Annotated in this window: 52 protein-coding genes, 1 other RNA gene and 1 pseudogene (1 of these 54 only partly in view); 25 read left to right on the forward strand and 29 right to left on the reverse strand. The window is 65.2% G+C overall.

Going from position 1 to position 56355, the window contains the following annotated elements; genetic code table 11:
- Positions 1 to 419 precede the first annotated feature (419 nt).
- The 7 genes from RAN53_RS06870 to RAN53_RS06900 all read left to right on the forward strand — a co-directional run bounded on the left by RAN53_RS06870 (position 420) and on the right by RAN53_RS06900 (position 7779).
- On the forward strand, positions 420 to 1388 hold the full coding sequence (locus tag RAN53_RS06870; protein ID WP_305796083.1) for an MBL fold metallo-hydrolase: 969 nt from the start codon (positions 420 to 422) through the stop codon (positions 1386 to 1388).
- A 54-nt stretch (positions 1389 to 1442) separates the two neighbouring features.
- The gene (locus RAN53_RS06875) at positions 1443 to 3167 is read left to right on the forward strand and encodes an FAD-dependent oxidoreductase (protein ID WP_305796084.1); all 1725 of its coding nucleotides are present in this window, start codon (positions 1443 to 1445) and stop codon (positions 3165 to 3167) included.
- Complete coding sequence (locus RAN53_RS06880) at positions 3154 to 3360, forward strand: DUF2783 domain-containing protein (RefSeq protein ID WP_305796085.1); 207 nt, start codon at positions 3154 to 3156, stop codon at positions 3358 to 3360. The genes RAN53_RS06875 and RAN53_RS06880 overlap by 14 nt, the downstream gene beginning before the upstream one ends.
- A gap of 44 nt (positions 3361 to 3404) precedes the next feature.
- Positions 3405 to 4712, forward strand: a complete 1308-nt coding sequence (gene hmgA / locus RAN53_RS06885) for a homogentisate 1,2-dioxygenase (RefSeq protein WP_305796086.1) — start codon at positions 3405 to 3407, stop codon at positions 4710 to 4712.
- 63 nt (positions 4713 to 4775) lie between these two features.
- Positions 4776 to 5795, forward strand: a complete 1020-nt coding sequence (locus tag RAN53_RS06890) for a fumarylacetoacetate hydrolase family protein (protein WP_305796087.1) — start codon at positions 4776 to 4778, stop codon at positions 5793 to 5795.
- Between the two features lie 18 nt (positions 5796 to 5813).
- Complete coding sequence (gene maiA, locus RAN53_RS06895) at positions 5814 to 6458, forward strand: maleylacetoacetate isomerase (RefSeq protein ID WP_305796316.1); 645 nt, start codon at positions 5814 to 5816, stop codon at positions 6456 to 6458.
- 97 nt (positions 6459 to 6555) lie between these two features.
- A complete protein-coding gene (locus RAN53_RS06900) occupies positions 6556 to 7779 on the forward strand; it encodes a multidrug effflux MFS transporter (protein ID WP_305796088.1) in 1224 nt (407 codons plus the stop codon).
- A gap of 104 nt (positions 7780 to 7883) precedes the next feature.
- Here the strand turns inward: RAN53_RS06900 and RAN53_RS06905 are convergent, their stop codons facing one another.
- A complete protein-coding gene (locus tag RAN53_RS06905) occupies positions 7884 to 8090 on the reverse strand; it encodes a hypothetical protein (protein WP_305796089.1) in 207 nt (68 codons plus the stop codon).
- A gap of 2 nt (positions 8091 to 8092) precedes the next feature.
- Positions 8093 to 9784 (reverse strand): FAD-dependent monooxygenase, encoded by a 1692-nt coding sequence (locus tag RAN53_RS06910; protein WP_305796090.1) that lies wholly within the window; start codon positions 9782 to 9784, stop codon positions 8093 to 8095.
- Positions 9785 to 9916: 132 nt separating this feature from the next.
- Here RAN53_RS06910 and RAN53_RS06915 point away from each other — a divergent pair, with 132 nt between their 5' ends.
- On the forward strand, positions 9917 to 10699 hold the full coding sequence (locus tag RAN53_RS06915; protein WP_305796091.1) for a helix-turn-helix transcriptional regulator: 783 nt from the start codon (positions 9917 to 9919) through the stop codon (positions 10697 to 10699).
- A gap of 91 nt (positions 10700 to 10790) precedes the next feature.
- Here RAN53_RS06915 and RAN53_RS06920 read toward each other — a convergent pair whose 3' ends face one another.
- Complete coding sequence (locus RAN53_RS06920; RefSeq protein WP_305796092.1) at positions 10791 to 11849, reverse strand: TRAP transporter substrate-binding protein; 1059 nt, start codon at positions 11847 to 11849, stop codon at positions 10791 to 10793.
- Between the two features lie 68 nt (positions 11850 to 11917).
- Positions 11918 to 14308 carry a cytochrome P450/oxidoreductase gene (locus RAN53_RS06925; protein WP_305796093.1) on the reverse strand — a complete coding sequence of 797 codons (2391 nt, stop codon included), beginning with the start codon at positions 14306 to 14308 and terminating at the stop codon, positions 11918 to 11920.
- 161 nt (positions 14309 to 14469) lie between these two features.
- Between RAN53_RS06925 and RAN53_RS06930 the strand changes: the two genes are divergently transcribed.
- A complete protein-coding gene (locus tag RAN53_RS06930) occupies positions 14470 to 15147 on the forward strand; it encodes an IclR family transcriptional regulator (RefSeq protein WP_305796094.1) in 678 nt (225 codons plus the stop codon).
- 56 nt (positions 15148 to 15203) lie between these two features.
- On the opposite strand, the gene RAN53_RS06935 is transcribed toward RAN53_RS06930, so the two are convergent.
- The gene (locus RAN53_RS06935; RefSeq protein WP_305796095.1) at positions 15204 to 15647 is read right to left on the reverse strand and encodes a hypothetical protein; all 444 of its coding nucleotides are present in this window, start codon (positions 15645 to 15647) and stop codon (positions 15204 to 15206) included.
- A gap of 152 nt (positions 15648 to 15799) precedes the next feature.
- Between RAN53_RS06935 and RAN53_RS06940 the strand changes: the two genes are divergently transcribed.
- On the forward strand, positions 15800 to 16852 hold the full coding sequence (locus RAN53_RS06940) for an aspartate carbamoyltransferase (protein ID WP_414842968.1): 1053 nt from the start codon (positions 15800 to 15802) through the stop codon (positions 16850 to 16852).
- A 74-nt stretch (positions 16853 to 16926) separates the two neighbouring features.
- Entirely contained in the window at positions 16927 to 17559 is a 633-nt protein-coding gene (locus RAN53_RS06945; RefSeq protein ID WP_305796097.1) for a hypothetical protein, read from the forward strand.
- A gap of 3 nt (positions 17560 to 17562) precedes the next feature.
- On the opposite strand, the gene ruvX is transcribed toward RAN53_RS06945, so the two are convergent.
- The 8 genes from ruvX to RAN53_RS06985 form a co-directional block, all read right to left on the reverse strand.
- Positions 17563 to 18021, reverse strand: a complete 459-nt coding sequence (ruvX, locus tag RAN53_RS06950; protein ID WP_305796098.1) for a Holliday junction resolvase RuvX — start codon at positions 18019 to 18021, stop codon at positions 17563 to 17565.
- Between the two features lie 31 nt (positions 18022 to 18052).
- On the reverse strand, positions 18053 to 18625 hold the full coding sequence (locus tag RAN53_RS06955) for a YqgE/AlgH family protein (protein WP_305796099.1): 573 nt from the start codon (positions 18623 to 18625) through the stop codon (positions 18053 to 18055).
- A 17-nt stretch (positions 18626 to 18642) separates the two neighbouring features.
- Complete coding sequence (locus tag RAN53_RS06960) at positions 18643 to 19560, reverse strand: energy transducer TonB (RefSeq protein ID WP_305796100.1); 918 nt, start codon at positions 19558 to 19560, stop codon at positions 18643 to 18645.
- A gap of 13 nt (positions 19561 to 19573) precedes the next feature.
- On the reverse strand, positions 19574 to 20542 hold the full coding sequence (gene gshB / locus RAN53_RS06965; protein ID WP_305796101.1) for a glutathione synthase: 969 nt from the start codon (positions 20540 to 20542) through the stop codon (positions 19574 to 19576).
- Between the two features lie 283 nt (positions 20543 to 20825).
- Positions 20826 to 21557, reverse strand: coding sequence for a S1 RNA-binding domain-containing protein (locus tag RAN53_RS06970; RefSeq protein WP_305796102.1), 732 nt, complete (start codon positions 21555 to 21557; stop codon positions 20826 to 20828).
- A gap of 77 nt (positions 21558 to 21634) precedes the next feature.
- A complete protein-coding gene (locus RAN53_RS06975; RefSeq protein WP_305796103.1) occupies positions 21635 to 22378 on the reverse strand; it encodes a 16S rRNA (uracil(1498)-N(3))-methyltransferase in 744 nt (247 codons plus the stop codon).
- Positions 22379 to 22402: 24 nt separating this feature from the next.
- Entirely contained in the window at positions 22403 to 22915 is a 513-nt protein-coding gene (secB, locus tag RAN53_RS06980; protein WP_305796104.1) for a protein-export chaperone SecB, read from the reverse strand.
- Positions 22916 to 22945: 30 nt separating this feature from the next.
- A complete protein-coding gene (locus tag RAN53_RS06985; RefSeq protein WP_305796105.1) occupies positions 22946 to 23368 on the reverse strand; it encodes a rhodanese-like domain-containing protein in 423 nt (140 codons plus the stop codon).
- Positions 23369 to 23641: 273 nt separating this feature from the next.
- Here RAN53_RS06985 and gpmI point away from each other — a divergent pair, with 273 nt between their 5' ends.
- The 3 genes from gpmI to RAN53_RS07000 all read left to right on the forward strand — a co-directional run bounded on the left by gpmI (position 23642) and on the right by RAN53_RS07000 (position 27748).
- Positions 23642 to 25207 (forward strand): 2,3-bisphosphoglycerate-independent phosphoglycerate mutase, encoded by a 1566-nt coding sequence (gene gpmI / locus RAN53_RS06990; RefSeq protein ID WP_305796106.1) that lies wholly within the window; start codon positions 23642 to 23644, stop codon positions 25205 to 25207.
- Between the two features lie 8 nt (positions 25208 to 25215).
- Positions 25216 to 26358, forward strand: a complete 1143-nt coding sequence (locus RAN53_RS06995) for a murein hydrolase activator EnvC family protein (protein WP_305796107.1) — start codon at positions 25216 to 25218, stop codon at positions 26356 to 26358.
- Between the two features lie 70 nt (positions 26359 to 26428).
- Positions 26429 to 27748: a S41 family peptidase gene (locus RAN53_RS07000; protein WP_305796108.1), complete on the forward strand. Its 1320-nt coding sequence runs from the start codon at positions 26429 to 26431 to the stop codon at positions 27746 to 27748.
- Between the two features lie 19 nt (positions 27749 to 27767).
- On the opposite strand, the gene RAN53_RS07005 is transcribed toward RAN53_RS07000, so the two are convergent.
- From RAN53_RS07005 to RAN53_RS07020, 4 genes are all read right to left on the reverse strand, one after another.
- Positions 27768 to 29030 (reverse strand): UbiH/UbiF/VisC/COQ6 family ubiquinone biosynthesis hydroxylase, encoded by a 1263-nt coding sequence (locus RAN53_RS07005; protein ID WP_305796109.1) that lies wholly within the window; start codon positions 29028 to 29030, stop codon positions 27768 to 27770.
- A 74-nt stretch (positions 29031 to 29104) separates the two neighbouring features.
- Positions 29105 to 30340, reverse strand: a complete 1236-nt coding sequence (gene ubiH, locus RAN53_RS07010; RefSeq protein WP_305796110.1) for a 2-octaprenyl-6-methoxyphenyl hydroxylase — start codon at positions 30338 to 30340, stop codon at positions 29105 to 29107.
- Positions 30341 to 30408: 68 nt separating this feature from the next.
- A complete protein-coding gene (pepP, locus tag RAN53_RS07015) occupies positions 30409 to 31746 on the reverse strand; it encodes a Xaa-Pro aminopeptidase (protein WP_305796111.1) in 1338 nt (445 codons plus the stop codon).
- A gap of 27 nt (positions 31747 to 31773) precedes the next feature.
- Positions 31774 to 32352 carry a YecA family protein gene (locus RAN53_RS07020; protein ID WP_305796112.1) on the reverse strand — a complete coding sequence of 193 codons (579 nt, stop codon included), beginning with the start codon at positions 32350 to 32352 and terminating at the stop codon, positions 31774 to 31776.
- Positions 32353 to 32525: 173 nt separating this feature from the next.
- Here RAN53_RS07020 and RAN53_RS07025 point away from each other — a divergent pair, with 173 nt between their 5' ends.
- From RAN53_RS07025 to RAN53_RS07035, 3 genes are all read left to right on the forward strand, one after another.
- Positions 32526 to 32837 carry a cell division protein ZapA gene (locus tag RAN53_RS07025; protein WP_305796113.1) on the forward strand — a complete coding sequence of 104 codons (312 nt, stop codon included), beginning with the start codon at positions 32526 to 32528 and terminating at the stop codon, positions 32835 to 32837.
- Between the two features lie 40 nt (positions 32838 to 32877).
- Positions 32878 to 33062: non-coding RNA, 6S RNA (ssrS, locus tag RAN53_RS07030), on the forward strand.
- Between the two features lie 7 nt (positions 33063 to 33069).
- Positions 33070 to 33714 (forward strand): 5-formyltetrahydrofolate cyclo-ligase, encoded by a 645-nt coding sequence (locus RAN53_RS07035; protein ID WP_305796114.1) that lies wholly within the window; start codon positions 33070 to 33072, stop codon positions 33712 to 33714.
- A 323-nt stretch (positions 33715 to 34037) separates the two neighbouring features.
- Here the strand turns inward: RAN53_RS07035 and ilvA are convergent, their stop codons facing one another.
- The gene (gene ilvA / locus RAN53_RS07040) at positions 34038 to 35552 is read right to left on the reverse strand and encodes a threonine ammonia-lyase, biosynthetic (protein ID WP_305796115.1); all 1515 of its coding nucleotides are present in this window, start codon (positions 35550 to 35552) and stop codon (positions 34038 to 34040) included.
- Between the two features lie 194 nt (positions 35553 to 35746).
- Here ilvA and rpiA point away from each other — a divergent pair, with 194 nt between their 5' ends.
- A complete protein-coding gene (gene rpiA / locus RAN53_RS07045; RefSeq protein ID WP_305796116.1) occupies positions 35747 to 36448 on the forward strand; it encodes a ribose-5-phosphate isomerase RpiA in 702 nt (233 codons plus the stop codon).
- 4 nt (positions 36449 to 36452) lie between these two features.
- Here rpiA and waaA read toward each other — a convergent pair whose 3' ends face one another.
- Genes waaA through RAN53_RS07060 form a run of 3 tightly spaced genes read right to left on the reverse strand, consistent with a single transcriptional unit; the run spans position 36453 to position 40254 of the window.
- Positions 36453 to 37730, reverse strand: coding sequence for a lipid IV(A) 3-deoxy-D-manno-octulosonic acid transferase (gene waaA / locus RAN53_RS07050; protein WP_305796117.1), 1278 nt, complete (start codon positions 37728 to 37730; stop codon positions 36453 to 36455).
- Positions 37730 to 39160, reverse strand: a complete 1431-nt coding sequence (gene hldE / locus RAN53_RS07055) for a bifunctional D-glycero-beta-D-manno-heptose-7-phosphate kinase/D-glycero-beta-D-manno-heptose 1-phosphate adenylyltransferase HldE (protein ID WP_305796118.1) — start codon at positions 39158 to 39160, stop codon at positions 37730 to 37732. The genes waaA and hldE overlap by 1 nt, the downstream gene beginning before the upstream one ends.
- A gap of 5 nt (positions 39161 to 39165) precedes the next feature.
- On the reverse strand, positions 39166 to 40254 hold the full coding sequence (locus tag RAN53_RS07060; RefSeq protein ID WP_305796119.1) for a glycosyltransferase family 9 protein: 1089 nt from the start codon (positions 40252 to 40254) through the stop codon (positions 39166 to 39168).
- On the opposite strand from RAN53_RS07060, the gene RAN53_RS07065 reads away from it, so the two are divergent.
- A complete protein-coding gene (locus tag RAN53_RS07065) occupies positions 40253 to 40972 on the forward strand; it encodes a 3-deoxy-D-manno-octulosonic acid kinase (RefSeq protein WP_305796120.1) in 720 nt (239 codons plus the stop codon). The two genes, RAN53_RS07060 and RAN53_RS07065, sit on opposite strands and share 2 nt — an antisense overlap.
- On the opposite strand, the gene RAN53_RS07070 is transcribed toward RAN53_RS07065, so the two are convergent.
- Genes RAN53_RS07070 through RAN53_RS07080 form a run of 3 tightly spaced genes read right to left on the reverse strand, consistent with a single transcriptional unit; the run spans position 40960 to position 43438 of the window.
- Positions 40960 to 41547, reverse strand: a complete 588-nt coding sequence (locus RAN53_RS07070; RefSeq protein WP_305796121.1) for a YrbL family protein — start codon at positions 41545 to 41547, stop codon at positions 40960 to 40962. The genes RAN53_RS07065 and RAN53_RS07070 overlap by 13 nt on opposite strands.
- Positions 41535 to 42692 (reverse strand): glycosyltransferase family 4 protein, encoded by a 1158-nt coding sequence (locus tag RAN53_RS07075; protein WP_305796122.1) that lies wholly within the window; start codon positions 42690 to 42692, stop codon positions 41535 to 41537. Before RAN53_RS07075 ends, RAN53_RS07070 begins: the two co-directional genes overlap by 13 nt.
- Complete coding sequence (locus tag RAN53_RS07080) at positions 42689 to 43438, reverse strand: glycosyltransferase family 2 protein (protein ID WP_305796123.1); 750 nt, start codon at positions 43436 to 43438, stop codon at positions 42689 to 42691. The genes RAN53_RS07075 and RAN53_RS07080 overlap by 4 nt, the downstream gene beginning before the upstream one ends.
- 78 nt (positions 43439 to 43516) lie before the next feature.
- On the opposite strand from RAN53_RS07080, the gene RAN53_RS07085 reads away from it, so the two are divergent.
- A complete protein-coding gene (locus RAN53_RS07085) occupies positions 43517 to 44560 on the forward strand; it encodes a glycosyltransferase family 4 protein (protein ID WP_305796124.1) in 1044 nt (347 codons plus the stop codon).
- Positions 44561 to 44572: 12 nt separating this feature from the next.
- The gene (locus tag RAN53_RS07090) at positions 44573 to 45538 is read left to right on the forward strand and encodes a glycosyl transferase family 90 (protein ID WP_305796125.1); all 966 of its coding nucleotides are present in this window, start codon (positions 44573 to 44575) and stop codon (positions 45536 to 45538) included.
- Positions 45539 to 45782: 244 nt separating this feature from the next.
- Here the strand turns inward: RAN53_RS07090 and RAN53_RS07095 are convergent, their stop codons facing one another.
- The 3 genes from RAN53_RS07095 to RAN53_RS07105 form a co-directional block, all read right to left on the reverse strand.
- Positions 45783 to 47105, reverse strand: a complete 1323-nt coding sequence (locus RAN53_RS07095) for an O-antigen ligase family protein (protein ID WP_305796126.1) — start codon at positions 47103 to 47105, stop codon at positions 45783 to 45785.
- Between the two features lie 218 nt (positions 47106 to 47323).
- Complete coding sequence (locus RAN53_RS07100) at positions 47324 to 48043, reverse strand: transposase family protein (RefSeq protein WP_305796127.1); 720 nt, start codon at positions 48041 to 48043, stop codon at positions 47324 to 47326.
- A gap of 105 nt (positions 48044 to 48148) precedes the next feature.
- Positions 48149 to 49006, reverse strand: coding sequence for a hypothetical protein (locus tag RAN53_RS07105; RefSeq protein ID WP_305796128.1), 858 nt, complete (start codon positions 49004 to 49006; stop codon positions 48149 to 48151).
- Between the two features lie 295 nt (positions 49007 to 49301).
- Here RAN53_RS07105 and RAN53_RS16355 point away from each other — a divergent pair.
- Together RAN53_RS16355 and RAN53_RS07120 are read left to right on the forward strand one after the other, a co-directional pair.
- A pseudogene (locus RAN53_RS16355) lies at positions 49302 to 50387 on the forward strand (ISL3 family transposase).
- A 172-nt stretch (positions 50388 to 50559) separates the two neighbouring features.
- Positions 50560 to 52242: a sulfatase-like hydrolase/transferase gene (locus tag RAN53_RS07120; RefSeq protein ID WP_305796130.1), complete on the forward strand. Its 1683-nt coding sequence runs from the start codon at positions 50560 to 50562 to the stop codon at positions 52240 to 52242.
- Positions 52243 to 52247: 5 nt separating this feature from the next.
- Here the strand turns inward: RAN53_RS07120 and waaF are convergent, their stop codons facing one another.
- Positions 52248 to 53303 carry a lipopolysaccharide heptosyltransferase II gene (gene waaF, locus RAN53_RS07125; protein WP_305796131.1) on the reverse strand — a complete coding sequence of 352 codons (1056 nt, stop codon included), beginning with the start codon at positions 53301 to 53303 and terminating at the stop codon, positions 52248 to 52250.
- Positions 53296 to 54252, reverse strand: coding sequence for an ADP-glyceromanno-heptose 6-epimerase (gene rfaD / locus RAN53_RS07130; RefSeq protein ID WP_305796132.1), 957 nt, complete (start codon positions 54250 to 54252; stop codon positions 53296 to 53298). The genes waaF and rfaD overlap by 8 nt, the downstream gene beginning before the upstream one ends.
- A gap of 99 nt (positions 54253 to 54351) precedes the next feature.
- Here rfaD and glyQ point away from each other — a divergent pair, with 99 nt between their 5' ends.
- Both glyQ and glyS read left to right on the forward strand, forming a co-directional pair.
- On the forward strand, positions 54352 to 55326 hold the full coding sequence (gene glyQ, locus RAN53_RS07135; protein WP_305796133.1) for a glycine--tRNA ligase subunit alpha: 975 nt from the start codon (positions 54352 to 54354) through the stop codon (positions 55324 to 55326).
- A 2-nt stretch (positions 55327 to 55328) separates the two neighbouring features.
- Positions 55329 to 56355, forward strand: partial view of a glycine--tRNA ligase subunit beta gene (gene glyS, locus RAN53_RS07140; RefSeq protein WP_305796134.1) — the start only. 1040 nt of this gene lie beyond the right edge of the window; 1027 of the gene's 2067 nt are visible here — the first part of the coding sequence; the start codon lies at positions 55329 to 55331; its stop codon lies off the right edge, out of view.

Below are 56355 nucleotides of genomic sequence, written 5' to 3' on the forward strand. Positions count from 1 at the left end.
CCGAGAATCGGCGCATTGAAGAAGTAACGGCCACCCACGTCTACCGTGGTCAACAGCATCATGCCGAACAGGGTGGCGCCCGCCACACCCTCCAGCAGTAGCTGCAGAACATGGCCGACGCGCGACCATGGTGATACTGAGTTGGTCATGAGTCTGCTTCGCTCCTGGTCGTCACGGAACATTGTTAGGGGCATCACCATGCCGCCATACAGTATCCATCGCAACTAATTAGCGAAAAGAAACCACTAAACTTAAGTTGTAGAAGCACAAGAAAACACTGATTACAGTCAACTTTTATCGCCTATGGCCGACAAGGCAGCCGCAATCCCCGGCGCTCGGGCTGGACATATAGTTTCAACAGAAACTATGCTGCCGGTTCACAACAAGCCTGTAGGCGACCTGACGACACCGGAGGACACATGAGCAAGAAATTCGCATCCCACGCCGATACCGAAGAGAAGCAGATCAGCTTCGACAAGCTGGCCGAGGGCCTCTACGCCTACACCGCCGAGGGCGACCCCAATACCGGCATCGTCATCGGTGATGACAGCGTGATGGTGATCGACACCCAGGCCACGCCGATCATGGCCCAGGACGTGATCCGCCGGATCCGCGAGATCACCGACAAGCCGATCAAGCACGTGGTGCTGACCCACTATCATGCCGTGCGCGTGCTGGGCGCCTCCGCCTACGAGGCCGAGAACATTTACGCCAGCCAGCACACCTACGACCTGATCGTCGAGCGCGGCCAGCAGGACTATGAGTCCGAGGTCGGCCGCTTCCCGCGCCTGTTCAAGGGTGTCGACTCGGTGCCCGGCCTGACCTGGCCGAACATCGTCTTCCAGGAAGAGCTGACGGTCTACATGGGCAAGCGCGAGGTGCGCATCATCCACCTGGGCCGCGGCCACACCAAGGGGGACACCATCGTCTGGCTGCCCGAGGAGAAGGTGATGTTCTCCGGCGACCTGGTCGAGTTCGGTGCCACGCCCTACACCGGCGACGCCTATCACGAATACTGGCCTGCCACCCTGGACCGCCTGCAGGCCATGCAGCCCGAGAAGCTGGTGCCGGGACGCGGCGAGGCGCTGCAGAGCCCCGAGCAATGTCAGGAGGCCATCCAGGGTACCCGCGACTTTCTCGCCGACATGTACGAAAGCGTCAAGGCGGGCAAGGCGGCCGGCAAGTCGCTCTCCGAGTGCTACTCCGAGACCTACGCCAAGCTCAAGCCCAAGTACGGTCACTGGGTGATCTTCGATCACTGCCTGCCCTTCGATATCACGCGCTGCTATGACGAGGCCGGCGGCGAGTACCCGGATCCGCGTATCTGGACCGCCGAGCGTGACACCGCCATGTGGCACTCGCTGCAGGAAGCCGTCGAGAACCAGTAACGGAACAGGGCAGCCGCCGATGCCTCGACATCGGCGGCCTTTCGGGAGCACGCCATGCCAACCACTTACAAGAATCCTGTCTATCCCTATCGACGCCCGTCGGAGCTCGACCAGCCGTCGCCCCGTCACTGCCCGGTGGTGATCGTCGGCGCCGGCCCCTCCGGCCTGACCGCCGCCATCGACCTCGCCCAGCAGGGCATCGACAGCGTCCTGCTGGACGACAACAACACCGTCAGCGTCGGCTCACGGGCCATCTGCTTCGCCAAGCGCACCCTGGAGATCATGGACCGCCTGGGCTGTGCCCAGCCCATGCTCGACAAGGGCGTGACCTGGCAGCATGGCCGCGTCTTCTTCCAGGAGCGCGAGGTCTACGACTTCAACCTGCTGCCGGAGGAGGGGCACCGCATTCCGGCCTTCATCAACCTGCAGCAGTACTACCTCGAGGAGTACCTGGTCGATCGGGCCGAGGAGCTGAAGGAGCACATCGACTTGCGCTGGCTGCACAAGGTCACGGAAGTCGATGCGCAACCCGAGCTTACGGCGATCACGGTCTCCACCCAGGACGGTGACTACCGCCTGACCTGCGACTATCTGCTGGTGGCCGATGGCGCCAACAGCAAGATCCGTGACCAGCTCGGCCTGGAGAGCAAGGGGCAGATCTTCCAGGATCGCTTCCTGATCGCCGATGTGATCATGAAGGCCGACTTCCCCACCGAGCGCTGGTTCTGGTTCGACCCGCCCTTCCATCCCAACCAGTCGGTGCTGCTGCACAAGCAGCCGGACAACGTCTGGCGCATCGACTTCCAACTGGGCTGGGACGCCGACCCGGATGAGGAGAAGAAGGAAGAGAACATCCGCCCCCGCGTCCAGCAGATGCTCGGAGCGGACGTGGAGTTCGAGCTGGAGTGGGCCAGCGTCTATACCTTCCGCTGCCGCAAGATGGATGATTTCATCCACAACAGGGTGTTCTTCATGGGCGACGCCGCCCACCAGGTCTCGCCCTTCGGTGCACGCGGCGCCAACGGCGGGGCCCAGGGCATCGACAACCTGGCCTGGAAGCTGGCCCGCGTACTGAAAGGTGAGGCGCCCGACGCCTTGCTCGAGACCTACAACACCGAGCGCCAGCACGGGGCCGCGGAGAACATCCTCAACTCCACGCGCGCCACCGACTTCATCACGCCCAAGAGCCGCGTCAGTCGGTTGTTTCGCGACAGCGTGCTGGAGCTGGCAGAGCACCACCCCTTCGCCCGTAGCCTGGTCAACAGCGGCCGCCTGTCGATGCCCTGCCGCTATGAAGACTCGCCGCTCAACGCCGACGACGACGCCAGCTTCCCGGAGGCGCTGCGCCCCGGAAGCCCGGCCAAGGACGCGCCGATTCGGCTGTGTGGCGAGAGCGCCTGGCTGCTCAACCAGCTCGGTAACCGTTTCGTGCTGCTGCTGGACGCCCGCCTGCCCACCGGCCAGGCCGAGGTGCTGGCACCGGAACTCGAGACCCTGCTCGGGAACCAGCCGGACCTGGATCTGCTGGTTCTGGGGCCGGCTTCTCGTGCACTGAGCGGCCTGCCGCGAACCACCCTGATCGAGGATGCCGACGGCCTGGTCGTCGAGCGCTATGGACTGACCCCGGGGGCCGGCTACCTGATTCGGCCCGACCAGCACGTGACGGCCCGCTGGACCGACAGCCGCCGCGAAGCAGTCGAAGACGCGATCGATCGCGCTCTGGGGCGGCACCTAGACCCGCTTTCCCACAACCAGGGAGGTCGCCATGCCACGGCTTGAGCTGAACCCGAACTTCACCGACCCCGACGCCTTCTACGCCGCCCTGACCGATGCCCATCGGGAGCGCAGCGAGGCAGAAAGCGAGCGGATCAACGCACGTCTCATCCTGCTGCTGGCCAACCATATCGGTGAGCAGCAGGTCCTGGAAGAAGCCCTGACCCTCGCCGCCCGCGAAGTCGAAGAAGCGCGGTAACGGGTCATGCCACAACAATCAAAGGCACCGAAGAGGACACCAGCATGGCTGAAGAACTGAACTATCAGAACGGTTTTCGCAACCACTTCTCCACCGAGGCCCTGCCCGGGGCGCTGCCTGTCGGCCAGAACTCGCCGCAGAAGTGCGCCTATGGTCTCTACGCCGAGCAGCTCACCGGCTCCGCCTTCACGGCGCCCCGCCACCAGAACCTGAGGAGCTGGCTCTACCGCATTCGCCCCTCGGTGGTGCAGAGCGCCTATCAGCCGCTGGAGAACCGTCAGGTCCATACCTCGCCGCTGGACAAGCCTGCCGCCGACCCCAACCAGATGCGCTGGGATCCGGCCCCGCTGCCCAATGAACCCACCGACTTCATCGATGGCCTGCTGACCATCGCCGTCAACGGCGATGCCGGCGCCCAGACCGGTGTCGGGGTGCATGTCTACACGCTAAATCAGGACATGACCGACCGATTCTTCTACACCGCGGATGGCGAGCTGCTCTTCGTACCGCAGCAGGGTGCGCTGCGTCTGCGCACCGAGTTCGGCGAGATCGATGTCGACAACGGCGAGATCGCCGTGATCCCGCGCGGCATCAAGTTCCAGGTACGCAAGGGAGAAGGCGTCGACGCCGCCCGCGGCTATATCTGCGAGAACTACGGCAGCCCGATGGAGCTACCCGGCCTGGGGCCCATCGGCGCCAACGGCCTGGCCAACCCGCGTGACTTCCAGAGCCCCGTGGCCGGCTATGAAGATGTGGAGGGCGACTTCTCGCTGGTGGCCAAGTTCTCGGGGCGCTTCTGGGAGACCCGGCTCGGCCACTCGCCTCTGGACGTGGTCGCCTGGCACGGCAACTACGCGCCCTACAAGTACGACCTGGCCAACTTCAACACCATCAACACGGTCAGCTTCGACCACCTCGATCCGTCGATCTTCACCGTGCTGACCTCGGCTTCGGACACCCCGGGAATGGCCAACCTGGACTTCGTCATCTTCCCGCCGCGCTGGATGGTGGCCGAAAACACCTTCCGCCCGCCCTGGTTCCACCGCAATCTGATGAGCGAGTTCATGGGCCTGATCCACGGCGAGTACGACGCCAAGGCAGAGGGATTCCTGCCCGGCGGCGCCAGCCTGCACAACTGCATGTCGCCCCATGGCCCCGATGCCGAGACCTTCGACAAGGCCTCCAATGCCGAGCTGAAGCCGCAATATCTGGGTGATACCCTGGCCTTCATGTTCGAGAGCCGCTACGTCTATCACCCCACCGAAGCGGCTCTCGCCACCGAGTATCGCCAACGCGACTATGTGGATGTGTGGTCGACCCTGCGCTCCAACTTCACCCCCGAGCAGCGCTGAGCCAGCCCCATGCACCAATGCGGGGCCGTCAGGCCCCGCCCCTGACGAAAGGACCGAACTCGAATGAAACTGGCAACGTTGAAGAAAGGCCGCGACGGCGAACTGATCCTGGTCTCTCGAGACCTCACCCGCGCGGTAAGCGCCGCCGACATCGCCTCCACCCTGCAGCAGGCGATCGAGAACTGGGACGCCGTGAGCTCGCAGCTCGATGCACGCTACGCCGAGCTCAACGAAGGCAAGGCCGAGGGCGCCTTCGACCTCGACCAGAGCGCCCTGCACTCCCCCCTGCCGCGCACCTACCACTGGGCCGACGGCTCCGCCTACCTCAATCACGTGCAGCTGGTACGCCAGGCACGTAACGCCGAGATGCCGGAGACCTTCTGGCACGACCCGCTGATGTACCAGGGCGGCGGCGACAAGTTCATCGCCCCCACCGAGGATATCGAGGCGATCAGCGAAGAGCACGGCATCGACTTCGAGGGCGAGATCGCGGTGGTCACCGACGACGTGCCCATGGCGGTCACTCCCGAACAGGCGGCCAAGCACATCAAGCTGGTGATGCTGGTCAACGACGTCAGCCTGCGCGGCCTGATCCCCGGCGAGCTCGCCAAGGGCTTCGGCTTCTTCCAGGCCAAGCCGGCATCAAGCTTCTCGCCCATTGCGGTCACCCCGGACGAGTTGGGTGACGCCTGGCAGGATGGCAAGGTCCACCTGCCGCTGACCGTGCATCTCAACGGCGAGAAATTCGGTGAGCCGGAAGCCGGCCCCGACATGATCTTCAGCTTCCCGCAGCTGGTGGCCCACGCGGCTCGCACCCGTTACCTGGGCGCCGGCGCCATCGTCGGCTCCGGCACCGTCTCCAACCCGGATCCCGATGGCGGCCCCGGAAAGCCGATCAGCGAGGGCGGCGTGGGCTACAGCTGCCTGGCCGAGGTGCGCATGGTGGAGAAGATCCTGCACGGCGACAGCAAGACGCCCTTCATGCGCTTCGGCGACCGGGTCCGCATCGAGATGTTCGACCGTGAGGGCAAGAGCATCTTCGGCACCATCGACCAGCAAGTCGTGAAATACGAGCCCAAGTAAGCCAGCGGAGATGCAATGATGACCATGCTCTACGGCTACTTTCGCTCGTCGGCCACCTACCGGGTGCGGATCGCGCTGAACCTCAAGGGGTTCGACTATGACCAGTCACCCGTCAACCTGGTCAAGGGTGAGCAGCGGGAAGCCGCCAACCTGGGGCGCCATCCCCTGGGCATGGTGCCCTCGCTGATCACCGACGAGGGCGTCACCCTGACCCAGTCGATGGCCATCTGCGAGTACCTCGACGAGCGCTACCCCGAACCGCCGCTGCTGCCGGCGGACGTCACCGAGCGCGCCCGGGTGCGTTCGCTGGCCCAGATGGTGGCCTGTGAGATCCACCCCCTCAACAACCTTCGAGTGCTCAAGTACCTGGTAGGGGAGCTCGGGGGTGATGACGAGGCCAAACTCACCTGGTACCGCCACTGGATTGCCGAAGGCTTCCAGGCGCTGGAGACCATCCTCACCGCCGAGGCGGGAACCGGTGACTTCTGTCACGGAAACCTCCCGAGCCTCGCGGATATCTGCCTGGTGCCACAGGTGTATAACGCCGAGCGCTTCGAGTGCGATCTTTCGGCTTATCCGACGATCCAGCGCATTACCGCCAACTGTCGGGCGCTACCCGCCTTCCAGCAGGCGGCACCGGAGGCGCAGCCGGACGCCCCCTGATAAAAACTGGCGGGCCACCGAGCGGGCACGGCATACGGCATGACGCCGTGCCGTGCCCGCTTTTACGTCACTACACGACAAGATCAAGGAGGACCCCATGCTCCGGCTGACTTCCCCTGCCACCATCATCGTGCTGGCCGCACTGACCGCCCTGGGCCCTCTGGCCACCGACATGTACCTGCCGGCGATGCCGGCCATGGCCGAAGCACTGAATACCGGGCCCGACCAGGTCCAGCTGACGCTGAGCCTCTACATGGCCGGTTTCGCCATGGCCCAGCTGTTCTGCGGCCCAATCTCCGACCGCTTCGGGCGACGCCCGGTGATGATCGTCGGCTTTACCCTTTTCCTGGTCGCCAGCCTGCTGTGCGCCTTCGCCCCCACTATCGAATGGCTGCTGGCCGGCCGCTTCCTGCAGGCCTTCGGGGGTGCCGCCGGCCCGGTCCTGGGGCGCGCCGCGGTGCGCGACATCTACGGCCCGGTAGAGGCCGGGCGCGTGCTCTCCTACATGGCCAGTACCATGGCCATGGCACCGGCGCTCGCCCCGGTGGTGGGGGCGGGGCTGCTGCTGTTCTTCGGCTGGGAGTCGGTCTTCCTGCTGCTGGCCGTCTATGCGGCGATCATGTTGCTGATCCTGGCCCTGCTGATGCCCGAACCACTGCCCGAAGATCGGCGGCAGTCGGTGGCACCCGGAGTGATACTGGCCAACTATCGCATGCTGCTGACGCAGCGCAGCTTCGTCGGCTACACCCTGATCAACGCCAGCGGCTTCGCCGGCCTATTCGCCTTCCTCTCCGGCTCCTCCTTCGTGCTGATCGAGTACATGGGCCTCAACCCCTTCCAGTACGGTGCCGGCTTCATCCTGATCGTGGTGGGGTTCTTCTCCGGCACCCTGTTCAGCGGCCGCTACAGCCACCGCCTGGGACGCGACCGGCTGCTGCTGCTGGCCACCCTGCTGTGTGCCCTGGCCGGCACCACCATGGCGCTCCTCGCCATCGGCGGCGTTCACCGGCCCTGGGCCGTGATCGGCCCGCACATCCTCTTCTTGTTCGGATTCGGCATCGTGATGCCCCAGAGCATGGCCGGCGCGCTGGCACCGAACCCCCAGTGCGCAGGCTCGGCCTCTTCACTCTTCGGCTTCCTGCAGATGACCATCGCCGCCCTGGGCGGCGCCCTGGTCGGCCAGTTTCACGATGGCACCTCGCGCACCATGGCCATCGCCATCGCGCTGGGAGGAGTCGTGTCGCTCGCGGCCTATCTGGGACTCATACACCAGGGCGGCAGGGCCACGAACAGCTCTCGAGCGTGCTGTCGGGAGGGATAGGCCATGAGCATCTCGCGACGGGTCATACCTCTACTGGCCTCGGTATGACAAACCCCGCCAGCCGTTACCGGCTGGCGGGGTTTGTCCATGGGGCAAACGCAGGCTCAGTGGGCGTGGATATCCATGGCCCCCTCCCGCGCCTCCGCGATGGCCGCCATCACCTGATCGACATCCGCGACGCGATGGGCCAGCGCCAGCGCCAGCTGGGCCAGGAAGTGACTCTCCTCGCCTTCCGGCAGCGTATCGAGGGTGCTCGCCAGGCGCTCATAGACCTGCTCGAGATCGGCGAAGGGCAGTGTGGTATTGGTCATGGTCATTCTCCTTCCAGGGCCCGACCTTGGGCAAGGTTCAGGGCGGTGGTCAGCTCGGCGGGGGAGAGGGAGATCCAACGGGCCACCACGTGGCGATCGGGACGCACCAGGTAGGCACTGCCAGGCCTGGTGCCATAGCCGGCGAACAGACTGCCATCTACATCGACCAGGGCCTGGTCATCACCCGGCACGCGCGATGCCCGCAGCAGAGTAATATCCAGCCCACTTGAGCGCAGGCTCTGCACTTCCTGCTCCAGCGCCTTGTCGATGCGCCCATCCTCGCTGAAATGGAGGAGGTTGAAGCCGCTGCCGAGATGGTCCAGCAGGAAGTCATCGTCGCCCAGGCGACGATTGATCAGCGGCGCCCCGGGGGTTGGGCCGGCCTCGAAGGCGGGATCATCGGCCAGGGTCAACGGGCTCTCCGCGTAGGTATAGGGGGTCACCTGGCGAGGGTTGGCGAAGCCGCTGGCGTAATCATTATGGAACGCCAGCGCCAGCGCGGCATCGCGCATCAGTGCATAACCACGGGTCGGTGGGGTCATGAAGCGTGTGCTCTTGCCGGCATTGGCGAACACATCCAGGGTGGCGCCGCGGCGCTCCGGGCTATAGCTGTCGAGCAGGCGATCCTGCGCCTGCCCCTTGAGCACTGCTGCCAGCTTCCAGCCGGCATTGGCGGCGTCCGCCAGGCCGTTGTTGAGCCCGCGAACGCCGAATATCGGCACCAGGTGGGCGCTGTCACCGATGAACAGCACGCGCCCATGGCGGTAATCATCAAGGGCCAGTGTGTAGGCCTTGTAGAGGCTCCACCACTCCAGCTCCCAGTCGCCCTCCTCATGCATCACGTCACGCACGATCAGCTCGACCTTCTCGCGGATCTCTTCCTCGCGAACCGCCTCTTCCGGGTCTTCCCCCGGCGCCAGCTGATAGTCGATGCGCCAGATGTCATCGGGCTGCTTGTGGACCAGGATGGTGGTGTCGGGCATCGCCTGGGAGTGGAAGAAGGCGCGACGCTCGGTGGGGAAGGCGGACTTCAGGCGCACGTCGGCGATCACATAGCGGCCCTCGTAGGCCTGGCCATGCAGGGAGAGGTCAAGGGCCTCGCGAATCCGGCTGCGCCCGCCGTCGGCGGCCAGCAGGTAGTCGCACTGCAGCCGGTAGTCACCCGCGGGCGTGGTCACCTCCAGGGTGGCACCGTCGTCACTCTGGCTCACGCCGGTCAGCCTGCTCTGCCAACGCATCTCGATCAGCTCGCTGGCGTGGGCCTTGTCGATCAGGAACTGCTCGATGTACTGCTGCTGCAGGTTGTACATCGGGTAGTAGCGCTCCTGGTCGGAGTGCGGCATGCGGAAGCGATAGATCTCGCGGTCGCGGAAGTAGGTGCGTCCCTGGGTCCAGCCCAGCCCCTTCTGCTCGAAGGGTGCATCGATGCCGAGCTGCTGCAGGATCTCGAGGCTGTGGCGGGAGATGCAGATCGCGCGGGAGCCGTCGTTGACGGTGTCCTTGTCATCCAGCACCACGGAGGCGATACCGTGGCGGGCCAGCTCCAGGGCGGCCGTCACCCCTACGGGGCCGGCACCGGCGATGGCGACCGGGTGGCGCACCGTCTCGCCATCCAGTTCGGGAGGGCGAATGAAGGGAAAATGGGGATATTCGAAATAGAGCGAATCGGTTTCTGAGCGTCCGGCGGGTCGCATGGACACCTCCTGCAGGGGTTGGGGTTGTTGTGGTCTGACGTGGACGCAGCTTATCCCCGTGCTACCCTCCCCTCATGTCCCTATAAAAAGGGGACATTCGACGCTTTCCCCTCGACCAAGGTAGAAGCCGACATGTCCACTGGCTTGCCCGCAGACCGGGAACCCGACTGGCCGGCGCTCATGGCCATCCTGGCCGACTGCGTGGCCGAGTTGGGCAACGAGACGTTTGGTGATCATCTGACCGCTCTACTCCGCAGGAGCCTGGGCGTCGAGCAGTGCATCCTCTTTGCCTATACCCGCGGCGACGCCATGGCGTACCTGCTGGTGGATAACAGGCGCTACCCCAAGGTGGCCGGGCGGCTCGCGCGCCTGTATGCCGGCGGGCTGTTTCGCCAGGACCCCAACTATCCTCGGCTGCGCCAGCTGCTGCAGGCAGGCGACAGGCAAGAGGATGCCGAGCTGATCCCCATGCCCGAGGACATGTCACCGGCCTACCGCAGCCACCTGTTCGCCTTCCCCGACCTGGCCGACAAGGCCTCCCTCGTGATACCTGCCCCCGATACCATCTACTACCTGAACCTCTACCGGAACCTGGCGCGCGGCCCCTTCAGCCGCACCGACCTGGAAAGGCTGCAGGCCCTGACACCGCTGATCGCCAGCCTGGTCCGACGCCACTACCGCCAGGCACGCCCGGCCGCCCTGCCTGCACGACATGAGGATGCGGAAGCCCTTCAGGCACTCTCAAGGCGCGAACGCGAGCTCTGCCTTCTCCTGCTCCATGGCCACACCCTCAAGACCGCCGCCGCCGAACTCGAGATCGCGCTCTCCACCGCCGAGACCTTCCGCAAGCGCGCCTATGCCAAGCTCGGCGTGCGCTCCAAGGCGGAGCTGCTGGCGCTGTGTCGACGAGGCTGAAGGCCAGAATGACAAGCCCCGGCACCAGGCCGGGGCGGTTCACGCAACGCTCGACGGAGCCGACGATCGGCAGCATCGGCCGCGCCGGGGCTTACCCCTCCTCGACGATGTCGGCTTCGGTCAGCCCCGGCGCTTCGCCGGCCGCCTCCAGCTGCGCGTAGAAGTGCGCCAGGGCGGCCTCGCCGTCCACGCCCTTCTCGGCCACCGTCTCGGCCCACTGTTCGGGCAGATCCTCGACCAGGGTCATGAAGCGCTCGACCTCCTCCTGAGGCAACTCGATGAAGGTGTTGCCCATCTCCTCGGCAAAGGCCATGCCGCGCTCATCGACGACGTCCATCATGAAACCGAAAAGTCGTGACAGGCGCTCGCCGGAGACCGACATCAGCGCCTCGCGATCCTCCGCGGGGAGGGAGGCCAGGGTGTCGGGGTTCATCACCAGTGAGAAGCTACCGCGATAGAAGCCTCCCGGGATCAACACGGTATTGGGCAACACCTCGGAGAGGCGGAAGCTCTTGAGGCCTTCTCGGGTCAGCATGGCCCCATCGATGACGCCTTGGGAGGCTGCCTCGTAGGTGTTGCCCGGCGGCAGGGCCACACCGGTCAGGCCCAGCGCCTCCGAGATATCCGCCATGACGCCACCGCCGATGCGCACCCGATTGCCGGGCAGATCGGCAAGGCGCTCGATGGGCTCTTCGAGGAAGAGGGTCCCGGGGCCATGGACCCCGAGCCCGATGACCTCGACGCCGCGGTGTTCGTTCTGCTCGGTGAAGAACGCCTGGTGGGTGCGCCAGTAGGCCACCGAAGCGTCCTCGGAGGAGAAGGCCTCGAAGGTGGGAAACTCCGGCAGCTTGGTGAGCTCGAAGCGCCCCGGCATCAGGCCGTGGAACAGCCAGGTGGCGTCGGCCACACCGTCGGCGATCAGCTCCATCTGAGCGTCGGGCGGGCCCATGTCATGAATGATATTGACGGTGACGCGCCCGTCGGTGGCCTCCTCCAGCCAGCGACTCCAGGTGGGCCAGACGATGGTGTTGACGCCGTGGTTGGGCCCCGCCCAGGTGCTGATCTGGAGCTCGGTGGCCGCCGTGGCGCCCTGGAAGGCGCCTAGGGTCATCAGGGCGGAGAATGTCGTCAGTGTCGCCAGCTTCTTCATTGTCGTTTTCCTTCGTCGTTCACGTCAGGGTTGGCGTACGCCTCGGGGCGTCTTGAGTACCGTCGGTCTTAGAGGGAGAGCACCAGTCGCTTGCCCTTGGCGCGCGAACAGCAGGCCATCATCCGGTCGCTGGCATCGCGCTCGGCACGGCTGAGCACCAGGTCACGGTGATCGATGTCGCCCTCGACCACCGCCACTTCACAGGTACCGCACAGGCCTTCACAGCAGTCGCTGGGCACATCCACACCGGCCGCCGTCAGCGCCTCGAGCAGGGTCTGGTCGTTGCCGACCTCGACCGTCAGTTCGGAGTCCGCCAGCACCGCTTCGAAGCCATGTTCGTGCTCGGCGTCGAGGATGCCGGAGCGAGCCGTGAAATGCTCCACATGTAGCGTGCCCTCGGGCCACTGCCTCTCCTCCGCCAGCGCCTCGAGCGCCTCCAGCATGCGCTCTGGGCCGCAGGCGTAAACCTGCTCACCCCTGGACAGGCCACTCAGCGCTTGCGGCAGGTCGAGGCGGCAGCCTTCGTCGCCGGCATGGAGGGTCAGCGCCGCGGCATGGTCGCGTTCGACACGATCCACAAAGGCCATGGTCCGCCGACTGGCGCCACAGTAGTGCAGCGCGTAGGGCTTGCCGAGAGCCTTGAGCCGGTCGGCCATGGCCAGGATCGGCGTGATGCCGATACCGCCCGCAATCAGGGTATAGCGCGGTGCGGTCTCGTCCAGAGGGAAATGGTTCTTGGGACCGGCGATATGCAGCACGTCACCCGACTCGACCGTCGCGTGGAAATGGGCCGAGCCGCCGCGCCCCTCGGGCTCGCGCAGGATGGCGATGGACAGGCGGCTGCGATCATCGCGTGTCCCGCACAGCGAGTAGTAGCGGCGCCACTCGCTCGCTACCGGCTCGATAGGCAAGTCGGGGGAGCAGGCAGGCAGCTCACACGATACCAGCTCGATATGCGAGCCGGGGGACCAGTCGGGCAGCCCGCGCCCGTGGGGATCGGCCAGGTCGATGCGGATCACCGCTTCGGCCTCGCGTACCACATCGGTGACCACGACCCGGCGCAGGATGTCATCCTTGGTCGGCGCGCCGATGGAAAAATGCGTGGGGTTATCCAGCACCTCACGGGTGCGCCGTTCGGGATTCTGGGCGGGCTCCCACTCCACCCATAGCGACTTGGGTCCCCGGAACGAGGTGTTGGGCAGATATTCGAACGTCTGGTCCTCGACCAGCTGCAGATGCGGCAGGCGGCGAACAAATTCATCCAGGATGACTCGCATCTCCAGACGGGCGATGTTCTTGCCCATGCACTGGTGCGCCCCATAGCCGAAGGTGAGATGTTCCGCTGCGTTCTGGCGGTAGATATCGAAATCATCGGGATTCTCGAAGTGATGCGGGTCCCGATTGGCCGACGCCTGCACGACCAGCAGCTTGCCGCCCTCGGGAATCTTGACGCCGCCCACTTCGGTGTCGCGGGTGGCGATACGGCGCCAGGCCACGACCGAACCGACGACACGCAGACACTCCTCGACCGCGCTGGGAATCAGTGCCGGGTTCTCGCAGAGGTCGTTCCAGGATTCGCGGTTCGACAGCAGGATGCGGAAGGCATTGGCGGTGGCGAAGGCGGTAGTTTCATGGGCGGCCACCAGGATCGCCATCATCATCGAGCGCAGATAGCTCTCCGTCACGATGTCGGGGTGCACTTCGTGCATGCGGATCGAATCGTACATCCAGCCCTCGCCGGTGGGGTCGGCACGCATGCGGTCGAGGATCTCCTGTGCCGTCTGCCAGAACCGGCCGACATCCTCGGCGATCTGCAGCTGCTCTTCCGGGGTGGGGCGACCCCAGGTATTGAGCGTGTGGGCGACCGAGAACTTGCGCAGCTCCTGGGCATCCTCCTTGGGCACACCCAGGAAGCGCAGCGCCACCGTCATGGGAATCTCGCGGAACATCTCCGCCACCAGGTCGACGCGCCCCTTGTCGATGAAGCGGTCCATATAGTCGCGCGCCAGCTCGCGTATCCACCCCTCGTGTTTCTCGAGATTCTCGGGCAAAAAGGCGTCCATCAGCAGCCGGCGTCGCTGCATGTGGTCCGGTTCGTCCTCGTTGACCATGGTGCGGCGCATCGCGTAGCCGTAGCTCTCGAGAATCTTCGTTGCTTCGGGCGGCGCCGGGGTGAGCTTTTCCAGCGCAATGGAGGGCGAGAAGGTGTGGTTGTCGCGAAAGACCGCCTTGACGTCCTCATAGCGGCTCACCACCCAGTAGCCGAGCCTGGGGCTCCAGAACACCGGCTCCTGATCCCGGGACCAGCGCAGCGCCTCGGCGGGATCCAGCTGATAGGGACGGTCGAAGGGGTCGAAGGCCGCCGCCTCGGGGGAGACAGGGCAGCCGTTGGGGGCCGACTCGGCCGCCCGATGGAAGGGGCAACCGCCCGCGCCGGAGGAAGAGGGGGTAGAGATCATGCTGGGCTCCAGGAGGTTCGACTTATAATTACTTTTATCGCACACTGTGTATCAACCATCGCACATGCCGAAAGGTAAGCCCCTTCACTGTCGGCGTCAAATGTGCTCCTCACGCCCGGGCGCGGCCCTGCCCGGGCCCCAGGCCGAACGAGGTGCCCCGAATGTCCACCACCCTGCAGACCCTGGATCGCGGCCTGACGGCCCTGGAAATCATCGCCGAGCGTGCCGAGGGACTGAGCGTGGCGGAGCTGGCCGAGCGACTGGAGGTGCATCGCGCCATCGCCTATCGCATCGTGGCGACCCTCGAGGGGCATGGGCTGGTGGTTCGCGGCAAGGAGGGAGGGCTGAGGCTGGGGGCCGGTGTGGCCCTGCTGGCCGGTCACTTCCAGCCCCAGTTGCGGCGAGTGGCTCAGCCACTGCTGGAGCGGCTGGCCTACCAGGCCCGCGCGACCGCCTTCGTCTCCGTGGCCGAGGGCGATGAGGCCGTGGTGATCCTGGTCGCCGAGCCGGATGAGGGCCTGCTGCGGGTCGGTTACCGGCTGGGTAGCCGCCATCCGCTGTCACAGGGGGCGGCCGGCCTCGCCATCCTGGCCGGCCGAGCGGCCCGGCCGAACGACGCGGAGGCGCTCCGGGAGGCACGCCGACAGGGCTACAGCCTGACCAGGGGACAGCTCCAGAAGGGAGCGGTAGGCGTGGCCAGCCCGATTGTCTCGCGTAGCCCCGAGGCCGGGCTGGAAAGCTGCGTGGGCGTCGTCGCCATGGAGGATCTGGATGTCGAGCGGGCGGCCACCGCCGTCATGGCCTGCGCGCGCCAGCTTGCCGCGCTGTTGGAAGGCTAGGCAGGAAGAAGCCTCGATCGCTCGAGGCTCCGGGTGTCATCTGCTGGCCGCCTTCCCTACTGGGCGGCGCGGCTGTCGAACGCGGCGGCGTTGGGGCAGAAGCCGCGGCACTCCTCCACCTCGGCACCGGCGCGCATGGCCTTCCAGCACTGGCCCACCACCGGGCAGGCATTGCAGGTGGCCCGCATGGCAGCATAGTCCGGGTCGGCGGCCAGCTCGGCGTCCTGGAGGCCGAAGCGCTGCATCATCACCGGCATCAGGTTCCGGGCCGGCTTGAAGCCCAGGGGCCGCCCGCTCTCGAGCTGACGCGCCATCTCACGCTCGAAGTGGGCATCCAGAGGCGTCTTCAGATCCTCGAGCATCTCGTTGTAGGTACCCGCCGCCTCATGCTGGATATCCTGTACCAACCGCGGTGTGGTCGCCCGGTAGCAACGCTCGGACAAGCGGGCCCACCACGACTGGCGGGAAGCATCGGTACGGGGTGTCGTTGTGGTGGTCATGGCGTCTCTCCTGTCGTGATGCAATGGCATGTGAGGAGTATCGCGGCCAACCTCGTCAAGCGCCTTGACTCAGGTCATAAAAAGTTTCATCTGAAACCATCAGCCACAACCGATGAAGCGCCCGGCGCACAGCGCTACACTAGCGACCGTCCATTCGCTCCACCGAGGTCGCGCCGATGCGTCATCACCTGCTCTCCGTCGATTCCCTGTCCCGCGACGATGTCGATCACCTGATGCGGGTGGCCGCGCGCATGGAGCCCATCGCCCAGCGGCGCCAGGTCACCCGGGTGCTGGAGGGGGCGGTGCTCGGCAACCTGTTCTTCGAGGCCAGCACTCGCACCCGGGTCAGCTTCAACGCGGCCTTCTGCCGGCTGGGCGGCAGTGTCTGCGACACCACCGGCTTCACCTTCTCCTCCATGGCCAAGGGCGAATCGCTCTACGACACCAGCCGGGTGATGAGCGGCTACTGCGATGCCATCGTGATGCGCCACCCGGAGCTGGGTTCGGTGGCGGAGTTCGCCGCGGCGACCCATGTGCCGGTGATCAACGGCGGCGACGGCCCCGGCGAGCATCCCAGCCAGGCGCTGCTCGACTTCTACACCATCGACAAGGAGTTCACCCGGCTGGGCAAGGGGTTGGCCGGGGCGCATGTGCTGATGACCGGCGACCTCAAGTACGGACGCACCGTGCATTCGCTGATCAAGCTGCTGTCGCTCTACGACCCCATGCGCATCACCCTGGTGGCCCCGCCGGGGCTCGAGATGCCCAGCCACCTGGTCGACCTGGTGGCCTCCCGCGGTCATCGCATCGAACAGCGTGACAGCCTGGCCCAGGACTACGCCGACGTCGACGTGGTCTACACCACCCGCATCCAGAAGGAGCGCTTCACCGCCGAGATGAGCGAGGGCTTCAGCCTCTCCCGCGACTTCACCGTGGACCGCGCCTTCCTCGACGCCCGCTGCGGACGCGACACCCTGGTCATGCACCCGTTGCCCCGGGACAGCCGCCCCGAGGCCAACGACCTCGATGTCGACCTCAACGGCGACCCGCGCCTGGCGATCTTCCGCCAGACCGACAACGGTATCCCGGTGCGCATGGCGATCTTCGCCACCCTGCTGGAGGTGGACGGGCTGATCGAGCAGGCGCTGCGCCCGGTGCGCTGGTTCGTGCCGCCGCGCCTGGGCGTTGACGACCCGACGCTGTGAGCAACGCGCAGTCTCGCCGCTCTCGCCTATGCTGAGGGTTGATCCTTTCCCCTGGCGGCAAGAGGCACCATGACATGAACCTGCACCGCGCCTATCGGCTCCTGGCCCTGTTCTATACCGTGCTGCTGCTGGTCGGGGCCATCGCCCTGCTGGCCGGTGGCGGCACCGCACTATCGATGGCCCATCTGGCCCTGGGGGCCGTGGCGGTGGTGGGGCTGTGGGGCTATATTCTCAAACGCGGCTTCATGAACCCGCGCATGTGGCGACCGCTGGCGGCGGTGCTGGCGGTGGCGGCCCTGGTGCAGTTGTGGGCGGTGCTCAGCCTGTCCCTGTCCGGTGAGCTGCTCACCTGGATGCTGGCCAGCGCGGTCTTCTCGGCGCTGCTGGTGGTGATCCTCTATCGCTACGGCGATCGCGACCAGGCGCTATGGGCCACTCCCGAGGAGTTGGAGGCCGCGCGACGGCTGGAGACGCTGCTGGAGGAGGGGGAGGGACCACTGACGGCCGAGACCCGCGACGGCGAGCGCGAGTCGCGGGTCACGGTGACCCGGGCCGGCGACGGCTTCCGCGCCAGCGTGACACGCCGCCGCCATGCCGAGCGCGAGACCTTCGAGGAGCGCTTCCGCCACCCTGCCACCCTGGTGTTCTTCCTGGAGAAGTTCGCCGGCGTCTCGGTGGGGGACTTCAAGCGTCCCGACACCGCCTGAGGCTCAGCGCTGCACCAGACCTTTCCGGGGCAGCCCCTCGCGGGCGGCGAACCAGCGCTCGACGATCAGCACCGCGCTGATGCCGTCGACACCCTCGTCGCGCCAGCTGCCGCGATGGCCGCGCTCCCGGGCGATCAGCTTGGCCTCGCCGGTGGAGCCACGCTCGTCGACCATCTCGCAGGGCACCCCGTAGCGGCCAAACAGGCGCTTGCCGAACTTGCGGGCGCGGGTACTCATCTCCTGCTCCTCACCCGCCGCGGTGAGCGGCAGGCCCACCACGAAGAGATCCGGCTGCCACTCCTCCACCAGCCGCCCCACCCGCACCCAGTCGGGAATGCCCTCCCGGGCCGGCAGCGGGTCCAGCTCACGGGCGCTGCCCAGCAGCTCGTTGCCCACCGCCACGCCGATGCGTCGAGTGCCGAAATCGAAGCCCAGGATAAGACGCTCGCCCTGCCTGGCCATCAACGACCTCCTGTCATGCGTCGTGCCACGCTCACGAATGCCCCGCCTCGCGGGTCATCAGGTTGAGGTCGACGCCGAGGATCCCGGCGGCGGCACCCAGGCGCTGCTCCGGTGGCACCTCGAAGAGGATATCGCTGCGCCCCTCCACGGTGAGCCAGGCGTTGTCGAGCAGCTCGGCCTCGAGCTGGCCCGACTCCCAGCCGGCGCAGCCCAGGCAGACCAGGAAGTGCTCCGGGCCGCGGCCGGCGGCCAGCGCCTGGAGCATGTCCATGGAGGTGGTCAGGGCGACCTCCTCGGTGACCTGGATGCTGGAATCCCAGTCGGTGCTGGCGCCGCGGTGCAGGATGAAGCCGCGGTCCTTGTGCACCGGGCCGCCGAAGTAGACCGGGGCGTTGCGGTGCGGGCTCTCCTCACCGCCGAGGTCGAGCTGCTCGAACAGCGCCTCCAGGGTCAGCTCGAGGGGCCGGTTGACGATCACCCCCATGGTGCCCTTCTCGTCATGGTCGCACAGGTAGCCGAGGCTACCGGCGAAGTTGGGGTCTTCCAGGTGCGGCATCGCCAGCAGGAAGTGATCTTTCAGGCCGAAGTTTTCCACGGATTGCATGAGACTCCCCGGCGGTCCTAACGCACGCCGTAGTTGTTGCCTTGGCCGAACCGCCAGACGCGGGTGATGGAGAGCGAGTCCAGGTTGCCCATGCCCGCATCGAAGGGACGATAGGGCGCGGCACCGCGGACGGTATCCAGCGCGGCCTGGTCGAGTTCGGGATGTCCCGACGATTGTATCACCTCCGCCTGGCGCAACTCGCCATCGCGGCCGATCACCACCCGAATGCGCAGCTGCCCCTGGAGGTGACGCGGCGCCGGATGCACACGGTTGCCATAGGCCTCGACGCGACGGGTCCAGTCGTCGATGTAGCGCGCCTCGGCGGCGCGCTGGGCGGCCTGGCGGGGGGCGCCGGTATCGCCGGGCGACTCGGGAGCGAGACCCTGCTCACGGATGCTGCGGGTGGCATCGGCGAGCAGGTCGCGCCCGGAGGCGGAGGGCGCCGCCACCCGGGTCTCGGCCTCGGTCTCCGCCACCTGGGGGGCCTCGCGGGGCGTGAGCGGCATCGGGTTCTCTGCCTCGGCTTGCGCCGCCGGGGGCGCCTCCTCGACGGGGCGCGCCTCGGGGGCGACGCGCTCGGCCGCTTCGGGCTCCGCCGGCGTGGCGGGGTCGACATCCGCAGCCCCCTGCTGCGCCGCGGCGGGCGCCTCCACCGGGGCGGAGCGCGACTCCGCCGGCGCCTCGTCCTGCTCGCTACCGGCGGCCTGCTGGTCGGCCTCGGCGATGGCCTCGGCGTCCACCGTCGCCGCGCTTTCGCGGGTCACCAGCACCACGTCGAGGCTCTTGCGCTCGGGGAGCGGGGCGGTGAACTGCCAGCTGGCCACCACGCCGATCACCGCCAGGTGCAGCAGCAGCGCCAGTGACCAGGCCAGCCAGCGCCGGTAGGGCCGGGTGACCGGGGCGTACTGGATGGGGTCGCCGGCGATCAGGGACATGGCGGCCTGCGCCTCAGCCTCGCGCCGCCGCCAGGCGACGCTCGATGGCATCCATCAGCAGGCCGGCGATATCGGTGCCGCGCTGATCATCGATCTCGCGCACACAGGTGGGACTGGTCACGTTGATCTCGGTGATGTAATCGCCGATCACGTCGAGGCCGACGAACATCAGGCCCTTGTCGCGGATCATCGGCTGTACCTGGCGAACCAGCCAGAGGTCGCGCTCGGTGAGCTCGCGGCTCACCCCGGTGCCGCCGGCGGCCAGGTTGCCACGAGTCTCGCCGGCCATGGGCACCCGGGCCAGGCCATAGGGCACCGGCTCACCCTCCACCAGCAGGATGCGGGTGTCGCCGTCCTTGATCTCCGGCAGGTAGCGCTGGGCCATGATCTGGCGCTGGCCACGCTCGGTGAGGGTCTCGATCACCGCGCCCAGGTTGCGGCCCTCGGGGCCGACATGGAAGATCCCGCTGCCGCCCATGCCATCCAGCGGCTTGAGGATGACGTCGCCGTGCTCGGCGTGGAAGGCACGCAGCTCGGGCTCGCTGCAGGAGACCAGGGTCGGCGCGCAGCACTGCGGGAACTGCTGGGCGAAGAGCTTCTCGTTGCACTCCAGCAGCGCCCGGGTGGGGTTGACCACCAGCACGCCCTCGCGCTCGGCGAAGCCCAGCAGGTGCACGGCGTTGAGGAAATGGCTATCCACCGGCGGGTCCTGACGCATCAGGATGACATCGAGTTCGGCCAGGGGCCGCGGCGCGGGTTCGCCCAGATCGAACCAGTGGTCGGGGTCGCGATGCACCTCGAGGTCGCGAAGGCGGCCGTAGGCGCGGCCGTCGCGCAGGAAGAGGTCACCAGGCTCGAGATAGTGCAGCGAGGCGCCGCGGTCCCGGGCGGCCCACAGCAGGGCCAGGGAGGTGTCCTTCTTGTAGGTGATGTCCGCGATGGGGTCCATCACCACGCCGATCTTCAGCGCGCGTTCGCTCATGGTTGCATTCCGTTGGCAGATTGGGGTTGGGGCCAGTATGCCGCACCCATAGCAAGTGGACCAAGGCGAAGGGAGACACGCAGAGCGAGGGGCGCTGGGGGTAGGCCGTAGAGGGGGTCCGAGGACCAGGGGTGAGGAGGATTCCTCCGAACGGGCTGGCCATGGATGGCCAGCACTGGACCTGCAAGCGGAGCAGGATGCGAGAGCGCCGCAGGGCCGAGGTAGCGTACAGGGAAGTATTTACAGCGCCCCCTCGAAGGCCTGCCCCCAGATCAGCCCCGGACTAGTCACGATCTAGCTCACTACGAGTCGCTGCCAGCCGGATACCGTTGGGCGAAAGGCTGATCAGTCGCCGCTTGTAGAGCCGGCCGATGGCCTGCTTGAAGGCATTCTTGCTGACCCCCAGGCGCGCCTTGATCTCGGCGGCATCGCTCTTGTCGCCCAGCGGCAGGTAGCCGCCGCTCTCGCGCAGCGCCTTGAGCACCGTCTCGCCCACCACGTCCAGGCGCGCCTCCCCCGGGGGCAGCAGCGAGAGGTCCAGGCGGCCATCGTCGCGCAGGCGCTTGATGTAGCCAGTCACGCGCTGGCCGCGGCGCAGCGGCCGGGTCAGGTCATCGCGATAGAGCACGCCCCAGAAGCGATGGTTGACCACCGCCTTGAGGCCGAGGTCGGTCTGCTCGGCGATCACCAGGATCACCTCGTCGCCGGCGGAGAGCCCCTCGGCCTCATCGGCGACGAAGCGCTCCAGTTTCTGGGAGGCCACCGGCCGTCCCTGCTGGTCCGTGTAGATGCGCACCAGCACCCGCTTGCCGACGCTGGGTCGGAAGCGCTGCTCGCCATAGGGCAGCAGCAGGTCGCGGGGTTGCCCCCAGTCGAGGAAGGCGCCGGTGTCGTTGACGGTGACCACTTCCAGGTAGGCTACCTCGCCCACTTCGCACCTCGGTGCCCGGTAGCGTCGCGCGGAGCGCGGGGCGGTGGCGGAAGGGGCGGAACGGGGGTCGCGGCGATCGGTCATGGCGGATATCCGTAGCGAAGAGAGAGCGGAGACAGGGAGAGCGGCGTTCGGCGGCGGCAGATCTGGATGCGGGAGCGTCAGCCGTTCCCGTCGAGGTCTCCGAAACGGTACTGCAGCAGGCTGAGCGCCACCACCGGAGCGGTCTCGGTACGCAGGATGCGCGGTCCCAGCGAGAGCGGCGCGAAGCCGGCGGCACGCGCGGCCGCGACCTCGGCCTCGGCCAGCCCGCCTTCGGGGCCGATCAGCAGCGCCACGCCCGCGGGCGCCGACTGCTGTGCCAGTACCCCGGCGGTATCCGGATGCAGCACCAGGCGCAGCGCCTCGTCGCGTGCCGCCAGCCAGTCGGCCAACAGGCGGGGCGAATGCACCGGCGGCACCACGGCGCGCCCGCACTGCTCGCAGGCGCTGGCCGCCACCGCCTGCCAGTGGGCGAGCTTCTTCGCCTCCCGCTCCCCCTTGAGGCGCACGTCGCCATGCTCGGTGTAGAGCGGCGTGATGGCGGCCACGCCGAGTTCCACGGCCTTCTGGATGGCGTAATCCATGCGATCGCCCTTGGAGATCGCCTGGCCCAGGTGCACCGCCAGGGGCGATTCGGCCGCGCCGGCCTCCACGGCCTCGATGCGCGCCACCACTCGCTTGCGCGAGGCCTCCACCAGCACCGCACTGGCCTCGTGGCCCGCCCCGTCGAACAGCCGCAGCGCGGCCCCCTCGCCCAGGCGCAGCACCCGTGCCACATGGCGGGCCGGCCCCTCGGGCAGAACGACGTCGCCGCCGACGCGAAGGTCGGCGGCGACGTGGATACGCGGCGATCTCTTGATCATAACCTCAGGGCCATCCGGGCAGCCTCACTGGGTCGCCGGCGCGTCCTGGCCCTGCTCGGCCTCGCGCTGCTTCTTGCGGGCGTAGATTGCCTCGAAGTTGACCGGCGCCAGCATCAACGGCGGGAAGCCGCCGCGATTGACCAGGTTATCGATGCACTCGCGGGCATAGGGGAAGAGCACATTGGGGCAGAAGGCGCCCAGGGTGTGGTCGAGCTGCTCGCCCTCGATACCGGTGATGCGGAACAGGCCGGCCTGCTCGAGTTCGGCCAGGAAGGAGGTGGTGCCCTCCTCGCTGTGGGTCACCTGGGCGGTGACCTTGATCACCACCTCATAGAGGCCCTCGCCGACCTTCTCGCTGGTGGTATCCAGGTTCAGGCCCACCTTGGGCTTGAAGGGCTGCTGGAATACCGACGGCGAGTTGGGTGCCTCGAAGGAGATGTCCTTGACGTAGATGCGCTGCACGGCGAACTGCAGCTGCGGCTTGTCCTGCTGGCCGGCGGCCTGGCCGTCGGCGCCCGGGTTGTTCTCTTCCGCCATGGGAAAGGTCCTTTTGTACGAAAACGAAGACTACTTCTTGACGACGGGCAGGCCATCGGCCTGCCACTGCATCATGCCGCCCTTGAGCTTGAGCACCCGAGAGTAGCCGGCCTTGGAGAGCTTGGCCACGGTCACGCCCGCGGACTGGCCCGTCTTGCAGGCCACGATGATCGGCTTCTCCTTGGCCTTCTCGAGTTCACCCATGCGCTCGTCGATGCGGCTCTGGGGAATGTTGCGGGCGCCGGCGATATGCCCGGCCTTGAAGTCGCCGGCCTCGCGGGTATCCAGCACCACCGCGTCCTCACGGTTGATCAGCTGGGTCGCCTCGCCGGAGGTCACGCCGCCGGCGGCGCTGTTGCGCGCCTCGTAGAGGACCCAGGCGGTCAGCACCAGGAGGAAGGCGCCCACCAGCAGCGGGTGGTTCTGCACGAATTCAAACAGCTGATCGATCATGGGTGCGAAAACTCTCGTCTCGGTGCACGGAAACAGGGGCGCGATGGCGCGCAGCGGGCGCCAGTATACACGAGGTGGGCGCCGACGAATCAGGCCATCCGCAGCGATTCGCCGCGGATGTCGAGCGCCGGGGAGCCATGACGCACGATGCCGCCTGCGATATGATGCCGCAAGACGATTCCTGCCGCGACCCCGAACGCCCGGCGCGAGATCTTCCGGTTACTGCCGCCAACCGGGCCGGGTCGCGTCTATCCAGCTTCGAGGACACCCGCCATGACCGCCACTCCCCCGCGCCCCGTCGCCCTGATCATCCTCGACGGCTACGGCCACAACCCCGACCCGGCCAACAACGCCGTGGAAGCCGCCAATACGCCGGTGATGGACCGCCTGTGGGCCGAGCACCCCCATACCCTGATCCATACCGACGGCCGCCACGTCGGCCTTCCCGACGGCCAGATGGGCAACTCCGAGGTGGGCCACATGAATCTCGGCGCGGGGCGAGTCGTCTACCAGGACTTCACGCGCATCACCAAGGCCATCGAGGATGGCGACCTGGACACCAACGCCATCCTGACCACGCCCATCGACGCGGCCGTGGCCGCGGGACGGGCGGTGCACCTGCTGGGCCTGCTCTCCCCGGGCGGCGTGCACAGCCACGAGGCGCATATCCTTGCCGTTGCCGAGCTGGCGGCCCGCCGCGGCGCCACCCGAATCTTCGTGCACGCCTTCCTGGATGGCCGCGACATGCCGCCCCAGAGCGCCCTGGCCTCCATCGAACGCACCAATGCGCGCCTGGCCGAACTGGTCGGCGCCGACAACGGCTTCGTGGCCTCGATCATCGGCCGCTACTTCGCCATGGATCGTGACAACCGCTGGGATCGTGTCGAGAAGGCCTACCGCCTGCTCACCGAGGGCGTAGGCGAGCACGTGGTCGCCGGCGCCGAGGCGGGGTTGCGCGCCGCCTACGAGCGCGGAGAGACCGACGAGTTCGTGGCCGCCACCAGCGTGCGCCCGGCGGGCGTGCCGATCACCCTCGAGGAGGGCGACGCCGCGCTGTTCATGAACTTCCGCGCCGACCGAGCCCGGGAGCTGACCCGGGCCTTCGTCGATGAGGGCTTCGATGGCTTCACGCGCCGCGTGCATCCCCGGCTCGCCGCCGAGGGCCTGGTCACCCTGACCCGCTACGCCGCCGACATCCCCGCCCCGGCGGCCTTCCCGCCGGTGGCGCTGCACAACACCCTGGGCGAGATCATGGAGCGCCGCGGGCTGACCCAGCTGCGCATCGCCGAGACCGAGAAGTACCCCCACGTCACCTTCTTCTTCTCCGGCGGCCGCGAGGCCGAATACCGCGGCGAGGAGCGCATCCTGGTGCCCTCGCCCCGGGACGTGAAGACCTACGACGAGAAGCCCGAGATGAGCGCCCACGAGGTGACCGACCGCCTGGTGGAGGCCATCGACGCCGGCCGCTTCGACCTGATCGTGTGCAACTACGCCAACGGCGACATGGTCGGCCACACCGGCGACTTCGCCGCCGCCGTCAAGGCCATCGAGACCGTCGACGGCTGCGTGGGCCGGGTGGTGGAGGCGATCCAGCGCGCCGGCGGGGCCTGCCTGGTCACCGCCGACCACGGCAACGCCGAGCAGATGATCAACCCCGAGACCGGCGCCCCCCAGACCGCCCACACCACCTTCGAGGTGCCGCTGATCTATGTGGGCGAGCGTCCGGCGCGGCTGGTCGATGACGGCAGCCTGTGCGATATCGCCCCGACCCTGCTGGCGATGATGGACCAGCCGGCCCCCGAGGAGATGAGCGGCCACGCCCTTGTCGAGTTTCACTGAGCGGACGGATGGCCAGGCCTGCCACTCCCCTCGGCACGCTGCTGCTGACGCTCTGCCTGGCGGGCCCACTGGCGGCCCAGCCCAGCGAAGAGGCGGTACAGGAGCGCCTCGATGCCATCGGCGAGGCCATCGACGAGGCCGGCCAGCGCGTATCGGCGACCCGCCAGGCCCGCGACGAGGCGGCGCGCCAGCTGGAGGCGATCGAGACGTCGCTGGCCGCCACCCATCGCCGGCTCGATGAGCTCCAGGCCGAGCGACGCGGGCTGGGTGCCGAGATGGAGACCCTCCAGGCGCGCCGCGACGAGCTCGAGGCCGAGCGCGCCGCCCAGCTCGAGGCCATCCATACCCAGCTCGACGCCCTCTACCGCCTGGGCCGCTCGCCCCAGCTCAAGCTGCTGCTCAATCAGGACGACCCGGCGCGGCTCGATCGTCTCCAGCACTACCTGAACCACCTGGCCCGGGCTCGCCGCGCGCGGCTCGACGAGCTGGCGCGCCTGGATGCGGCCCTGGCCGAGACCCGCCGCGAGCTCGAGGCCCGCGGCGAGCGCCTCGACGCCCTCGCCGCCGAACTGGCCAGCCGCAGCACCCAGCTGGCCGAGCAGATGCGCGAACGCGCCACCCTGGTCGCCGAACTGGACAGCCGTCACAGCGGCGAGGCGGCCCGGCTCGCTTCCCTGGAGCAGGACCGCGAGCGCGCCGAACAGGTGCTGCGCGATGTGCAGGAGCAGCTGGCCCGCCTGCAGCGTCCCCCGCCCTCCACCGCCATCGAACGCACCCGGGGCGAGCTGCCCTGGCCGATACAGGGCAACATCGCCTCACGCTTCGGCGCCGGCGATGCGGTGCACCGCAACGGCATCGTGATCCTCGCCGCCGAGGGCAGTCCGGTACGCGCCGTGCACGCCGGCCGGGTGGTCTTCGCCGACTGGCTGCGTGGCTTCGGCAACCTGCTGATCATCGACCACGGCGATGGCGTGATGACTCTCCATGCTCACCTGCAGCACTTCACCGCCCAGGTAGGCCGCCCGGTCTCCCGCGGCGAGGTAATCGGCGCCGTGGGGATGAGCGGCGGCCATCAACGCCCGGCGCTCTACTTCGAGGTGCGCCGCGGCGGCGACCCCATCGACCCCCAGTCATGGATCGCCCGCCGCTGAAGGTCGCTTTCCATGCACGCCGGCGGCGGGCTATGCTGGTCGCTCACCGTTCCGGAACAGCGGAGTTAGCATGACCCCAGCGCTTTCCCACTCGGGCAGGTCTCCCCGCTCACGCTCCCCCAGGCGCCTGCTGGCCGGGTTGCTGCCGCTGACTCTGCTGGCGCTGCCCCTGGCCCTGCTGTCACTGCCGGCACCGGCCCAGAGCGTCGATGACGAGCTGCCGGTGGCCGAGATCCAGACCTTCGCCGAGGTCTTCGAGCGCATCAAGCGCGCCTACGTGGAGGAGGTCGATGACGCCAGCCTGCTGCGCAACGCCATGCGCGGCATGCTCAGCGAGCTCGATCCGCACTCCGCCTACCTCGATCGCGAGGCGTTCCAGAGCCTGCGCGAGTCGACCCAGGGCGAGTTCGGCGGGATCGGTATCGAGGTGGGCATGGAGGATGGCCAGCTGACGGTGATCACCCCCATCGACGATACCCCGGCCTCGCGTGCCGGCCTGCAGGCCCGGGACCTGATCCTGCGCATCGACGACACGCCCACCGAGCGCATGTCGCTGCAGGAGGCGGTGGACCTGATGCGCGGCGAGCCGGGCAGCGAGATCGAGCTGACCATCCTGCGCCAGGGCGAGAGCTCGCCACGCAGCATCACCCTGACACGCGAGAACATCCGCACCGAGAGCGTGAAGAGCGAGCTGCTGGCGCCCGGCTTCGGCTACCTGCGCGTCAGCCAGTTCCAGACCCGCACCGGCGACCAGGTGGGCGAGCATATCCGCGAACTGGAGCGCGACGGCGCCCTCGACGGGCTGGTGCTGGACCTGCGCAACAACCCCGGCGGCGTGCTGCAGGCCGCGGTGGCGGTGGCCGACGCCTTCCTCGACGAGGGGCTGATCGTCTATACCGAGGGACGCCTGCCGGATACCGAGATGCGCTTCTCGGCGAACGCCAGGACGGCGGCCCCCGATGTCCCCCTGGTGGTGCTGGTCAACGGCGGCAGCGCCTCGGCGGCGGAGATCGTCGCCGGCGCCCTCCAGGACCAGAGCCGCGGCGTGGTGATGGGCACCGAGAGCTTCGGCAAGGGCTCGGTCCAGCAGATCATGCCGCTGGGCAACGGCGAAGGGCTCAAGCTCACCACGGCGCTCTACTTCACCCCCGGGGGCCGCTCCATCCAGGCCCAGGGCATCGAGCCGGATGTCCGGGTGGTGCGCGGGCGCGTGGAGGTGACCGAGAATGGCCGCGGGGTCCGCGAGTCAGACCTGGAGGGCCACCTCGGCTCCCGGGACGCGCCGCGGGAGAGGACCGAGCAGAGCGAGCGGCTCCGCGAGGACTATCAGCTCGGCGAGGCCCTCAACCTGCTCAAGGCCCTCAATGTGATCCGCCAGCGCGACCGCTGAGCCGCTTTACCCTTCCCGGTCAGCGGCAGCTGGCAGGCAGCCGGCCGCGCTGGCCGGTGGCCTGCTGCAGCAGCAACCGCTTGAGCGGGACCAACCGATCCACGCCACTCATCCCCAGGTTGCGCGCCAGCGACAGGGCCGGGTGGCGTGCCCCGAACAGCAGCCGGAAGCCGTCCATCAGCGCCAGCATGCCGGCGTTGTCGCCGCGACGGCGGCGCGCATAGCGCGCCAGCACTCGCTCGTCACCCGGCATCACGCCGCGCCGGCGTGCCGCCAGCAGCTCCTCGGCCAGCACCGCCGCATCCATCAGCCCCAGGTTGACGCCCTGGCCGGCCAGGGGATGGATGCCGTGGGCGGCGTCACCCACCAGGGCGAAGCCGGGCAGGGTGTAGCGCTCGGCGTGGCGCTGCACCAGCGGGAAGGCCACCGCCTCGTCCAGCACCGTCACCTCTCCCAGCCGATGGTCGATGGCCGCCGCCAGCGCCTCACCCAGCGCCTCGCGTTCGAGGCCGGCCAGGCGCTCGGCCTCGGCGGGCGACGTGGACCAGACGATGGAGCAGTGATGCTCGCCGCCCTCCACCGCCAGGGGCAGGAAGGCCAGCGGCCCGCTGGGCAGGAAGGCCTGACGCGCCACCTGGCCGTGGGGCAGCGCGACGCGCACCGTGGTGACCAGACCCACGTGGCCGGTCTCACGCTGGTCGACGACGATGCCCGCCAGGTCGCGCAGCGGCGAGCGGGCGCCATCCGCGGCCACCACCAGGGGCGCGCTGAGCTGCCGGCCATCGGCCAGCAAGATGCGCCGCCCCTCGGCGCCGCCCTCCAGCCCTTCGACCCGGGCCCTCAGGCAGAGGTGTACCGAGGGCAGGGCCACCAGGCGCCGCTCCAGAGCCGCCAGGGTGACGTCGTTCTCGACGATATGCCCGAGCACCGGCAGACCCGCCTGGTCCGCGGAGAAGCCGACCTCGCCGCTGCCTTCGGCATCCCACACCTGCATATGGCGATAGGGGCTGACACGCCGCGCTGCCATCCACGGCCAGGCACCCAACCCCTCCAGCAGCCGCTGCGAGACGGGAGTCAAGGCGCTGACCCGTCGCGCCGGCAGGCCCCGTCCCGCGGCCTCGGAGTCCAGCAGGGCTGGCCTGGCATCCACCAGGGCCACCTCGACCCCGGCCTCGCCGAGCAGCGCCGCCAGGGCGGCCCCCACCATGCCACCGCCGACGACGATCACTTGGTAGTCATCCCCAGCCGCGTGCGCTCCGCTATGCTCGCCTTCACCTTTCATGTCCTCGCTCCCTCTCGCATCCTTGTGCTCCTGCCCTGTTGGACTCATCGCTCCAGCCCTCATCTCTCCAGCTCTTATCTCTCCAGACCCATGGCGCGGCGAGCCAGGTCACGGCGCAGGGGCCCGGCCAGGTTGAGGCCGATCAGCCCGGCGGCACGCGCGTGGCCGAGCAGCCGGCTGTCGATACCGAACAGCCGCACCAGGCCGTCGCTGAAGCGGATCACGTTGCGACGGTCGGCGTCGCGACGGGCATCGAACGCCTCGAGCACCCCGGCATCACCGACCGACTGCCCCGCCACCAGCGCCGCCTCCAGCGCGGCCACCAGGTCCATGACGCCGCGCATCGCCAGGTTGAAGCCCTGGCCGGCCACCGGGTGCAGGGCATGGGCCGCGTTGCCCAGCACGGCGAGTCCCGGCCGCGTGGTTTCTCGAGCGGTCACCAGGCTCAGCGGATAGGCGTGGCGGCTGCCCACGCGCCGAAAGCGACCCGCGCGGTCGCCGAAGGCGACCTGCAGCTCGGCCAGGAAGTCACCCTCCGACAGAGCCAGGCGTCGCCGCTCCTCGCCGGCGGCGTGGGTCCACACCAGCTCCATGGTCTGCCCCCGCAGCGGCAGCAGGGCGATCGGCCCCTCGCGGGTGAAGCGTTCCCAGGCGACCCCCTGGTGGGGGCGGCTCGTCTCGACGCTGGCGATCAGTGCCACCTGGTCATAGGGCCGGGCATCGCTGGCGATGCCCAGGCGCTCCTTGAGTCCGGAACGCCCCCCGTCCGCCAGCACCGTGAGGCGAGCCTGAAGGTTGGCGCCAGAGTCGAGCGCCAGACGATAGCCCCCCGCCGCCGGCTCGATCGTCTCGACCCGGTCCGGGCAGTACCAGGCCAGGGGCAACCCGGCGAGGCGCCGATGCAACACGCGTCCCATCCAGGCGTTGGGGACCACATGGCCCAGTGCCTCGACACCCAGCTCCCGGGCCTCGAGACGGGTGGCACCGAAGTGGCCGCGCTCGCTGACGTGGATGCGGCGGATCGCGGCGGCCTCCTCGGCCATCGCCGGCCATACCCCCATCTCGGTGAAGTGCAGGGCGGACCCCAGGGAGATCGCACTGGCCCGGGCATCGAAGCTGGGCTGCCAGGGGGCGGCGGCCAGGTCGAGGATGGGTGACGCCTCGATCACCGCAACAGACAGCCCGTGGCGCTCGATCAGCGGTGCCAGCGCACAGGCCAGGCTGGCCCCCACCAGTCCGCCGCCGACGATGGCGATATCCACCGTCTCCGTTGCAGATGCCGTATCAGGAGATGTTGTACCGGGGGTCATGGCGCCACCTCAGGCGAATATTTCATAATGTACGTTACATAAAGGCTATTGGCTCTCCACGTGAGCGATCACTTCTCGGCCATCAGCGCCTCGATGGCTTCCACCGACTTCGGGGCGGCGGCGGTCAGTACCTCGTGCCCCTCGTCGGTCACCACCACGTCGTCCTCGATGCGTATGCCGATGCCGCGCAGGGCCTCGGGGATATCATCATCGGCGGGGATGTAGAGCCCCGGCTCCACGGTGAGCACCATGCCAGGCACCAGCGGCCGGGGTTCACCGTCGCGGCGATAGCGGCCCACGTCATGGACGTCCAGGCCCAGCCAGTGGGAGGTGGAGTGCAGGTAGAAGCGCCGGTAGCTCTCGTCATCGATGCGCGCCTGCACCTCGCCCTCGAGCAGCCCCAGGTGGATCAGCCCCTCGGTCAGGCCGCGCACCACCTCGGTGTGGATCGCCGCCAGGGTGGTGCCGGGGCGCACCGCGGCCACCGCGCGCTCCTGAACCCCCAGCACTTCCGCGTAGAGCGCGCGCTGGGCGTCGCTGAAGCGGCCATTGACCGGAAAGGTGCGCGTGATGTCGCCGGCATACAGCTCGAACTCGGCCCCGGCATCGATCAGCACCAGGTCACCGTCCTCGAGCGGCGCACGGTTCTCGATGTAGTGCAGCACACAGGCATTGGCACCGCCACCGACGATGCTGGCATAGGCCGGGCCGCTGCCGCCCTGCCAGCGGAACTCGTGCTCCAGCTCGGCCTGCAGCTGGTACTCCTCAAGCCCGGGGCGCGACGCGCGCATGGCGCGCCGATGGCCGCGTGCCGAGATCTCCGCGGCATGCCGCAGCAGGGCCAGCTCCGCCGGACTCTTGATCAGGCGTGCCTCGTGGAGCAGCGGTGCCACATCCGCGAAGGCCTCGGGGGGACGCGCCCCGCGCCGCACCCGCGACACCAGCTCGGCGCGCACCTCCTCGGCCAGGGTCAGCGCCTGGTCGTTGTCCAGCGCCAGATAGAGCGTGCGCCGACCATCGAGCAGCGCCGCGAGGCGCTCGCCACGCTCGGCGTTCTCGAAGGCCTGGTCGACGCCGTGCTCGCGCACGGCCCCCTCGGCCCCCAGGCGGATGCCGGTCCAGGCCTCCAGGGTCGGGTCGCGATCCTGGCAGAACAGCACGCTCTCACCCTCGTCACGCCCCGGGAGCAGCAGCAGCAGGGCATCGGGCTCGGGGAAGCCGGTGAGATAATGGAAATCGCTGTCCTGGCGGAAGGGAAACTCGCTGTCCCGCGAACGGGTGACCAGGGAGGCGCCGGGCAGCAGCACGGCGGCGTCACCGGGCAGGGCCGCCATCAGCGCCTGGCGGCGCCGTCGATACTCGGCATTGGCGATCGGGGCCGGGCGAGGCAGGGTCTCGGGCAGCATGGGGACTCCTTGTCGACGATGGTGTATTCAGTGGCGAGTGGTGGTGTCGGTATCCTCGACCTGGGGCTGGCCGGGGTGCTGCTCGGTGTAGAGCAGCATGGCCGCCATGCGGGCGTGCTCGGCAAGGGCGAAGAGGTCACCCTCGTTCTCGGCGCTCTCCTCGAGATCGGCGGGCATGGCGGCGATTCCCTCCAGATCCTCCAGCGCCTCGCGCAGCGCCGTGGACCATGCCTCCCGGGGGGCCTCACCGGCATCCTCGATCACCTCCAGGAAGCCCTGTGTCCACTCCTTGAGGCCGTGGGCACGTTCGGCCAGGGAGAAGAGTTCATCGGGCATCAGCGGTTCGTAGCCGAGCTCGCTGCCGGAGAGGGCATCCAGGGTCTGGCGGCGCCAGGCCAGGAAGCGCTCCGCGGAGGGCTCGTCGCGTGGCTGCTCGACGCCCAGCGCCAGGCAGACCTCCTCCAGCCAGGCGGCGGGGTCGATATCGTGCATGGCGAGCCGGGCACACAGCCGCCCGTCGAGGAAGGCCGGCGACTGCATGCTGCCGTGGAGCAGGAAGAGGTCGGCAATGGTGGAGAAGTCCTGGCGTTCGTCGATCAGTGACATGGGGGCTCCGTAGTGAATAGATAGTAGTGGCCGGATAAATGGCACCGCGCGTTGACCGCTCGAGAAGGCCTCTCTTATAGTGGCTGGCCATGCGGTATTGACTGGATGTTAACGCATCGGCCCCCAGGGACGCGCGGCCAGCGTGGCCTGCCGGGTCGAGCCGGAGCCCCCCGATGAGCGACGCGACACGGCCGACCGCCGAAATCACCCTGCTGGGACGCAGCTATGTCATCGCCTGCGCCCCGGAGGAAGAGCCCAAGCTGGAGCGTGCGGCCCGCTACCTGGATCGCGCCATGACCGGCATCCACGCCCAGAACAACCTGCTGGGCACCGAGCGCATCGCCATCATGGCGGCGCTCAATATCACCCACGAGCTGCTGGAGGCGCTGGAGAACCAGCGTGAGGGCGAGCGCAGCCTCGACGCCCTGAGCGAGCGCCTGGAGCGCGCCCTGGCCGACACCCCCGGCGCAGAGCCCCCGGCGTGAATCCATTGGCCGCCCTCGGCGGGCTCTGGTACGATGAAGACGTTCCCTGGGGTGTTTGCCAGTCGTTATCGTCCCTCGAGCCTATGCGCAGTACCCAGGGGGCCAAATGCTAGCCGGACCCGTGTGCATGTCCGTGCGTCGGAAAGCCTGACGGTTCGGCTGCGGCCACCCACCTTGAACCACTGGGTTCAAGGGCCAGAACGACAGCGGCACTCTGGGGAACCTCGTCCACATGACACTTCTCATGCCGACACCCGCCGCACCCCTCTCTCTCGAGAGCTTCGATGGCTCACGCCGCGAGCTGCGACGCGAACTGCGCCGCCGCCGTCGTGCCCTGACGCCCGAACAGCGCCGACTGGCCAGTGAACGTCTGTGCCGCCGGCTGCGCCGTCTGCCCGACGTGCAGCGTGCTCGCCGCGTGGCGCTCTACCTGCCCAACGATGGCGAGATCGACCCTACCCCCCTGCTCGACTGGTTCCGGCACCGCGGCGCCCGCGTTCACCTGCCGGTACTCAAGCCGCTGTCACGCAACCGGCTCTGGTTCGTGCACTACCATGCCGACACGCCCATGATCCGCAACCGCTTCGGCATCCCCGAGCCCGAGACCCGCCACGGCGCCCATCGCGCCCGGCGGCTGCCCGCCTGGGCCCTGGACCTGATCCTGTTGCCGCTGGTGGGCTTCGACGACGCCGGCCAGCGCATGGGCATGGGCGGCGGCTTCTACGACCGCAGCCTGGCCTTCACCCGCCGCCCGGGGCCACGCCCGCGGCTGGTCGGCCTGGCCCATGACTGCCAGCGGGTCGACTCGCTGCCGGTGGAGCCGTGGGACGTGCCGCTGGACGCCATCGTCAGCGACGCCCGGCTGGTACGGCCTTGAGGCCTGAATGCGAACGGGCCGATGCCAGCTGGCATCGGCCCGTAGCATGCGCACAGGGGTCGGCAATTCGCGATCAGTTTCCCACCAGGGCCTGGGCATAACCGGTTGCCACGACGCCAACACCAAACAGCAGTACCAGGGCCATGACCACATCGGGCTTGCGCTTCATCGTCGACTCCGGGTAATGAGACATTCAACGCCGGCGACTATAGGCCGACTCCACCGCCAAGACAACCGCCGAGCCTCAACGTTCTTGCCGGGCGGGCGCCGGGTGGCCTGGCGCCGGGGGCGAGTCAGCGCTCACCTTCATTCCCTCGGGTGCCTCACGCCATGAACAGCCGATAGGCGGCGTTGTCGGACTCCTTCCAGTAGCGGTAGCCGATGGCGTCGAAGTACTCCTCGACGTGGGAGCGATCGCCATTGGGCACCTGCATGCCCACCAGCACGCGGCCGTAGGCGGCGCCGTGGTTACGGTAGTGGAACAGCGAGATGTTCCAGTCATGGGGCAGGTGGGTGAGGAAGTTCATCAGCGCCCCGGGGCGCTCCGGAAACTCGAAGCGGTAGACCTCCTCGTCGAACGTCTCCTTGGGACGACCGCCCCCCAGATGGCGGATATGCAGCTTGGCCAGCTCGTTGTCGGTGAGGTCCTCCACCGGATAGCCGGCATCACGCAGCCTGTCGATCACCGCCTGTCGATCCTCGCCGCCGGGCTTCACCTGCACCCCGACGAAGATATGCGCGTTCTCCGGGTCCGCGTAGCGGTAGTTGAACTCGGTGACCATGCGCTTGCCGATGGTCTTGCAGAACTTCTTGAAGCTGCCAGGCCGCTCGCGGATGGTCACCGCCAGGATCGCCTCGCGCTGCTCGCCGAGCTCGGTGCGTTCGGCAATATGCTGCAGGCGATCGAAGTTGGTATTGGCGCCGGAATTGATGCACAGCAGGGTCTGCCCCTCGGCGCCGGTCCGCTGGATGTACTTCTTGAGGCCGGCGAGGGACAGGGCGCCGGAGGTCTCGGCGACCGCCCGGGTGTCCTCGAAGATGTCCTTCACCGCCGCACACATCTCGTCGGTATTGACGGTGATGACCTCGTCGACCAGGTCCCGGGCGATGTCGAAGGGCACCTTGCCGACCTGGGCCACGGCGACACCCTCGGCGAATACACCGACCTGGTCGAGGGTCACCCGCTTGCCCGCCTCCAGCGCCGCCTTGAAGCAGGCGCTGTCCTCACTCTCGACGCCGATCACCTTGATGTCAGGGCGCAGGTACTTGACGTAGGCGGCCACGCCGGCGATCAGACCGCCGCCGCCCACCGGCACGAAGATGGCGTCCAGCGGACCGCCGTGCTGACGCAGGATCTCCACGGCGATGGTGCCCTGACCCGCCACCACGTCGATATCGTCGAAGGGCGGGATATAGGTGTAACCGTGCTCCTCGATCAGCGCCTGGGCGTGCTCCGCCGCTTCTCCGAAGGCGTCGCCCTTGAGCACTACCTTGGCACCCCGGGCGCGTACCGCAGACACCTTGATCTCCGGGGTGATGCGCGGCATCACGATGATCGCCTTGACGCCCATCTGCTTCGCCGCCATGGCCAGGCCCTGGGCATGGTTGCCGGCGGACGCCGCGATCACGCCCTTGGCCTTCTGCGCCTCGCTGAGCTGGGCCATCTTGTTGTAGGCGCCACGAATCTTGAAGGAGTAGACCGGCTGCAGGTCCTCGCGCTTGATCAGAATGGTGTTGTTGAAGCGACGGGAGAGGAAGGGAGCCGGTGATATCGGCGTTTCCCGAGCGGCTTCATAGACCCGGGCCTGGAGAATCTTCTTGACGGTAGCTTCGAGCATCCTGATATCCCAGAGGCGTGACGCGAGAGGACGCAGCATGAATGCTGCGATGCGGGGAACCCTTATTGGTAGCATCTCCGCCGGCCTCACGTCCAGCTGGCGCCATCGGCAGACGGGCTCTGCTGGCTTATAATGGCGCCGGTTTCCCCACCCCATTCATCCCGCCGATTCACCCCACCCAAGGAGAGCGCCCCATGACCCAGGCCGGCCTATCCCAGGATCAGCTCAAGGAGGCCGTCGCCGCGGCCGCCATCGACGAGGTTCGCCCCCAGCTGCACCGCGACACCGTGCTCGGCATCGGTACCGGCTCCACCGCCAACCGCTTCATCGACCGCCTGGCCGAGCTGCGCCACGACTTCGCCGGCGCCGTGGCCAGCTCCGAGGCCAGCGCCGAGCGCCTGCGCGGCCACGGCATCGAGGTATTCGAGCTCAACTCCGTGGGCACGGTGCCCTTCTATATCGACGGCGCCGACGAAGTGAACGCTCACTTGCAGATGATCAAGGGTGGCGGCGCGGCCCTGACCCGCGAGAAGGTGGTGGCCGCCTGTGCCGAACGCTTCATCTGCATCGCCGACGCTTCCAAGCGGGTCGAGCGGCTGGGCGAGTTCCCGCTGCCGGTGGAGGTGATCCCCATGGCCCGCTCCTACGTGGCCCGGGAGCTGGTCAAGCTGGGCGCCGACCCGGTCTACCGCGAGGGAGTGGTCACCGACAACGGCAACCAGATCATCGACTGCTATGACTTCATGATCGACGATCCGCTGGCCATGGAAACGCGCCTCAACGCCATCGTCGGGGTGGTGACCAACGGCCTGTTCGCGGCCCGCGGCGCCGACGTGCTGCTGCTCGGTAGTGCCCAGGGGGTAGAACGCCTGACGCCGACCTCCGCAACGAAGTAAGCGCTTACTCCGTCGGCAGGAGCCGGCTGATCCCTTCGAGGGTCCTGGCCAGGGCGCCACGATTGGCCGCCACCACGCCGCGCCCCGCCTCGCCGAGACGGCGGCGCTCGGCGGGATCCTCGAACAGCACGGCGAGCGCCTCGGCGAGGCGCGCCTCGTCGGCCACCTCCACCAGGGCATCGGCGCCGCGCAGCGCCATGGCCACATCGGCGAAGTTGGCAAGCTCGGGGCCGGTAACCACCGGTACCCCCAGGGCCGCCGGCTCCAGCAGGTTGTGGCCGCCGATCGGGACCAGGCTGCCGCCCACGAAGGCCAGGTCGGCGGCGCCATAGAGCGCCATCAGCTCGCCCATGGTGTCGCCCAGGTAGACCGCCGTCGTGGCCTCCGGCCACTCGCCGCGAGAGCGGCGAGCCACACTCATTCCCGCATGCTCGCACAGTGCCGCCACCGCCTCGAAGCGCTGCGGATGGCGTGGCACCAGGATCAGCAGCGCGTCGGGGAAGCGCTCGCGCAGCCGCCGGTGGGCGGCGAGCAGCAGCGCCTCCTCGCCCTCGTGGGTGGAGCCCGCCACCCAGACTCGCGAACGCCCCAGACGGGTCCGCAAGCGCTCGCTCACCTCAGAAGCCCCACCTTCCGGGGTGATGTCGAACTTCAGGGACCCCACCACCGTCGTTCGCCGAGGCGACATGCCGAGTTCGGCGAAGCGCGCGGCGTCCTCCTCGGACTTGGCGGCCAGCCAGTCGACGCAGCCCAGGGCCTCGCGCATCAGCGGGCGCAGGCGCCGATAGCCGCGGAACGCCCGAGGCGAGAGGCGGCCGTTGACCACCGCCACCGGCACGCCGCGACCACGGCAAACGTGGAGCAGGTTGGGCCACAGCTCGGTCTCGAAGAACAGCGCCAGCTCGGGACGCAGGCGCGCGACGAAGCGCGCCGCGGCGCGGGGGAAGTCCAGGGGCACGAAGTGGTGGACCAGCCGGCCATCCTGGCGCCCCTCGGCCAGGGCACGCACGCGTTCCGCTCCGGTGGCGGTCATGGTGGTCACGGTAAGCGAGTGGCCGGGGTAGCGTTCGAGCAGCGCCTCGATCAGCGGCCGGGCCGCCTGGACCTCGCCCACCGAGGCGCAATGCAGCCACAGCATGCGCGTATCGGGAGGGGTCTCGGGAATCCTCCCCAGGCGTAGCGGCCTGGGGTCAGTGAGTCCATGCTCACGGCGCAGCCGCCGCCAGGCAAGGGGGGCGGCCAGGTGCAGCAGCGTGGAGTAGGCGAGCCGGGGCCAGCCCATCAGCTCTCGCGGTCGAGGATGGTGGAGATCATCGCGGTGGTGGAGACGCCATCCTCGAAGCCCAGAACCCTCACTTCGCCGCCGGCATCGCGCACCGCCTGTCCGCCGGCGATCTGCTCGGGGCGGTAGTCGCCGCCCTTGACCAGCACGTCGGGCAGCACCGCCTCGATCAGCCGCTGCGGGGTCTCCTCGGCGAAGGGCACCACCCAGTCCACGGCGCCGAGGCCGGCGAGCACCTGCATGCGCCGCGCCAGGGGGTTGATGGGCCGCTTGGGGCCCTTGAGGCGGGCGATGGAGGCGTCGTCGTTGACCGCCACGACCAGCCGGTCGCCTAGCCGGCGTGCCTGCTCCAGATAGGCCACGTGGCCGGCGTGGAGGATATCGAAGCAGCCGTTGGTCATCACCACCCGTTCGCCGCGGGCCTGGGCGGCACGCACCGCCTCGATCAGCGCCGACTCCTCGATCACACCGAACTCGGCCAGCTTGTCGCCGTGCAGGGCGGTATAGAGCTCGGCGATGGAGAGAGTGGCGGTGCCCTGCTTGGCCACCACCAGCCCGGCGGCCAGGTTGGCCAGGGTCATCGCCTCGGGGAAGCCGTGGCCGGCGGCGAGTGCCAGGCCCAGCACACCGATCACGGTATCGCCGGCGCCGGTGACGTCATAGACCTCGCGGGCCCGGGTCGGCAGGTGCAGCGGCTCGTGCCCCTCACGGATCAGGGTCATGCCCTTCTCGCTGCGAGTGATCAGCAGCGCCTCCAGCTCGAGCTCGGCGCGCAGGGCTTCACCACGTTTCGCCAGCTCGGCATCGTCGCGGCAGTGACCCACCACCGCCTCGAACTCGGTCAGGTTGGGGGTGATCACGCTGGCCCCGCGATAGCGCGAGAAGTCGCTGCCCTTGGGATCCACCAATACTCGCTTGCCGCTGGCCCGCACCAGGCGGATCAGCTCCTCGACACGGTTCAGCGTGCCCTTGCCGTAGTCCGAGAGGATCACCAGGTCGCACGCCGGCAACGCCGCTTCCACCTTCGCCAGGAGCCCCGAGGTGTCTACTTCGCCCAGCCCCTCCTCGAAGTCGAGGCGGATCAGCTGCTGGTTGCGGCTCATCACCCGCAGCTTGGTAATGGTGGGTACGCCCGCGCTGCGCTGGAAGTGAGTGCTCACTCCGGCCGCCTCCAGGCGGCTTACCAGGCGGTCGGCGTTGTCGTCGTCGCCCACCAGCCCGGATAGCGCGGCCTGGGCGCCCAGTGAGGAGATGTTGAGCGCCACGTTGGCGGCGCCCCCGGGGCGATCCTCGCTCTCCTCCACGCGTACCACCGGCACCGGCGCCTCGGGGGAGATGCGCGAGGTGCCGCCATGCCAGTAGCGGTCGAGCATCACATCGCCCACCACCAGCAGGCGGGAGCGCTCCAGGGCGGTCAGGTCGAGTCTCATCGTCGTCAGGCGTCCTTGGCTGGGGGATGGTCGATGGCGTGCTGCAGCACCGCCTCGAGGCGCTCGATCACGTCGTCGGCGCGGATCAGCGACATGGCGTCGGGGTGGCGGACACGCTGGCCCCAGGGTATCTCCCCGGGGTCCTTGTGCAGGTAGCTGCGTACCGCGTCGGAATAGCGGTTGACCACGAAGTCGCGCCAGCGATAGGGCGCGGCACGGTCGGGATTGGTGGTGGCATAGAGCCCCACGGTGGGCGTGTTCAGGGCGTTGGCCATATGCACGGGGCCCGAGTCCGGCGCGATGACCGCCTGGGCAGCGTCGATCAGGGCCAGCAGCCCCTTGAGCGAGGTGGCGCCGATGGCATCGATCACCGCCTCGGTCGGGCAGAGGGCCTGGATGCGCTCCCCCATCTCCCGCTCCTGGGTGCTGCCACCCCCGGTCAGCACCGTGCACAGGCCGTGCTGCTCCCAGGCGTGCTGGACCACCGCGGCGTAGCCCTCGGCGGACCAGTTGCGGAAGTTGCGCAGCCGCGGGTTGGCGCAGGGGCTGGTCAGCAGGTAGCGCGCATCGCCGGTGAGGGAGCGCGCCTCGTCATGGGCCGCGGAAGGGATCGCCAGGTTCCACTCCAGGCTCAGGTCCTCGACACCCAGCAGCCGGGCGAAATCCAGGAAGGACTCCAACACATGGGCGCGCGGGTGGGGGGAGATCTGGCGGTGGGTGAACCAGTGCTGGGCATCCTTGGCGCGCGCCTTGTCGTAGCCCACCCGCACGTCGGCCTTGAGCCCCAGGGAGAGCGCACTGGCGCGCAGCGCCTGCTGCATGTGCAACAGCACGTCGAAGCGGGTATCGGCGAGTTCGCGCCACAGGGCCCGCATGCCGGCCAGGCCACTGGACTTGTCGTAGACCACGAACTCGACCCCGGAGAGGCCCGCCAGTAGACTGTGCTCGGCCTTGCCGACGATCCAGGTGATACGCGCCTCGGGCCACTGGCGCTGCAGGGCACGAATCGTCGGCACCAGGTTACAGACATCGCCCAGGGCGGAGAGTCGCAACACGCCGATGTGGCGCGGTTGGACGGGCAGAGGATGCTTCATGCGCTTGGCAACATTGAGAGCGGGAAAGTCCCATATTCTATATGATGCGGACAGTTTATGTGACGCCGGCGAGGCGCCACAAATCGGCCCGTCAACCTTCGACCCCGACTGGTGGCAGGCGCAGGGGAAGATCACCGGCCAGGCCCCGGGGCGCGGCGCCAGCCTGTTCCTGGACGCCGGTAACGGCGAGGAGTGGGTGCTGCGCCCCTACCGCCGCGGCGGCCTGGTGGCGCGGCTGAGTGAAGCCCGCTACCTGTGGACCGGCCTGGAACGCACCCGCGCCTTCCGCGAGCTGCAGCTGACCGCCAACCTGCATGCCCGTGGCCTGCCGGTGCCCCGACCGGTGGCCGCCAGCGTCACCCGTCACGGCCTGACCTATGCAGCCGCCCTGATCACCGTGCGCCTTCCCGGCGCCCGCGCCCTGGCCAGCCTGCTGGAGAACGGCGAAGCCGATGACGACCTGCTGCAACGCGTCGGTGCCACCATCCGCCGCTTCCACGACGTCGGCCTCGACCATGTCGACCTCAATGCCCGCAACCTGCTGGTGGATGAAGAAGGCAAGGTGTGGCTGATCGACCTCGACCGCTGCCGGCTGCGCGGTGATGGCGCCTGGAAAGGACGCAACCTGAAGAGACTAGAGAGTTCTGTAACCAAGTTTGTCGCTACAGAAGAAACAACGCGCACTACCGAGTGGATTACTATCGGCTATGGTAGCTGACATTCTTGTGTGGCCGTAAAGCGCGGTTTGACCGTTTTCTCCATGAACCTGGCCCACTTGCGCCGGATCTTGCGCCGCCCAAGCCAAGGTACATATTCCGGCAATGGAATAAGTTCCGAGACACCAAGGCCGTCGATAAGTATGACCGTGGTGGTGTCCGCCCGTTCGATCACCAGAAGGTTGCTCAGTACCAAATCGCAAGGCACCACGTTATAGGCCAACAAGTAGGCCTGGAGTGCTTCGAGCCCAGCCCAAAAGCGGCTTACCTGCTGCGGCGTCAGCGGCTTGGCCAGGTACTCAGCCACATTGGGTGGAAGTTTTCCCCGATCATCGAGCACCAACTGCTGCTCGATACCGATCAAACCCTCATCTTCCACCACCCCGAAGAACTCGGGAATAAGCGTGAACGGTACACCTCGCCGCCGCAAGCCGCTAAAATACCGAAGTTCGCGACGAGTCTGCTTGGCTTTTTCTCGCCGACTGAGCTTGATACATCGACCGGGGTCATCCGGGTGCTGGTAGCAGATACGCTCATCTCCCCGGCCGATGATTTTCCAATTCCTTACGTCTGGCATCGAGCCGCCTGCTTTTGCTGGTATACGTCAAGAATGCACCGGTAGTTCTTAGCCATGATTTCTTCTACATCGAGGGATAACGCCAACTCGCGGCAGCGAATTTTCAGTTCAGCATCACCCTTACACTTGGCCCAATAAGCCATAGCGTCGGTGAGTGCCTCAATGTCATCTGCTCGATCGATGACCGTTGCCACCTCTGACGTTACCACTTCTTTAGCGCCACATTTCTTGGTAGTTATAACTGGCGTGCCACAGGAAAGCGCCTCAAGTACGGTAAAGCCAAATGGCTCATAATACGCAGGTAGCATGTAGCAGTCGGCGAGGGAAAAATATCGTTCGGGTGAAGACTGCTCACCCAGGAAACGGCATTTTTCTGCTATGCCGAGACGCTGGGCAAGCTCCTGATACTGAGCCTGCCGGGAGTCACGGCCAACCACCAGCAAGATGGCTTCTCCGTCGAGCCGGGAGAAGGCTTCAAGGGTTGGCTCCAGCCCCTTGCGACGATAACCGGTGCCCAGAAAAAGGAAAACAGGAACTTGATCACCCAAGCCTAATTCCCGTGAAAGGGTACTAACATCACCATTGAGCCGTGAGCGGTCAAAACGGTGAGTATCGACAAAGTTATGGATTACGGAACGCCGCTCAGCAGGCACATTGTACGCTTCCGCAATCTCGCTATCACTTTGCCATGAATTGGAGACCACGTGGTAATAGGCGCCGGGCGCCATGGCTCTGGCCTCAATTCGCGCAGCCACCCTATCCTTCCACCGCCACTGACGCTTGGGCTTCGATGCCAAGTGGTGATAAACAGTACCTCCACCAATACGCAATAAATCGTGCGTCCAGGTTTTTCCCAAGGCATAGACAAGGTCATAATCGGCTGACTTGACGTGTTTCTCCACTGCTTGAGCAAATCGCCACATACGCTGGGCCTTTCCGATACTGAACGGGCGCAGGCGAACAAAACGTATGGCTGGATGCGCAGGCGCCACATGGGAGCGGCAAATGATAGTCACATCTTCACCGCGTTCTGCCAGGTAGCGTGACAACTCATTGAGAAAACGCTCAGTACCGCCAGAGGCAGCGTGACGCATATGCACTAGGGCTATTTTCACTGGCACGGCCTCATGGGACGGCGCATTCATATCTCTCGAACACGACGTTTCATATATTTCCAGAACACACCGTTTGCATTAGCCACGGCGATCACCAAACCACGCCAACCATCGAGAAAACCGCGCTTCAAAATATAGGTTCGCAAAAAAGCAAACGCGGACTTTAATACAATAACCCCCACAGGATATACCCGCAACTTTTCTGAACCTGCACGAATACTTGAATAACGATTTATCTTTTCCAGGAACTGACCAAGTTCGGTAACTGCCAAATGTTCAAGGCAACCGTCAAGCCGTACGACCTGTGTAGTTGGGCTAACTGCAACCGACTCGTGCACCATGGCATCATTGAAGTTATGCCGCTGGCGATGAAAGACGCGTACCAACCAGTCATTGCCCCAGCCCGAATGGTGCACGGGCTTGCCCAATAGCCAGTTTTCCCGCAGCACCTCGACCACCTGGTCCGCATCAGCGGTGGGCAGCCAGCCGTTCAGCGCCTCAAGCCAGCGGGCGCTGGGCGCCTCATCGGCGTCCAGCGATAGTACCCAGTCATTGCGGGCAAGCGATACCGCATGGCGCTTGGTCGGGCCAAAGCCAAAAAACTCGCCCTGGTGAAGTGATACATTAGCGTAACGACGAGCAATTTCGAGAGTCTCATCGGTGGACCCGTTGTCGTAAACTACCACTTCTCCCAGGGCCTCGAGCGAATCGAGGGTGCGGGCCAGGGTTGCCGCCGCGTTGCGGGTAATGATCACGGCACTCAGCTCAGAGAGCATGTAAAACCGTCCTGCCAGAATAGACTGCGAATGCTACTATAGCCGCCATTATCCCCACAAATTTTCTACGAGGCGGCCTTGCACATCATCCACGCCAATCTGGCCCGGGGGTTTCGCGGCGGCGAGCGGCAAACGGTGCTGCTGATCCAGGCGCTGGCCGACAGGGCAGAGATATCATTCCAGACGCTAGTGTGCCAGCCAGACTCGCCCCTGCGCACAGAACTGGCCACAACGCCCAGGGTGCGATTTGTCAGCGCTCACCATCAGCTGGCCGGTCATCGGCAGGCGGGTCGAGCTACCATGGTCCATGCCCACGACGCCAAGGCGGTACACTGGGCCTGGCTGCATCTACGTCTTATGAAGACTCCCTACCTCATTACCCGGCGAGTGGATACACCGGTCAAGCGAAAAATCAGCAATAAGCTGTTTTATCGAGATGCGTATCGCTGTGTGGCGCTATCCCGGGCCATCGCCAAGGAAATACAGCCATTATGCCCGGAGCCGGTAGTGCAGATTCCCAGCGCCTTTACTCGACTGACACCGGATCTCGACGTAGCACATTCTTTTCGTACATGTTACCCAGGGCGCTTTCTGGTCGGCCATGCTGGTGCGCTGGTTGACCGGCACAAGGGGCAACGCGTGCTACTCGATGCCGCCCGCCGGCTACAGCACTCTCACCCCGATATGCTTTTTGTCTTTTTTGGCCGTGGGGAAGATGAAGCCATCCTCAAAAAGGAGAGTGCCGCACTGGATAACGTCATCTGGGCTGGCTTCCAACCCGATATCGGTAATTACTTGCCGGCACTAGACGTGTTCGCCTTCCCTTCACGCAACGAAGGCTTGGGGTCAGTACTGCTGGACGCCATGCTTGCCGGAGTACCTGTGGTAGCCAGCCAGATTGGAGGCATCCCTGATATTGTCCACCACGGCGAAACGGGGCTATTGTTTCCGCCCGGTGACGGTGAGGCTCTCGCCCGACAGCTTGTGCGACTTCGCGATAACGCATTACGCCAGGCGCTTGCGCATAATGCCACTGAGCACTTGGCTGAATACACACCAGAGGCCATGGCCAACTCCTACATGGCCATTTACTCCTCGCTTACCCAACACCGTATTGATTAGGTGCCATCGCCCATGAAGAGCGGAAAAAACGCCTACCGTGCGCACAAGTTCATGTTCTACACCACAGGTCTTCTTGGCTCTTTAGTCCCGAGGATTTTTTTCCGGCATCAGCTCAAACCTCTGTTGGACGAATTTGACACCCTTCCCTCGGCCGAACAAGAAGCCATCATGGAGCGCGTGGAATATTATAATAAACTTGATAATTCAACAGAGCTTTCCAGCGAAGCTGTCAGGAATGACAATTTCAGAATACGCGCCAAGAAATCGACGTATCACATTGATTTTTATAAAGTCGCAAGATATTTCCCAGGCAGTAGCGCATACCACTATCGATTTGGCGACAAGACTTTTGTTCCCCATGAACCCACGTTTGTAAAAAGCAGGCCCATTAGCGAGAATAATCAGAATTCGGTACTACTTAAGCTCGACAGTGTACGGCATTTCTACACGGTAAAAGATCCTTATCATTACAAAAACAAAAAGGACACCCTAGTTTGGCGGGGAGCAGCACATCAGCCCCACCGGCAACACTTTCTAGCACAGTGCCACGATATGGACCTCTGCGATGTCGGCGCCACCGACAATAAGGTGGAAACCGCCGCATATCGCAAGCCATTCATGTCCATTGAGCAACAGTTTGAGCACAAATTCATCTTCAGCATTGAAGGAAACGACGTCGCCACCAATCTGAAGTGGATCATGGCGTCTAACTCTCTTTGCTTCATGAAGCGACCGATTTATGAAACCTGGTTCATGGAAGGCACCCTTACTCCAGGACATCATTACGTGGAGGTCAGCGATGACTTTTCTGACCTGGACGAAAAAATAGAATATTTTCTATCACATCCCAAAGAGGCCCAAGATATTATCCACAATGCTAACCGCTACATTGCCAAATTTTATCATCCACAACGGGAAAACCTTATCGCTCTAATGGTTTTTGTCCGCTACCTATCATACACACATCAATCATTTTAATTAACAATTATAAATTAATCACGCGACCAGTTCCATGGCCATCAAGCAGTCGGTGGACTTCATCATCGGCAGCTGCAATACGGTATCAGCTACCCAAAGTAGTCTCTCTAACGTTAGCAGCGGCGCTACATTCCTAACCACTCGCTCTAATTCGTAAATTCACTGCCAACACCCCGGCTCAGAGAATAACTCCACACCCAACGACGAAGAGCCTAATAACAATGCGATAGTGGCGACAACACCATCACGAACTATTTTCTTTACGGTTTCCCGCCTGTTCAGACAACCAGATATGGGTAACCAGCCCGCCCATAACGAGACTGAAAAGATGAATGCCCGTCCAGTAGAAAATGAATGACTCAAAGCTATTAACAACCAACCAGAATATAAAGAAAGAATAACCAAACAGGGCCATATTACCCGGCATGTAGCCATTCCGCCATGCCCGCCAGGTGCCACGTGCGACCCACCAGCCCAAAGCAACAAAAACCGCCAAGCCCAGCAAGCCATATGAAACCAACAGCTCCAGGAAGCTGTTGTGTAAATGGCCAAATGCTTTTAATTTCGGAGGAAGCCCTTCCGTTTGTCGCATCACGAGCGAGCCTGCATCGTCTCCCCAGCCCACCACAGGGCGCTCAGCAATCCAGCTTAGTGATGCTTGCCAAGAAACCACTCGAACTCCAACGCTAGTTAAAGGCATATCATCGATATCACCTTCTAGCAACTGGGTTACAACTCCACTTTCATGGATCAGTCGTTTGGATATGGTATCGTGAAATGTAAACAGCACTCCCATTCCCAGCATGGTCCCAATCAGGCCCGTCACAATGAACGCTCGGCTAATCCTTACTTCAGGTCCTGCTTTTAATTTCCAGACAGCCCATACCAGCCCCATTAAAGGGAGCACGATTGCCAATGCCAACCAGCTGGCTCGGGTTTGTGTAAAAATGACACCCGCCAAGCAGAGGAGAACTCCACCCCCCCACCCAGCTCGACGCAACCAGCTCCATTTTCCTGCTTTCAAGCATAGCTGACTGAAGGACAGCAAACCTATCAGTCCTGCCCCCAAAAACATACTGATATGCTGGGCATTATGAATATTAAAATCAACACGACGCCCTAGCAGCCCAAGCCGCCAATCATTAACTGCACTCGGTAACAATGTGGCTATCAAAACACCAGCCAGTGCAAGCCCCCAAATTAAAAGTGTGGCGCGTGTACTTCCTCCCAACCACCATGCAACAGCAATAAACACAAAACTCTTGGCCAGTCGACTCAATTTAGGATAGTCTGGCAACCATTCTGGATGGTGGAAATAACCTAACAGCCAAGTGATTAGCTGCACAACTAACGCCACCCATAACAGCCACAGCGGTGCACTTCGCCGAAACTCTTTCCCGTATACTAAAAGCGTAACCAACCCAACGAAAGTCAATAAGATACCACTAAACTCACCTATCTCTGGCACCGGCAAGCGAAGTAATGCACTCACCCCCATTGAAACAATACCAATATACCACCATACTTTAGGAATCTCCCAGCCTGCTGGGCGAAAATTACTCAACATACAGCCTACCACCCAAAATTAAAAATCTATTCATTATAACTAGCCTACGTTAAGCAACATTCCCAAGGAGTACTTTTTTCTACGGGTTAAGAACACCTGAGAAAAATGAACTCTAATAATTAAATTCTCACCCACCGACGACTTTGAGTAATGACACCTCAGTATCTATGCGACCAAAGAGCAGCGACATTATCGCTTATCTCGGGTTCTTCGTCACTTCACGTGGTTTTGGCCTGACCGAACAGGCCGGTCATCCCTTCCAGCCGTACGTTCGTCAGTACCGAGATCCACCGCCTGACCACCGCCTCGGCGTGCCGCTCCAGCGTCTCCGAGGCCGCCGCATTCTTGCCGTGGCCTGGGACGGCGAAGATCACCGGCTCCTGCTTGCGCTGCATGTGGAGGAATACCGTCACGTAACGCTGGCCGCACCGAGAGGCGGTTTTGTCGACGCCGACGGTGGCCTCGTTGCTCAGATCCAGTATCCAGTTCCCCAGCATCCAGCCGACGTAGTGGTACACGATGCGGCAAAGCCGTGTGACGGAGATCTCCAGTTGCCGGGAGACGGCCAGTACCGGCATCTTCTTGACCAGCGAGATGTCGGATTGCTCGAACAACAGGGTGAAGTCGCTGCCTGGCCAGGCCCAAGGCACCTCGATGCGCTTGATGCCATACTCGGGGCACTTGGTGCGAGGCACGCGGGCATGCAGGTAGCAGTGATGCTGGAAGAAGTTCAGGTGCCGCCAGGTCGTATCGGCGGAATCGTGAACCGGACAGGCCTTGCCGCAGTCAGGGCATGGATAGAGGTTGCCTCGTTCGGCTTCGACGAAGAGATCCAATCGGTGGGGCGATACGGAGGCATCCAGATGCTGCTCCTTGAGGATCCAGGGCGCTTCCAAGCCCAAGCCCAAGCCGAGGGTCAGAATCTGGGTGCCATCCATGCCATGCCTCCTATGGTCGTGGAGGTCATATCCTGGCCCAGCTCAAGAGGCGAATTCCCCACCCAACGACGAAGAGCCTATTGATGGCTCTACATTTTTAATAAATTAAATATTATTTCCATAATATTTAATCATATTAGCTATCTGCTTGTCATTATAACTCCTGTCCACATTTAACTTATTCAGTCCACCTTCGGAAGACGCATTCGGCAGCTCAACAAAGTCCTTAAAGCCTCTTCCCTGAACATTTATAATTTCTGTTTTATTTAGTTTTGCCATAAAAAACATCCAGACATCATCTGCATAAGGGCAAATTTCAGTAAATATTTCTTTTTTTATCACATCTTCATATAACGAATTCGGTGGATAAAGAGCTCCCGCTCCCCCTGTGAGAAAAATATTGCCATTATTGTCTTTCGTCTCTTTTTTCCATTCTTTATAAGGCCTTATTTTACCTTTTCTATAAGTAATCTCATGCGCCCTTTGCCCTATTATTGCACCGGGGTGCTCTTTATGTTTGTTGACCAAAATCTCTATTGTATCTCTAGGATAGAGAATATCATCATCCAACGTGATAATGATGCTATCAGGAAAGTCTAAAAGCGAAGGAACTATCTTTTTATAGCTCTTTATATCTTCACAAAACCTTATTTCAAGGCCGAAATTAGTTCTTTCAGTTATTGAAATTGGCAAGGCATCAAACTCACCCTCCGCCAGCCATAAAACAACTCTATTTGGCAAGACTGTCTGCTGAGAAATAGATTCAAGAACTAAGTAGACATCATGGATTCTTTTAGAGTACGTAGTCAAACTTACAACTATTTCTTTATCAACAACGCGACTTTCTTGTGTTAGACGCTTAGCTTCTCGTGCATCTACCTGGTACTGTCTCTTAGCGACCTCTCTCTCTACGAGGATCCTTATTCTCTCAATATCTTTCTTTTTTCTTTTCCTAAAGAACATTTCTCACCTATACTTACTTAGCTAATATACGATTTTAATTACCACATCAGCTCAGCCATCAACACATCTAACCACTCTTCTAACCTCCTCCGGTGACGCTCTATCTTTTTACCTAGAAAGAGAACAAGCGTGCAATCTTGATATAATCACGCTCCCCACTCCGCATATTATTTGGTTCTTCGCAGATCGACGTAAAATCAACGTAAAACAGGCAAACCTTGAAGCGGAGGCGGGATAGAGAAACAGCAGTAAATCCGAATAATATGATATTCATTAAAACGTCAGCCTACGGAGCATGGATGCTACCCTGCTCTGCCTGTTCTGGAAAGGTTTCAGCATCACCCACCACGAGTTCTTCGACCCACAGACGTTGCGGCTCCAATTGGAACCCGATGGCCGGATCCGGCCGGTCTGCAGAGGCTGCGATCACGCCTGCTTCCTGGTGCATGACGTGCATCGACGGCACGTGCGTGAGGCACCGCTGCTGATTACCGAGTAGAGCTCGACGTCCCGGTGCGACGCCTACGCTATCTTGTCTATGGCCCGACACAGGAGCACATCGACTGGCTGCCGGGGCCCTCGCCGGTCACCACCACACTGCGCCAGTGGGTGGAGCACGTGGTTGGGGCGGCTGATGATAGACGACTTCGCCCTGCACAAAGGGCACCGCTACGCCACGGTGGTCGCCTTCGCCGACATCCAGAAGGGAGTGTGGATCGGCGAACGTCGTTCTTCCCACGAGGCGATCCGGCCATTCTTCGAATGGTTGGGCGAGGCTCGAGAACAGATAGAGGTCGTGGCATGGACATGAACTCGGCCTTCGATCTCGAAGTGAAGGCCCAGTGCCCCAACCCCAAGGTGGTCTCAGATCGGTTCCATGTGGTGGCTAAGTACGGACGCCACGTGATGGACTGGGTGCGCGTAGATCAGGCCAATCAGTTGCACGACAACAAGGCCCCCCGCAAGTTGATCAAGGGCAGTCGCTGGCTGATGCGCAACGCCGACAACCTCAAGCGCGAGCAGGCGGTGAAGCTGGGGGAATTGTGGGCGGCCAATGTGTCATTGACCAAGGCGTACCTGCTAAAGGACCAGCTGAAGACCCTGTGGTTTGCCGACGACGCGGCCACCGCCCGAAACGCCTGGCAGGAGTGGTACCACATGGCCACCATCAGCGGCATTGAGGCCTGGGACGCTTCACCAAGTGGTAGGCCACGTACCTCGTAGGGATCCTGTCCAGTGCTCGGCACCGGCTGAACACCAGCGTGCTGGAGGGCATGAACAACCGGATAAAGATCATCCAGCGAATCGCCTACGGCTACCGTGACACAGCGTACTTCTTCCTGAGAAGATCCGTGCCGCGTTTCCGGGCAAAGTGCGGTGAACCCAAAAATGATGTCACCCAGAACTGATGTAGCCTCGTCATCGCCTTCTCCATCGCCAATGGCGTATTCTGGAAGTACATGAAGGCCTATGCACTCCACCAGGCACCTCCTTGACAGTCCTCAGGATGCGGCCTGGATGGCCACCACCCGCTTACCCTATCGCGAACATTCATGAAGCTTCACTCAAGCCCTGATTGGCTCAAACATCCCCGCTGGTGGGCCCTGCTCGTCATCGGGCTCTGCCTCGGCTACGCCATCGTCACCGTAGCGGTGCTGCCGGTGTGGAGCCTGGTGCCCATCGCTGGTGCCTGGCTCGGCCTGGGCTGGCTGTTGCGCTGGGGCGAGCCGGCGAACCCCAGGCCACCAGTCAGGGTCTGGCCCTGGTCGCTGGTGCCACTCTGCCTGTGGGGCGTCTACGTCTATCTGGCCGAAAGCTTCGGCATCGTCGAGATCGGGGCAATCTTCTTCCACCTTCAGGCCGGCATCTCCGACCATGGCGGTAGCGGCCGCCTGCTGGCGGCGGCTCTCTACACCCTGACGATGCTGGCCCTGCTGACCGCCTTCATCTGGTTGGCGCGCCACGACCACCGCTGGCGACTCGCCGACCGCTTGCTGGCACTGGTGCTGGTGGCCAGTAACCCGCTGTTCTACAGCATGGGGCAGCGCAGTGCGGCCATCGTCACCGACGATGGCGCCTGGCTGGACAGGCGCTTCGTGACGCCCACGATCGAGCAGGCGCCGGATGATCCACCCAACCTGCTGGTGCTCTATCTGGAGAGCATCGAGCACACCTATGCCGACCGCGAGCGCTTCGGCGATGCCTATGCCTTCCTCGACGCCCTGGGCCGACGCGGCCATGTCTTCGAAGGCGTCCGCCAACTGGAGAACACCGGCTGGACCATGGCCGGCATGATCGCCAGCCAGTGCGGCACCCCGCTGATGCCGGCGGGGCTACTCCACGACAACCAGTTCGAGCCGCTGGGACGCGTGGTGCCCGGGATTCGCTGCCTCGGCGATGTGCTGGATGAACAGGGCTACCGGCTCAGTTTCCTGGGCGGGGCCAGCACCGAATTTGCCGGCAAGGGAATCTTCTACCGGGACCACGGTTTCGACAGGGTCATGGGCCGCGCCGAACTCGAGCCACGCCTCGAGGACAGCGACTACGTCAACGACTGGGGGCTCTTCGACGATAGCCTCTACGACTTCACCGTCGAGGAGATCCGCCGTCTGGACAACGAAGATGCGGGCCCCTGGGGAGTCGTCAATTTGAGCCTCACCGGCCACGCGCCCAGCGGCTATCCGGCCCGGGCCTGCGAGGCGCGCCAGGGCGAATTCGACGGCGAGGATATCCTCTATTCGGTGGAGTGCTCGGCCTGGCTCACCTTCGACCTGATCGACCGCCTGGAAGAGGAGGGGCTGCTCGAGAATACGTTGGTCGTGATCGCCAGCGACCACCTGACGATGCGCGTATCGGCCTGGGAGCAACTGATCGCCGGTGAACGCGACAACACCTTCATGCTGCTGGGGAAGGGGACCGAGGCCGGGGCACGCACCCAGCGTCAGGCCGCTACCACCGACCTCTTTCCCACCATCCTGGAGGCGATGGGCTTCACCATCGACCGCCACCGTGCGGGGCTGGGCGTGTCGCTGCTCGCCGAGCAGCCAACCCTGGTGGAACAGCATGGCCTGGCCGATCTGGCGGCGCGCATGCACGAGGAGACGGCCCTGCAGCAGCGCCTGTGGGAGGGCCTGATACCCGATGGCAGACAGCAGGAGAGCGGGCAGGCTACCCCCCGGCAGGTCCTGGAGGCACCCGAGGATGGGGCCGACGAGGCGACCCCGATCATGCAGTAGTCGGCCTAGGCCTTGGCGATGGTCGCACGCCCCGAGCGAATGGCCTGGAGCAGGCGTTCGGGAGCCATTTCCACCAGGCAGCGGGTATGCCCGAGTGGGCAGACGCGCGCGAAGCAGGGTGAACACTCCACGGCCAGATAGTGGATTTCGGCGTTGTCGGTCAGCGGCGGCGTGTAGGCCGGCGAGGAAGAGCCGTAGAGTGCCTGCACTCGAGTCCCCACCGCCGCCGCCACGTGCATCAGGCCCGAGTCGTTGGTGACCACCTGCTCGCAGTCGGCCAGCAGGTCCACGGCATCGGCCAGCCGCGTCCTGCCGCACAGGTTATGGGCGCCCGCCAGGCCCTCGGCTATCGCCTCTCCCGCCTCGACATCCTTGGGTCCACCCAGCACACGCACCTCGAACCCAGCTGCCACCAGACTCTCGGCCAGGGCGCGGAAGTGCCCCAGCGGCCACTGCTTGGCGGGGCCGTACTCGGCCCCGGGCATCATGCCGATGGCCGGACCCGAGGAAAGCCCCAGTCGCTCGCGCAGGTCGGCCTGGTTGGCCGCATCCACCTCCAGCCTTGGCTGGGGTATCGCGAAGCTGCCCGTGGCCGCCTCATCGGCGGACAGTCCCAACGAGACGAATCGCTTCACCGTCTGGTCGAGCACGCGCTTGTCGAGACGGCGACGCTCGTTGAGCAGCCCAAAGCGCTGCTCACCATGAAAGCCGACGCGATGAGGAATTCCCGCCAGGAAGGGCACCAGGGCCGACTTCCAGGAGCGCGGCAACACGATGGCCCGGTCGAAGCGACCGCGCAGCCCACGCGCCGCCTCGCGGCGCACGGACCAGCCGAACTGGCCGTGGGCCACATCCAGGGCGATCGCCTCATCCACCTCGGGCATGCGCTCAAGGATCGGCAACGACCAGCCCGGCGCCATCACCGCGAGGGTACCGCCGGGATGGCGAGCGCGTAGCGTCATCAACAGGCTCTGGGCCATCACCATGTCGCCGACCCAGGAGGGGCCGACCACCAGGATGCGCTCGCCGCCCGCCTCGCCCTGCGGGGCCGATTCAACCATTCAGCCACTCCAGGTATTCGCGCACACCCTCTGCCACGGTGCGGAATTCGCGGTCGTAGCCGGCCTCGCGCAGCCGCGAGATATCGGCCCGGGTATAGCTCTGGTAGCGCCCCTTCAGTTCCTCGGGAAAATCGATGTACTCGATGGCCCCATGGCCGTAGTAATCGATCACCGCGTCACCGATCGCCTTGAAGGGCTCGGCGCGCCCGCTGCCCAGATTGAAGATGCCGGACTCCTCGGGGTTGTCGAGGAACCAGAGGTTCACGTCCACCACGTCGCCCACATAGACGAAGTCACGGCTCTGCATGCCCGCCTCATAACCGTCCCAAGCACCGAACAGCTTGACGTCCTGGCCGGCGCTGATCTGGGTATGGTGATGGAACGCCACGCTGGCCATCTTGCCCTTGTGCTGCTCCCGCGGGCCGTAGACGTTGAAGTAGCGGAAGCCCACCACCTGGCTGCGGAAGGAATCGTGATGGGCACGCACGTACTGGTCGAACAGCAGCTTGGAGTAGCCGTATACGTTGAGCGGCTTCTCGTGTTCCGGGGCCTCCATGAACACCTCGCTGCCGCCATAGGTGGCCGCCGAGGAGGCGTAGAGGAAGGGGATGCCTCGCTGCTGACAGAAGTGCAGCAGCACCTTGGAGTACTCGAAGTTGTTGTCGAGCATGAAGCGGCCATCCCACTCGGTGGTATCCGAGCAGGCACCCTCATGGAAGATCGCCTCGATCTTCGGCAGCCGCGCATGCTCGCCACGAAGCTCGGCCTCTACCCGGCGACGGAAGTCGTCCTTGTCCAGGTAGTCGCCCAGGGTGCAGTCGGCCAGGTTGACGAACTTGGTTCCGTCGGAAAGGTCGTCGACGACCAGCACGTCCTGGTGGCCGCGCTGATTGAGTGCCTTGACCAGATTCGAGCCGATGAAGCCGGCTCCGCCTGTCACTACGATCATGGGGAGAATCCTCTGTCTCGGGGCGTGCGCCTATAACCGATCTTCCGGTGATTGTATACTTGACGCCCTGTGAATTCATGGCCAATGGTGCTTTTCCCAATGACACTCTCGACACCTACGTCGACCTCGGCCCCCGGGTCGACGGCAGACGCCTCGACCTTTCAGGGGCTGATCCTGGCCCTCCAGCAGTACTGGGCCGAACAGGGCTGCGTGGTGATGCAGCCGCTGGACATGGAGGTCGGTGCCGGCACCTTCCATCCGTCGACGTTCCTGCGCTCTATCGGCCCCGAGACCTGGAACGCCGCCTATGTGCAGCCCTCGCGCCGCCCCACTGACGGCCGCTATGGCGAGAACCCCAACCGCCTGCAGCACTACTACCAGTTTCAGGTGGTGATGAAGCCCTCCCCCGCCGATTTCCAGGAGCTCTACCTCGGCTCCCTCAAGCGCCTGGGAATCGACCCGCTGGTCCACGACATCCGCTTCGTCGAGGACAACTGGGAGTCCCCCACCCTGGGCGCCTGGGGCCTGGGCTGGGAGATCTGGCTCAACGGCATGGAGGTGACCCAGTTCACCTACTTCCAGCAGGCCGGCGGCATCGAGTGCTTCCCCGTGACCGGCGAGCTGACCTATGGCCTCGAGCGTATCGCCATGTACCTCCAGGACGTGGACAGCGTCTACGACCTGGTATGGACCATCGCCCCTGATGGCTCCCGGGTCACCTACGGCGACGTCTACCTGCAGAACGAGCGTGAGCAGTCTGCCTACAACTTTGAACACGCCGACGTCGACTTCCTGTTCGGCGCCTTCGATCAGCAGGAGCGCGACTGCTCGCGACTGCTCGCGGCCAACCTGCCGCTGCCCGCCTACGAACAGGTGCTCAAGGCCTCCCACACCTTCAACCTGCTCGACGCCCGTCACGCCATCTCGGTGACCGAACGCCAGCGCTACATCCTGCGCGTACGCACCATGGCGCGTGACGTGGCCCACGCCTATTTCGAGTCGCGCAAGGCCGCCGGCTTCCCGCTGGCTCCCGAGGCGCTGCGCCGCGAACTGCTTGAACAGGGAGACACTTGAGCATGGCTGCCAATACCCTACTGGTTGAACTGGGCGTCGAGGAACTTCCCCCGAACGCCATCGACACCCTCTCCGACGCCCTGGCCGAGGGCCTGCATCGCGGCCTGCGTGATGCCGATGTCGCCCATGGCGAGGTACGCGCCTACGCCACGCCGCGCCGCCTGGCGGTACGCATCGAGGCGCTGGCCGACAAGCAGCCCGATCGCGAGGTGGAGAAGCGTGGCCCGGCACTGGCGGCCGCCTTCAAGGACGGTCAGCCCACCAAGGCCGCCGAGGGCTTCGCCCGCTCCTGTGGCGTCGGCGTGGATCAGCTGATCCACCTGGCAACCGACAAGGGCACCTGGCTCGGCTACCGCGAACAGCAGCAGGGCGAGACCATCGCCGCACTTATGCCGGGCATCCTGCAGAAGGCCGTGGCCTCCCTGCCGGTACCCAAGAACATGCGCTGGGGCGCCTCGCGGGTGGAGTTCTCCCGTCCGGCACACTGGCTCGTCGTGCTCTACGGCAACGAGGCCATCGCTGCCCAGGCCCTGGGCCTCGAGGCCGGTCGCACCACCTACGGCCATCGCTTCCATGCTCCCGAGGCCATCGAGCTGGCCCATGCCGACGACTACCTCGCCACCCTGGAGCAGGCCTGGGTACTGGCCGACCGTGACGTGCGCCGCGAGCGCATCCGTGAACAGGTGCTCTCCGAGGCGGAGGTGCAGGACGCCATCGCCGTCATCGACGAGGCGCTTCTGGTCGAGGTCAGTGGCCTGGTGGAATGGCCCGTGGCACTCACCGGCAGCTTCGACGAACGCTTCCTCGAGGTGCCCGCCGAGTGCCTGATCTCCTCGATGAAGGCCAACCAGAAGTACTTCCACCTGCTCGATGACGAGGAGCGCCTCAAGCCGCTGTTCATCACCATCGCCAATATCGACAGCAGCGACCCTCAGCGGGTCATCGAGGGCAACGAGAAGGTAATCCGTCCGCGACTGGCCGATGCCGCCTTCTTCTACGATACCGACCGCAAGCGCAGCCTGGCCTCGC

Source organism: Halomonas sp. SSL-5 (assembly GCF_030708455.1).
Classification (GTDB): Bacteria; Pseudomonadota; Gammaproteobacteria; order Pseudomonadales; family Halomonadaceae; genus Halomonas.

Coding starts and splice junctions, on each gene's coding strand:
- RAN53_RS06870 (WP_305796083.1), top strand. CDS start 420: ATGAGCAAGAAATTCGCATCCCACGCCGATACCGAAGAGAAGCAGATC.
- RAN53_RS06875 (WP_305796084.1), top strand. CDS start 1,443: ATGCCAACCACTTACAAGAATCCTGTCTATCCCTATCGACGCCCGTCG.
- RAN53_RS06880 (WP_305796085.1), top strand. CDS start 3,154: ATGCCACGGCTTGAGCTGAACCCGAACTTCACCGACCCCGACGCCTTC.
- hmgA (WP_305796086.1), top strand. CDS start 3,405: ATGGCTGAAGAACTGAACTATCAGAACGGTTTTCGCAACCACTTCTCC.
- RAN53_RS06890 (WP_305796087.1), top strand. CDS start 4,776: ATGAAACTGGCAACGTTGAAGAAAGGCCGCGACGGCGAACTGATCCTG.
- maiA (WP_305796316.1), top strand. CDS start 5,814: ATGACCATGCTCTACGGCTACTTTCGCTCGTCGGCCACCTACCGGGTG.
- RAN53_RS06900 (WP_305796088.1), top strand. CDS start 6,556: ATGCTCCGGCTGACTTCCCCTGCCACCATCATCGTGCTGGCCGCACTG.
- RAN53_RS06905 (WP_305796089.1), bottom strand. CDS start 8,090: ATGACCAATACCACACTGCCCTTCGCCGATCTCGAGCAGGTCTATGAG.
- RAN53_RS06910 (WP_305796090.1), bottom strand. CDS start 9,784: ATGCGACCCGCCGGACGCTCAGAAACCGATTCGCTCTATTTCGAATAT.
- RAN53_RS06915 (WP_305796091.1), top strand. CDS start 9,917: ATGTCCACTGGCTTGCCCGCAGACCGGGAACCCGACTGGCCGGCGCTC.
- RAN53_RS06920 (WP_305796092.1), bottom strand. CDS start 11,849: ATGAAGAAGCTGGCGACACTGACGACATTCTCCGCCCTGATGACCCTA.
- RAN53_RS06925 (WP_305796093.1), bottom strand. CDS start 14,308: ATGATCTCTACCCCCTCTTCCTCCGGCGCGGGCGGTTGCCCCTTCCAT.
- RAN53_RS06930 (WP_305796094.1), top strand. CDS start 14,470: ATGTCCACCACCCTGCAGACCCTGGATCGCGGCCTGACGGCCCTGGAA.
- RAN53_RS06935 (WP_305796095.1), bottom strand. CDS start 15,647: ATGACCACCACAACGACACCCCGTACCGATGCTTCCCGCCAGTCGTGG.
- RAN53_RS06945 (WP_305796097.1), top strand. CDS start 16,927: ATGAACCTGCACCGCGCCTATCGGCTCCTGGCCCTGTTCTATACCGTG.
- ruvX (WP_305796098.1), bottom strand. CDS start 18,021: ATGGCCAGGCAGGGCGAGCGTCTTATCCTGGGCTTCGATTTCGGCACT.
- RAN53_RS06955 (WP_305796099.1), bottom strand. CDS start 18,625: ATGCAATCCGTGGAAAACTTCGGCCTGAAAGATCACTTCCTGCTGGCG.
- RAN53_RS06960 (WP_305796100.1), bottom strand. CDS start 19,560: ATGTCCCTGATCGCCGGCGACCCCATCCAGTACGCCCCGGTCACCCGG.
- gshB (WP_305796101.1), bottom strand. CDS start 20,542: ATGAGCGAACGCGCGCTGAAGATCGGCGTGGTGATGGACCCCATCGCG.
- RAN53_RS06970 (WP_305796102.1), bottom strand. CDS start 21,557: ATGACCGATCGCCGCGACCCCCGTTCCGCCCCTTCCGCCACCGCCCCG.
- RAN53_RS06975 (WP_305796103.1), bottom strand. CDS start 22,378: ATGATCAAGAGATCGCCGCGTATCCACGTCGCCGCCGACCTTCGCGTC.
- secB (WP_305796104.1), bottom strand. CDS start 22,915: ATGGCGGAAGAGAACAACCCGGGCGCCGACGGCCAGGCCGCCGGCCAG.
- RAN53_RS06985 (WP_305796105.1), bottom strand. CDS start 23,368: ATGATCGATCAGCTGTTTGAATTCGTGCAGAACCACCCGCTGCTGGTG.
- gpmI (WP_305796106.1), top strand. CDS start 23,642: ATGACCGCCACTCCCCCGCGCCCCGTCGCCCTGATCATCCTCGACGGC.
- RAN53_RS06995 (WP_305796107.1), top strand. CDS start 25,216: ATGGCCAGGCCTGCCACTCCCCTCGGCACGCTGCTGCTGACGCTCTGC.
- RAN53_RS07000 (WP_305796108.1), top strand. CDS start 26,429: ATGACCCCAGCGCTTTCCCACTCGGGCAGGTCTCCCCGCTCACGCTCC.
- RAN53_RS07005 (WP_305796109.1), bottom strand. CDS start 29,030: ATGAAAGGTGAAGGCGAGCATAGCGGAGCGCACGCGGCTGGGGATGAC.
- ubiH (WP_305796110.1), bottom strand. CDS start 30,340: ATGACCCCCGGTACAACATCTCCTGATACGGCATCTGCAACGGAGACG.
- pepP (WP_305796111.1), bottom strand. CDS start 31,746: ATGCTGCCCGAGACCCTGCCTCGCCCGGCCCCGATCGCCAATGCCGAG.
- RAN53_RS07020 (WP_305796112.1), bottom strand. CDS start 32,352: ATGTCACTGATCGACGAACGCCAGGACTTCTCCACCATTGCCGACCTC.
- RAN53_RS07025 (WP_305796113.1), top strand. CDS start 32,526: ATGAGCGACGCGACACGGCCGACCGCCGAAATCACCCTGCTGGGACGC.
- RAN53_RS07035 (WP_305796114.1), top strand. CDS start 33,070: ATGACACTTCTCATGCCGACACCCGCCGCACCCCTCTCTCTCGAGAGC.
- ilvA (WP_305796115.1), bottom strand. CDS start 35,552: ATGCTCGAAGCTACCGTCAAGAAGATTCTCCAGGCCCGGGTCTATGAA.
- rpiA (WP_305796116.1), top strand. CDS start 35,747: ATGACCCAGGCCGGCCTATCCCAGGATCAGCTCAAGGAGGCCGTCGCC.
- waaA (WP_305796117.1), bottom strand. CDS start 37,730: ATGGGCTGGCCCCGGCTCGCCTACTCCACGCTGCTGCACCTGGCCGCC.
- hldE (WP_305796118.1), bottom strand. CDS start 39,160: ATGAGACTCGACCTGACCGCCCTGGAGCGCTCCCGCCTGCTGGTGGTG.
- RAN53_RS07065 (WP_305796120.1), top strand. CDS start 40,253: ATGCGCTTGGCAACATTGAGAGCGGGAAAGTCCCATATTCTATATGAT.
- RAN53_RS07060 (WP_305796119.1), bottom strand. CDS start 40,254: ATGAAGCATCCTCTGCCCGTCCAACCGCGCCACATCGGCGTGTTGCGA.
- RAN53_RS07070 (WP_305796121.1), bottom strand. CDS start 41,547: ATGCCAGACGTAAGGAATTGGAAAATCATCGGCCGGGGAGATGAGCGT.
- RAN53_RS07075 (WP_305796122.1), bottom strand. CDS start 42,692: ATGAATGCGCCGTCCCATGAGGCCGTGCCAGTGAAAATAGCCCTAGTG.
- RAN53_RS07080 (WP_305796123.1), bottom strand. CDS start 43,438: ATGCTCTCTGAGCTGAGTGCCGTGATCATTACCCGCAACGCGGCGGCA.
- RAN53_RS07090 (WP_305796125.1), top strand. CDS start 44,573: ATGAAGAGCGGAAAAAACGCCTACCGTGCGCACAAGTTCATGTTCTAC.
- RAN53_RS07095 (WP_305796126.1), bottom strand. CDS start 47,105: ATGTTGAGTAATTTTCGCCCAGCAGGCTGGGAGATTCCTAAAGTATGG.
- RAN53_RS07100 (WP_305796127.1), bottom strand. CDS start 48,043: ATGGATGGCACCCAGATTCTGACCCTCGGCTTGGGCTTGGGCTTGGAA.
- RAN53_RS07105 (WP_305796128.1), bottom strand. CDS start 49,006: ATGTTCTTTAGGAAAAGAAAAAAGAAAGATATTGAGAGAATAAGGATC.
- RAN53_RS07120 (WP_305796130.1), top strand. CDS start 50,560: ATGAAGCTTCACTCAAGCCCTGATTGGCTCAAACATCCCCGCTGGTGG.
- waaF (WP_305796131.1), bottom strand. CDS start 53,303: ATGGTTGAATCGGCCCCGCAGGGCGAGGCGGGCGGCGAGCGCATCCTG.
- rfaD (WP_305796132.1), bottom strand. CDS start 54,252: ATGATCGTAGTGACAGGCGGAGCCGGCTTCATCGGCTCGAATCTGGTC.
- glyQ (WP_305796133.1), top strand. CDS start 54,352: ATGACACTCTCGACACCTACGTCGACCTCGGCCCCCGGGTCGACGGCA.